Genomic DNA, 57,671 nt, shown 5'->3' with positions numbered 1-57,671 from the left:
ATGATCTGTGGGCGCATTGCGACAATAGCCGCAATAGCTACGCGCTGTTTTTGACCGCCGGATAGCTGGTGCGGCATCGACTCTAAGTAGTCATCCATCTGAACAGCTTGTATCGCGAAATCCAATCGGCTGCGAATTTCCTCTCTTGGCACTCGAATATTTTCCAAACCAAATACGATTTCATCCATTACTGTTGTGGTGATGAATTGATCCTCTGGATTTTGAAACACCAGGCCTATTTGCTCATGGATCTGATGGAGGTCTGCAGGATTTGAGGTGTCTAAGTTTTTAAATGTCACACTGCCTTCCTTCGGAAGCAATAGTCCAACCATTAGCTTGGCAATCGTCGATTTGCCGCATCCATTGGCTCCGACAATCGATACAAACTCTCCTGCTTCAATCGTAAAGCTCATATTCTCTATGACAGGCTGTCCCTTTTTATAATAAAAATGAACGTGGTCGAATGTTAGCATTTAACGACTTCCCTTCTGACGCTGCCACGTTGCGAAAAATGCCTCCACACTGTTTTCGAAGAAGGCAGGAGCCGGCTTCTGCCAACTCGTAACCTTCGAACCGTTAATACCTAATATTTCACCGGTTAAATCTGCATCGGGCTGTGCCAGCAATGCGATAACAAAACGAGCGATATCATCTGATTCACCCACGCGCCAGTACTCTGGAAATGGTTCATTTCGCTTGGCGTATTTTTCCGTTATATGCTTGATTACAGGTCTTGTCATATCCGTTAAGGCAGCAGGCGAAATGGCATTCACCCTAATCCGATTACGCTTTAATTCATCTGCGAGCGTCCATACGATACCAAGCATTCCAGCTTTGGCCGCACTATAATTTACCTGTCCCTTCGAACCTATTAATCCAGCAGTTGAGGTCATGAGAAGAATGTCGCCGCCGTTCGTTTGCATATGCGGCAGTATGCGCTGAATGCAATAAAAAGCGCCATTCAAATGTACATCAAGCACAGATTTCCACTCTTCATCCGTCATCTGCACACATAATTGGTCATGCAAATTGCCAGCGTTATGTATGAATACATCCATGCGACCATAATTAGCTATGGCAGCATCTACCATGGAAGTGACAGCGAGCGGATCTGCAACGTCGGCATAATACCCGATTGCTTCACCGTCTGCTCGTTGGATCTCCTGCACCACTTCGTCTATTAGTGACTGCTTCGTACCATTAACAATCACTTGATAACCAGCTTGACCAAGATGCAAGGCGATACTGCGTCCAATCCCCCGGGTCGCTCCTGTAATTAAAGCTGCTTTATTCATGACTGCCTCTCTTTCACTGAAAAGGTGCCAGATGCAATCACTTCGCCAGATTCTAATCCGACAGTCATATGGATACGATCGTCATCAACCTCATAATCAAAGATTGCGACAGAATCTACGAATAGCGCCTTCTGAAATTTCATGCTGTACGCGGTGATCCATTGCAATGGATGCTCAGTTAAATAAATGGATTGCGCCAGCCCCATAATGTACATGCCGTGCGCGATGGGGCGTTCATAGCCTGCATTCACTGCTGCTTCGACATCCAAATGAATGGCAGCCGTATCTTTAGAGGCAGCCGCATACCGCTGGATAGCTTCAGCTGTTATTGTTTTTTTCATCGTAATCACCTACTCGGATTAATACGGTTTCGGCTGTGCCTATGAGAGCACCGTCAGATGAACAAACAAGGGTATGGTCATAAAAGGTCAGCCACCCTTGTTTACTTCTCTTTTTTTCTACCTTCGTCAACCATAATTCACAATCTAAGTTCATGCCTGCAATAATCGGTGCCTCGTATGAGAAACGCTGCATGCCATGAATGAAAGGTACATCCTTGCTCAACCAAGGTATGTCGAATGCTTGCCAGAAAATAATAGGCATTGTCGCAGGTGCGATTAAATCGCCATTCATCACTTGCAAAGGAGCTTCGATACTACTTGCATATTGGGTAATCCACTCCGCGCTTATATGAAGCTGATGTTGGACGCTCCTCATTCAACTGCCTCCACTAATGTTGCGAGGCCTATTCCGCCACCAATACCTAGTGTGGCAAGGCCTCGTTTGTAGGGGGTGGAAAGCATTTCTGCGCATAAGCGAGTCATCAAGATGGCTCCTGAAGCACCGTAAGGATGCCCTATAGCAAGTGCACCACCACCATAATTGACCTTTTCCTGCGGAATCTGAAGCTCCTTTAGTGAGGCCAATACTTGTGATGCAAATGCTTCATTAAACTCCACTATATCCAAATCGGCAGCCGTAAGCTGCTGACGGCTTAGCACTTTCTGCACAGCTGGAACGGGGCCAATACCTAAAAAATTAGGATCAACACCTGCAGCTTGAGCATCTACTACGCGCAATATAGGCTTCAGCTTAAGCTCCGTGCATTTTTCACGGGACATGATGAGAACAAGAGCTGCTCCATCATTGAGTGGACATGCATTGCCTGCTGTTACCGTACCCTGTTCCAGAAAGATGGGCGGCAATTGCTGCAGCTTTTCGAGGCTCGTATTGGCTCTTGGACACTCATCTGTCGTAACCCATTCTCCATTTACTTGCAAAGGAACAATCTCTTGTAGAAATCGGCCATTTTGCTGAGAAAGAACAGCTTTTTGATGGCTTTTCAAAGCATAAAGGTCCTGTTCTTCCCTGGAAATGGCGTATTGTTTCGCTACATTCTCCGCCGCAATGCCCATATCCGGGTCGCCGTAGGCGCTTGGAGTAAAGTGAGCACGCGTGTAAAGCTGCGGTATACCCATAAGCGTTTGTGGCTTGGCTAATTTCCAAGGTGCACGGCTCGTGCTTTCTACACCACCAGCTAAATAAACCGCGCCGGCGCCACTTTGAATGAGACGCGCTGCTATATTAATGGCTTCTAACCCTGAACCGCATTGCCGGTCAACCGTAACTCCTGGAACCGTGACAGGAAGTCCTGCTTCGAGAGCAGAAACCCTTGCTACATTGCCGCCTGGTCCTACTACATTGCCAATGATTACATCATCAATTATATCCTTCGGCAGTTTTGTTGCAGATACCATATGCTTAATAAGCGGTGCTAATAATGCTTCCGGCTCTAGCGTATTTAATATGCCGCCCAGCTTGCCAATTGGAGTACGTTTAGCCATGACAATTACTGCTTCAATCATATTGTTTCTCCCTTAATAGAGTCTCTCATCGCCTGCCGAGCTATTTTCCCACTACTCGTATAAATGAACTGATCTACTGTTACGAGCTGTTTTGGAGCTTTGTAGCTCGCTATATGCTGGCGGCAGTAATGTTTAATTTCCTCTATAGTTAAGCGCTCTAGTCCGCTCCACTTCACGACTGCAGTCACCTGCTCACCCCAGTAGGCATCCGGCACTCCAAGCACCATCACTTCTTGAATTTCCGGAATGTGCTGAAGCACAGACTCTACTTCTTCGGGGAAAATATTAAGGCCGCCAGATACGATCATGTTTTTTGCGCGTCCAGCCATATACAAGTACCCCTCTTCATCCCTATACATGAAATCCCCAATGATGAGCCATCCATCTCGGAATGCTGCCTTCGTTTCCTCTGGCAAATGATAATAGCCTAAAAACATCATTTCACTTCGAATGTAAAGCTGCCCAATGACTCCAACGGGCACCTCCTGAAACTGTTCATCGCGAATAGATACGTGCACACCTGAAAAGGGCTTGCCAACCGAATGAGGTTTGTTTGCGGCATGAATCTCCAAAAAACTGATATAACTTGCTTCTGATGAGCCGTAAAATTCATATAGCTTCGCTCCGCCAAAAACCTCTTTGCACCTTTTCTTCGACGACTCAGACCATTTCCCGCCAGAGCTGATCAGTGCTTGAATTTGCGTCTGACCGTGGGTTGCCTCCTGCATCATCGATTCAATCATCGTTGGCACCACAAACAAAATCGCACCAGGAATCTGTTCACACCATTGCCAAATACTTCGAGCATTAAATTCATTTGTGATATGAAAGGTTGAGCCACTGTACAGGCTCTGTATCAAGGCGAATAACGACAAGGAGTGAACAAATGGACCTGGAGCTAATACATGCTCCATATTGTTTAGTTGGAAAGCTTCTTTACTAGCTTTAAAGCTATTGATCCACGACGAATGGGTACGGATATATCCCTTAGGGATGCCCGTTGTGCCGGAAGTGAATCCGATAAACAATAGTTCATTGGATTCATCCATTTCAGCTTCTGGCTTCCATATATCTAACCACTTATCATAGCTACCTGTTTCTTCAGTTGAAAAAGTAAAAACCGGAATTCCGTTGTCCTGCAGGACTAGATTCTGTTCAAATGCCATCTCAGTAAAAATCATTTTCGGCTTATATTGCTGCAAAATAGCATTAACTTGAGTTATGCTCCACTTTGGATCCAAAGGGATGGGAACACAGCCTGCATAGATTGCGCCAAGAAAAACCTCAACAAACTCCATGCGGTTCGTAGACAAAATGGCGACTTTGTCATGGATGAGTCCATTATGTATGAAGCCCTGTGCGACTTTTTTCATCCTTTGCACCAGTTCTCCATAAGTACGGCTCTCTTGTCCGTTGGTTAGGGCGACTTTGTCGGACTGCTGCACTGCATAACGTAATAATGGGTCTGTTAGATTCATCGCTCATCACACCTGTTCACAATTTCAGTCATTATTTGTTATTTACATGCTCTTCAATCGGACTGACAGCTTTTAATTGCAGGGCAATAATGGCTGCGATAATAGCTTTGATACAATCTCCTGGTAAAAATGCAGCAGCACCCACAAGACCAGCCCAGACAGATGTATGCGTAATGATAGCCATGATCGGCGCACCGATTAAACTCACAAGTACAACACCGAAAACAAAATTAATGACGATCACTTTCCACGTTTTTAAAGTTGACCACGCTTTTTCTGTCATATATCCGATACAGAATGCGGCTATCGGCCAGCTTAGTATGTAGCCTGCAGAGGGCCCAACTAGTACAGAAAGACCTCCACGTCCACCTGATAATAAAGGTAAGCCTAAAGCGACTAATACGATAAATAGGACCAAACTAAGCGTACCCGTTTTCTTTCCTAGAAAGCATCCTGCCAGCATGACGCCGAGTGTTTGCGCGGTTATGGGCACGGGGATAAAACCTAATGAAATTGGCGGGATCATGCCTAATACCCCTATTAATGCAGTGAATAATGCAGCGAATACCATCTCTTTTGTCTTCAATTTGTTACCTCCGTTGCTAAGTTGAAAATAGGGCTACAAGAGTCGACATCTATGTATGAGATAAATCATAGCTTGATATTTCATGATTGTAAACCTATAATTTAAAAACAAGGTTAACAATTGAATTGGATAATTCCCAATAAAAAAGAAAAGGGGCTGTTCCTGTACCGCCATTTTTCTATTTTGGTCCATTGCTGCCCGCTTAAGCAGATTATGGGCAAGCGAAAGCCACCCGACCTCTAGGCTTACTTTTGGTAAGCTGCGAAGCAGGAAACGCCGGAATCACCGGTTATTCTTTAATTGCCCGAATACACTTTCTAGCTCAATCATCCGACTGACTGATAACGCATAACCTTCTTCACTGCGCAGCTTTTCACGGGCCTGCTGCTTGTAGCGCATGTATATTAAACTGACTCGGATTTCAAAACCACTTTCCGTTGTATCTTTACTTTCATAGCGAAAGACAAGCTTTAAAAACAATGAAAAAGGGTGCCCCAAGCCTTATGGCTTTTGGGACACCCTCATTTCAGATAAAACGAGCAGTTATGGGCTCTTATGACGATAGTTAAGTGAAATAGAGCTAGAAATTAGCTCTATTCCAAGAATTTAGCTTACTTTTGGAGAAATAGAGCTAGAAATTAGCTCTATTTCCGATAAAATGAGCAGTTATGGGCTCTTATGACGATAGTTGAGTGAAATAGAGCTAGAAACTAGCTCTATTTCGTGAATTTCGCTTACTTTCGAGCAAATAGAACTAAAAATTAGCTCTATTCCAAATCAAGCAGCGGATACGAGCTCATTCGAAGAAGGCTGTAGAAAAGGTAACCCTGAAGGGGGAATCCCACCTCGGGTTTTATGCCCTTTTGGGACTGCCTCTCTTTGCGAATCATATTCCTGACCATCTGACACGGATGTTATTTAACTTGGATTAGTACTTATTTAGCTGATGACAGCTGCGTCATTTATGAAGTCGTTTCAATATTAATTGATATTTGGAAGCAACTTCTCATAAATACTGAAACCATCTGTTTCGCCTTTGTAGGTATAACCGCATTGAATGTAAAAGCGGTTAAGTTTCTCGTTGTTGGCAATACAATCCAGGCGAATGTGATCTTTCCCAGCAAATCGAATTCCATCTTCAACCCAAGACATCATTTCTGCGCCTAATCCCTTTCCAGAGTAACGACGGTTGATTACTAAACGATGCAAATAAATAGCATTTCCGTTGCTTACCGCCTCTTCACCCCAGAGCTTCTTATCCCATTCACTAGGGTTCTGCTGTAAAATGACGGAGCCTGCAAGCTCATCTTCATCTGCTTTACGAAAAGCAAAAACCTCTCCTTGCATGATCGCACCTGAGAGATTATGACTATCTTGACCATGAAGCAGACCAGCCCATTGCGTTGACCCCATACTATTCAACCATCTTGCCGTTTGTAGAATCAATTCGCGAACCGACTTCTCATCCTCAGGCTGAGCCTGAAAAGCATATATTTCGCCTTTCAAAGAAGAGTTTATTATTTTCACACGTGTCATGATGTACCTCGCTTGTTGGAATATATAAATTTGATGTTATGGCTAATATCTAACGTAGAGTATACCATGTCTACTAGCCATATGCATGTAGCAAAAGCGGCAACCTAGGACGAATAAATAATGTCCTTGATTGCCGCTCTAGTATACGAAATCTCAAAATATGTTATTCGTTATGGTTCATCCATTGGAAATGGAAGCTTCCCTCTTTATCAAGACGTTGGAACGTATGCGCTCCGAAATAATCCCGTTGAGCTTGCAGTAAATTAGCTGGCAGCCTCTCCGAGCGATAGCTGTCGTAATAAGCTAATGCAGAAGCAAAAGCAGGAACCGGAATTCCTCTAGTTACAGCAATGGCTATCACTTTTCTCCAAGCATCCTGATAGTTATCAACGATGCTGCCGAAGTATTCGTCCAAGAACAAATTGTTCAGAGCAGGATTCTGGTCATAGGCATCCTTAATATTTTGCAGGAATCTAGCACGGATGATACAGCCGCCGCGGAATATCATTGCAATGCTGCCGTAGTTCAAATCCCAGTTATAAGCGTCGGAAGCAGCTCTCATTTGTGCAAAGCCTTGCGCATAGGAAGCTATTTTGCTCGTATACAAAGCTTTGCGTACCGCTTCGATGAATTCTTTCGGATCGCCCTCATAGCTGGATACCGCTGGACCATTCAGCTTCTCGCTTGCGGCTACACGTTCTTCTTTCATAGCAGATATAAACCGTGCGAAGACGGATTCAGTAATGATAGACAATGGAACGCCCAAATCCAATGCGCTTTGGCTAGTCCACTTGCCAGTTCCTTTCTGTCCTGCCGAATCGAGAATGACATCTACCATCGGTTTGCCTGTATCGGGATCTATTTTTTTGAAAATATCAGCAGTAATCTCGATTAAGTAGCTGTCCAGCTCGCCATTGTTCCATTCTGTGAAAATGTCATGCAGCTGGCTTGTGTTCAAGTTCAATACATCCTTGAGTAGATGATAAGCTTCGCCGATGAGCTGCATATCACCATACTCGATGCCGTTGTGAACCATTTTGACATAATGGCCAGCACCGTCTCCTCCAATATAAGTGGAGCAAGGATCGCCGTTCACTTTGGCGGAAATGGCGGTCAAGATAGGCTCTACCAACTCATACGCATCTTTTTGACCACCTGGCATAATTGCAGGTCCGTTTAGTGCCCCCTCTTCGCCACCAGAAACGCCAGCGCCGATGAAACGGAAGCCTTGGGCTTGAAGATCTTTGTTTCTGCGCTGTGTATCAGGGAAATATGCATTACCGCCGTCAATCAGAATATCTCCTTGATCTAGATAAGGCACAAGCTGATTAATTGTATCGTCAGTTGGCCCCCCTGCTTTGACCATGATGAGAATTTTGCGCGGCGTTTCAAGCGATTGGACGAATTGTTCAACGCTGTATGTGCCGACGAAATCTTTCCCCTGTGCTTCTGCCAAAAGTTCTTTTGTCTTCTCGGCTGAACGGTTATACACCGCAACAGAGAACCCTTTGCTTTCAATATTCAAGGCTAAGTTTTTACCCATGACGGCTAAGCCGACGACGCCAATTTGTTGTTTTTTCATAAATAGCTGCCTCCCTCTTATGACTGTTCAGTTGTTGTTAAACGCTTTAAGAGCTCCGCTTTTTGCGCTTCAAAACCAGGCTTGCCAAGAAGTGCAAACATATTGATTTTGTAAGCTTCAACGCCAGGTTGATCGAACGGGTTCACCCCAAGCAGCAAGCCGCTGATGCCGCATGCTTTCTCGAAGAAATAGACCATTTCTCCGTACGTATATTCACTCAGCTCATCTAGTTCAACAATTAGATTGGGAACTCCGCCATCGACATGGGCGAGACGTGTGCCCACTGCTGCCTTCTTGTTTACTTCATCCATCGTCATTCCTGCAACGAAATTCAATCCATCCAGATTACCTGAGTCCTCTTGAATGGTGAACTCGACTTTCGCCTTCTTCACCGAAAGCACCGTTTCGATGAGATCGCGACGACCTTCTTGGACATATTGTCCCATGGAATGCAGATCGGTCGAGAAATCGACTGATGCTGGATAAAGTCCCTTCTGGTCTTTCCCTTCGCTTTCTCCAAACAACTGCTTCCACCATTCGGAAACGTAATGCAAGGAAGGCTCAAAGTTAGCCAGCAGCTCAATCGATTTGCCTTTGCGATAAAGAGCGTTGCGAACTGCCGCATATTGATAGCTCTCATTGGATGCCAGATCAGGATTATTGTATTTCTGCGCAGCAGCAGCTGCGCCTTTCATTATTTGATCGATGTCCAGTCCAGCAGTCGCAATTGGCAGAAGCCCTACCGCTGTCAGTACAGAATATCGTCCGCCTACATCATCAGGAATGACGAAAGTTTCGTAGCCCTCTTCATCGGCCAGTTTTTTGAGAGCGCCCTTTGATTGATCGGTTGTTGCGAATATGCGTTTGCGTGCTTCCTCTTTGCCATATTTCTTCTCCATATAATCACGCAGAATACGGAATGCAATTGCCGGTTCCGTCGTCGTGCCCGACTTGGAAATCACATTGAGCGAAATATCTTTTCCCTCGAGCAGCTCCAATAAATGAGTGATGTACGTTGAACTAATATTTTGGCCGGCAAAATAGATCTCCGTATTGCCCTTCATTTGGTTATGGAAGGTGTGGGATAGCGCTTCAATCGCTGATCTTGCGCCTAAATAGGAGCCGCCGATGCCAATAACGATTAGAGCATCCGAATGGCTGCGAATGCGCTTCGATGCTTCTTTAATTCTCGCAAATTCTTCTTTATCATAATCAAGCGGCAGATTCACCCAGCCCAAATATTCTGAACCAGGGCCGTGCTGCTCATGCAGCATCCGGTGAGCCACTTTCACGAACTCGCTGAAATAATCGACTTCATGCTGCCCAATAAACGATAGTGCATTGGAATAATCGAATGAAATGGTCATTTGAATGCTTCTCCTTTACTCCCATGTATAGTAAAGCGCAGCTTAAAGCTGCGCTGTTTTTTTCCAATCGGCAGCGAATTTCTCCATGCCTTGATCCGTTAGCGGATGCTTGGAAATTTGTTCGATGACGGAGAAAGGAATGGTAGCAATATGCGCGCCAGCCATCGCTACACGTGTTACATGATCCGGATGGCGGACCGATGCCGCGATGATTTGTGCATCCAGATTATGCGTACGGAACAATTCAGCAATTTTCGTGACGAGAAGAACGCCATCTTCCGAAATATCGTCCAAACGGCCAAGGAACGGGGATACATAAGTTGCACCAGCACGAGCAGCCAACAGTGCTTGGTTTACCGTGAAGATCAGTGTTACGTTTGTTTTTACGCCTTTCTTCGTCAAGTACCGGCATGCTTCCAAACCTGCTAACGTCATTGGCAGCTTAATCGTGATGTTTTTGTCATTATTGTTGATTTTAATTAATTCATTGGCTTGCGCGATCATCTCTTCTGCTGTTTCTGCATCAGGCGTTACTTCGGCCGAAACGGATTCGACCTCAGGCACTTCGCGCAAAATCTCAGCGATGCGATCTTCGAATTTCACGCCTTCTTTAGCGACCAGGGATGGATTTGTTGTTACGCCGGACAAGACCCCAATTTTATACGCCTTTTTGATATCTACCAGATTCGCAGTGTCGATAAAAAATTTCATATTTATTACCTCCATTTTTTTGTGGTTTTCCTATAAAATGAATTGTACAAACCGACTAAACCTCGAAATAATAGTTAGACCTCGGAACGACTTTACTTCCTATGTCTTCCTTATTACTATAGTAATTCTTTCGTCAAACGAACCACATTATCGACGGAGAAACCAAAGTATTCTAATACCTCTGTACCTGGTCCTGACGCTCCGAATGTGTCGATGGACAGTACACTGCCGCTAGGTCCTGTATAACGATCCCAACCGAGTGAAATGCCGGCTTCAATTGCTAAACGCTTCGTGACAGATGCAGGCAGTACAGACTGCTTATAAGCTTCGGATTGACGGTCGAACAGCTCACGGCTCGGCATGGCAACTACGCGTACGGATATATTTTCCTTCTCAAGCTCGGCTTTGGCGCTCACAGCCAGAGAAACCTCAGAACCGGTTCCGATCAGGATAACATCAGGCTGGTTGTTGGTTTCAGACAGCACATATGCGCCTTTCGCTACCGCCTCCATGTTTCCTTTGGTTGCTTCATATATAGGCAGGTTCTGTCTGCTCAGTACCAAGGCTACCGGACCTTCGTTTTGCTGCAACGCATAAGCCCATGCATTTGCCGTTTCGTTAGCATCGGTAGGACGAATGACCGTAAGCCCCGGAATGGTACGCAGAGCTGCCAAGTGCTCAACTGGTTCATGCGTAGGTCCATCTTCGCCGACAGCTACAGAGTCATGGGTGAATACGTAAGTAACAGGCAGTTTCTGCAATGCAGCCAGTCGAATGGAAGGCCGCAAATAATCGCTGAATACGAAGAAGGTGCTTACGAACGGTTTGACACCGCCATGCAGCGCCATCCCATTTCCAGCCGCGCCCATGGCATGCTCGCGGACACCAAAGTAAATATTTCGTCCCGCATAGGAATCAACTGCGAATACTTGCTCTCCGCTAATATCGGTCATCGTCGAATGGGACAAGTCTGCGCTGCCGCCGAATATGGAAGGAACGGATTTAACATAATGATTGATCGCTTGACCGCTTGCTACGCGAGTTGAAAGCGTCTTGGAAGAATCGAAGGTAAGAATGTCCGCAGCATCAATTACAACGGAGCCGTCGACCATTTGTTCAAACTCCATGCCAAGCTCTGGATGCTCTGCTTTATATGAAGCGATCAATTCATTCCACGCTGCTTCTTTGGCCTCACCCTGTTGTTTAAGCTGGGCGAAATGAGCTTTGACTTCTGCTGGAACTGTGAATTCTTCCTCGTAATGCCAGCCATAAGCTTCCTTAGTCGCCTTCGCTTCTTCTTTGCCAATCGGATTGCCGTGCGCTTTATGGGTTCCTGCTACCTTGCTTCCGTAGCCAATAATGGTCCGAATTTCGATCATTGTCGGCTGCGAATCATTTTGCTTAGCTGCTTCGATTGCTTTCGAAATTTGCTCGATATCGTTGCCGTCTTCAATTCTTAGATATTGCCAATTAACGGATTCTGCTCTTTTCTGCATATTTTCTCCGAAGGAAAGGTTTAGATCTCCATCTAAGGAAATATCATTGGAATCGTACAATACAATTAATTTGTCCAGTTTCATATGTCCAGCCATGGACATGGCCTCGTAAGAAATTCCTTCCATCAAGCACCCGTCTCCAACTAAGGCATAGGTGTAATGATCAACGACTGGAAAGCCGTTTCGATTGAATTTCGAAGCTAGATGCTCTTCAGCCATCGCCATGCCAACCGCCATCGCGATACCTTGGCCTAGAGGACCGGTTGTTGCATCAACGCCATCCGTATGTCCAAATTCAGGATGTCCTGGTGTTTTGCTGTGAAGCTTGCGGAATTGCTTCACATCTTCAATAGAAACGTTATAGCCGGACAAATGCAGAAGGCTGTAAAGTAAAGCTGAACCGTGTCCTGCTGATAATACGAAGCGATCGCGGTTGAACCACTTGGAATGCGCTGGATTATGACTCAGTTGTTTGCCCCAAAGTGCATACGCCATAGGCGCGGCTCCCATTGGCAGCCCTGGATGTCCGGAATTAGCAGCGTTAGTGGCATCAATAGATAATGTACGGATCGTATCGACAGCAAGTTGATCAATTGTTTTTGTGTTAAGCATATTGTTCTCCTTTTATGGTTTGTATTTCTTGTCCTGACTTCTCATCGAACCACCAATGATAGCCGTCCTGCATCAATAGCTCATCGGACTCGACTGGCCCATATGTGCCTGCTGCATAAATATGAAGCGGCACTAGGTTCTCTTCGTATGCTTCCAGAATAGGTTGAACCCATTGCCAGGATAATTCTACTTCGTCCCAATGTGCGAAGAACGTGGAATCTCCGTGCAAAGCATCGTAAATGAGATTCTCGTAAGCTTCGGGCATGTTGTCTCGGCTCTCATGAAAGTTTATATGCATGGGCTTGAACTCCCCTTTGTGCCGAGGATCTCTCGTATTTAATTGAAGCGAAATGCCTTCATTAGGACTAATTTCAAATACAAGCAGATTAGGCTTGTTAAGATCATCGTTTGCCCTCGATTGCCCTAACGGTTCTTTGAACTCGATCACGATTCGCGTCGATTTGTCTTTCATTCTTTTGCCTGTACGAATGTAGAAAGGAACGCCTCTCCAAAAATAATCGTCAATTTGCAGCTTAGCGGCTATAAATGTGTCATTTCTTGAGCCTGCGGCAATATTGTGCTCAGAAGTGTAACCGACTACCGATTTCCCTTGAATCTCTCCTGCACCGTACTGGCCGCGGACTACCTGGGATTTGACTTTTTCTTTTGGCAGGAGCTCCAAAGAATCCATAACCAATTTCTTTTTGAACCGGACATTCTCTGAAGTACTGTTATTCGGAAGGTGGATCGTCAGCATCATGAGCAGCTGCAGCATATGATTCTGGAACATATCTCTTACAGCACCAACATGATCATAATAACCGGCTCGTTCTTCAACACCGACAATTTCATTCGCCGTAATTTGAACGTTGGCAATGTAGCGGTTATCTAATAATGCCTGGAGAACGGGATTGTTCTGCTGCAGTACCTCAAGCTTCTGCACCATTGGCTTTCCGAGATAATGATCGATTCGAAAAATCTCTTCTTCCGTAAAAGCTTTGCTCAGATTTTTGTTCAAATTCCGAGCAGATTGCAAATCATGTCCGAATGGCTTCTCGATTACTAGACGCTTCCAGCCATCAGCGGAGCCAAGTCCGCTTTCATGGATATTGGCTGTGATCGTTTCGAAAAACTCAGGTCCAACCGATAAATAAAACATGCGATTAGGTTCCATGCGAAGCTCTTCTTCTTGCTTTTCAATGAGCTCCTTCAGCTTCTGATAATCTTCTTTATGGCTTACATCAAGAACAGTGTAGCGGAAAGCTTGCAAGAAGCTTTTCAATAAAACGGGATCTTCCGCTTCGCGTCTGGAAAACATACGGAGAGATTGCTCGATATTCGCTTGAAAAGCTTTATCGGACAGCTCTCTTCTTCCAAGGCCGATCACGGAGAAGGATTGAGGCAATTTCTGATCAACGAACAAATTATACAAAGCAGGGTAAATTTTTCTTTTGGCTAAATCTCCAGTTGCTCCAAATAAAACAAACGTGGCAGCTTCCATCTTTTCTTCTCCTTCCAGCAGGGCTTCTTTATTAGCTCTGGTTTCTACGTTGTTAATCCACTATAATACGAATATAACCTATACGGGTAATTAATATATTTCACAGGAGCTATAGATGGCGTCTATGATCAATTACGAGCTATACAAGGTTTTCTATTGGGCTGCCAAGACAGGAAGCCTGTCAAATGCGGCTAAATCGTTGTTTATCACTCAGCCAAGCGTCAGCCATGCGATCAAGCAGCTGGAGGAAAGCTTCGGCGTCACCTTGTTTTACCGGAATTCCAAAGGCGTCTCTTTAACGCAGGAGGGCGCCACTCTTTATTCCTATATCGAGAAATCTCAGATCCTTATTTCTTTGGCAGAAGAGAAAATGGCTGCGCTAAAAAATCTGGATAGCGGCGAGCTGCGCATCGGCGGCAGTGATTCGTTGTTCAAGCACTATATGCTGCCTTATCTGGAGAGCTATCATCAGAAATATCCTGGCATCAAATTGCATTTGAATCATGGAACAACGCCAGAAACCATCTCATTCTTGAAAGAAGGCAAAATCGATATTGGCGTCGTTCGTATGCCTATCGTTGATTCTCAGCTTGAAGTTATGAGGGGAATTCAGCTGCAGGATTGTTTTGTTGCTGGGGAGCGATATGCCGGGCTTAAGGACAGTGTGCTCTCTCTTGAGCAGCTGCTCCAATTACCCATCATCCTATTCTCACGCAACAGTCGTGTAAGAATGGCCATCACGGAACTATTCGAAAGCTACGGCTACCAAATCAAACCTGAAATCGAGGTGGGAAGCGTGGAGCTGCTCATCGAGTTTGCCCGGAAAGGTCTCGGAATTTCTTATGTAACGAAAGAATTCATCTCCAAGGAACTGGAAGAAGGATCGCTATTTGAAATTAAATTAGATATCAAGATGCCGCCTTCCCAAGTAGGATTTATGATTATGCGTGATATGCCTCTTTCCAATGCGGCAAGCAAATTTATTGATCTCGTGAAATAGTTCCTATTGGTAACTACGCAAATAACAAATAAGACAAGCATATACAGTCTGGATTAACCGGAAGTAGATGCTTGTCTTACTATTTTTCACAGTCGTTTGCTCGTCATCAACAAGCAAGATCGATGCTTCCCGTCCCATCAAATTCAGTCAATAATGGCTTCGCTAACTTTAAGCATTCTAAGCACCTCTAACAGAATGACATTTAGACTGATCCACCCCCCCCCGAAAACATAACCAGCTACGACATCACTTGGAAATTGCAGCTTGAAATAAATATGGCTTATGCCTACTAATAGACACAGTAAACAAACGAATAATATGACCGGAATGCGGATATTGTTCTCACTGTAATGACGAAGCAAGAGAAAAGCGGAGAACCCGCATACGGTTACGAACGTCAGCGTTTCTTCACTCGGAAATGTATTAAATAATTGAACCCCTGCTGAGACGGGTCCAGGACGGTGAAATAAAGTACGCAGCCCTTCATCCAGTACCTCCCCTCCGAGTAATACCCAAAACAGAAATGAAAGCTCCAGCATTCTATCACGCCCCTTTAGTACAACCCAAAGAACAATAAATGCAATAAGGGGCATATAAATTGATAAAGTACCTAACTTCGTGAAACCAACCATTAAGCCATGCCACTCGGGTCCAAAAACCGATTGAATCACGTATGTAGCAACCTCATCGAACTGACCTAAGTCTTGTGCCAGAAAATCCTGAATCAACCCCAGCATCAGAGATACGAACAAAACTAAAGCTGCAAATGATGCCAGCACCAGTAACCGCACTTTGCCGAGTGAATTGAAGTTGCGTACTGCATTCACTAGAACGTCGATTAGCCAAGCAAGTGCACGTCGTTTGTATTTCCGATAGAGATAGATCACTATGGTCACCAAAGCTGATGCAATCCCGAATAGGATCATATAATGGTTCACGGTTTTGTGATAGACTTCCCACTTCGGTCCCAGTACCCTGCCGAGTGAGATGAACAAACTGACCCAAAAAATGGCGCCGGAGTATGCGTAAATGACATATCTGCGGAAAGGCATACGAGTTACGCCGCAGAAGTAACCTGCAATATGCCTTATACCAGGTATAAAATAAACGATGAACAATAGCTTGTCTCCATATTTCTCAAACCAAACGGTTATTCGTGCCAGCTGTTCCTCACCTAGATGGATACGATGTCCATATTTGATTACGAACGGTTTCCCAAGCCGAAATCCGATCCAGTAAGATAACGAAACACCTGCTGTGACGCCGGCACTCCCTGATAGAATACTGAGCATCCAATTTAATTTTCCTTCATAAACGAATAAACCGGTATAACTTAACATCATCTCACCCGGGAGAGGCAATGCGAGCATTTCAAGAAATAACGAAATAAAGATCAGTCCGTATCCGTAATGTTCTAGCCATGTTGTCATCGTATCCAACTGATCCCCTCCTATTTCTATAGTTTGAACGTATTAGACCATAAATAATCCGCTTGACGGATATGGTTGGATGATAGGACCACTTTATCTATTTTAAAAGATGATTCTGAGATTATAAGGTGATTGTTTTTAGAAATGAATCAGAAGCTATTCTCAAGGGTAATGAAATATATGATCCGTTTTGGAAAGTTTCTGCTTTTTTACGGGAATAATAACGTGGATATACTTGAAATGATAAGGTCGAACATTATCATCCATGAGGGGAGTACTTATGAATAGCTTCCGAAATGTCCTACGCAGAGTAAAGATCGTAAAGTTTTTCTCAGCTCTATATCGCTTTAAGCTGCTTCAATTCATTATCCCCGCAGCAGTGATTGCATTCATTTACTGGGAGGGCCGGAACGAGTTTAGGCGGATTGATTGGGTCGGGACTCTTCATACCCTTCACCATATGAAGCCAATAACCGTGCTTCTTCTGTTTGTATTCTCACTACTATCTGTCGCTTCAATTAGCTTATATGATTTCATCCTTCGTCATCATTTCAAATTACCCATAAGCTTCTGGGATACTTTCCGTTATTCATGGATTGCGAATACCTCGAATAGCGTAATCGGTTTTTCTGGCATTGCCGGAGCTGCACTGCGAACATTTTTGTACAGAAAACGTAAGATTTCTATGCAGACCATCACGGCTTCGATCGCGTTTCTCTCTACAATTACTATAACGGGTTTATCTGTACTCTCTTGGGCGGCTATTTTAGGAATATTGCCTATTCAAGCGGTTATAAAGACGCATTCTTGGACGCTTTATGCCGTGTGGGCAACGGCATTGTATTTACCTGGATATGTATTCCTGCAACGGACATCATTCTACACAAAGTGGCTGCATCGGAATCAAACTCGGATGAATACAGCAACTATCGCGAGTTCGATTGGAGCTTCCTTATTGGAATGGGCTTTAGCGGGAATTTCCTTCTGGTTGATTGGCTCCTGTCTGCTTCCCGGTCTTCCTCTTACGCAGGCGCTTGGCATCTATACGGTATCAGCCATTACAGGTTTACTAAGTATGGCTCCAGGCGGCATTGGCGGCTTTGACCTAACGGCTCTATTGGGGCTGCAGCAGCTTGGCTACCCCGCTGACAAGACAGCTGCTGTACTCGTCCTCTTCCGGCTGTTGTACTATATATTTCCTTGGATAATCGGCCTTGTTCTAGCTGTATACGATTTCGCAATGGATCGTGATAAAGAGAACGAACGAAGTTATGAAGGTATTGAGAGCGCTTTGACTAAATGGCAGAAAATATGGCACTTTCCAAACCAGTTTGGGTTAGTTAGTGAACTCGGGGCTTGGTCACTTGGTAAGCTTATATTTGCCTGTGGATTCGTACTGTTGTTTTCTGCCGCTACGCCTGGTCTTCTCAACAGGCTTCAATTTACGGAGGAGCTCTTATCCGCTCCGCTTATGAAATTGTCCCATCAATTAAGTGTCATTATCGGCCTTATGCTGATCGTACTTTCCTGGGGAATTTCACGTCGGGTAAAGCGTGCTTACAAGCTGACGCTTGTTCTTCTATGCGCCGGTGCTTTATTTACATTTGCAAAAGCATTTGATTTCGAGGAAGCTATCTTCCTGCTTATTGTGGCACTGCTGCTTTGGATTTCACGAAACCGTTTTTTCAGGATCGCTGCACCTTTCAGCAAGGAAAATGCAGCGCTGTGGGGATTAGTAACGCTTTTGGCTGCTTATATCTACGATGTGATTGCATCTGATATTCACCCTGCCCTACTTAAACATTTGCCACAGAATGCACTCGGTTCTTGGATCCTAAATCCATCTCAGCATGCTGCGGCAGCAATTGCTGGACTAATAATCGCTTGGTTAATGATTTCGCTTATTCTGATTTTAAGGCCAAATCGTTTGTCTAATAAAGGAGCTTCAGAATCAGAACGGAATAAATTACGTTCGTTCTTGGAATACGAACGAGGTAATTTACTGACCCATATGTTATTTGCCGGTGACAAAAGCTTTTTCTGGGCGAGTAATGATCAGGTTCTAATTCCTTATGCCATCATCAGAAGTAAATTCGTCGTGCTTGGTGATCCTATTGGTAAAGAGAGTTTAATTAGTGAAGCTATTCAGGAATGTCAGCGTTATGCAGACCTCTATAATTTGTCGGTCGTGTTTTATCAGGTTTCTCCACATTATCTTCCTATTTATCATGAGAATGGGTACCGTTTTTTTAAATTAGGTGAAGAAGCCTTAGTTCCCATTGAAGGCTTTACACTTAGTGGTAAACAAAATGGAAATTTGCGGAGTGTGCATAACCGGTTCATCCGTGAAGGGTTCCGTTTTGAAGTGCTGCAACCGCCCCATGAGAGCCATATAATTGAAAAACTTCGTGAAATATCACTAAAATGGTTGAAAGGAAAAAAAGAAAAAGGCTTTTCCCTCGGCTGGTTTGAAGAGTCCTACTTGCAGCTATCCGCTATTGCTATACTAGTCAATCCGGAAGAGGAGATCATTGCGTTTGCCTCCTTGGCTCCCAGTTATGATAATGGCAAAACCCTATCAGTCGATCTCATGCGCCATTATCATGATACTCCAAACGGAACGATGGATCATTTATTCGTCTGTTTACTGAAATGGGCCAAGGAACAAGGATACTTATCCTTTAGTTTGGGTATGGCACCGCTATCGAGCGTGGGACAAGCTCAAGCAGCGATCCGAGAAGAGAAGCTCGCCCATATTGTTTTTAAGCACGGAGGCTATTGGTACGGATTTGAAGGCCTTAGAAAATATAAAGAAAAATTTTCACCCGTTTGGGAACCTCGTTATCTTGCCTATTCATCCTCGGTATCCCTTCCGATTCTATTGTTGGAGTTGGTTAGATTAATTGCGAGGCGACCGAAAAAAGGCATTGATTAACTCTATACTTTCAAATAATGGGTAAGCATAATTACTTTAAATTTCAACAGTATCAAAAAAGAATCACCTTGCTTCTACTACTAACATTCTTAGTAGAAAGCAAGGTGATTTATAGAAAGAATGGCTTGTGTTAGTGTTGGTGTGATTTCTTTTTCTTATTTACATGTTTCACATTAGCAGATTTAGTATTTACAGTTTTAGGCTGCGACGACGATATCGTGGCAGCTTGTCCACTTGAAATTACACGACGTGCGGTGACGAAAGTCTTATCCCAAGTACTGCCAGCAAAATCAGAAATGGTAACGCCGATTCCAACTCTATACGTATGCAACAGTTTTCCGCCACCCATATAAATACTTACGTGATTAATAATTCCATCCCGATTTGTATCCGAGAATATTAAGTCGCCTGCTTGCAATTGATCTTTGGAAACGATTGTACCAACATTCGCTTGCTGTCTTGAAGAACGCGGAAGATTGATTCCATTTTGTTTGAACACATATTGAGTAAATGAGGAACAATCAAACACATTGGTACGTCCCCCTTGTGCGCCAAATTGATAGGGAACTCCCAGAAATTGTTTTCCTGTTGCAATAATATTGTCTGATACTGAGGTTGCGGTTGAAGCAGCAGCTTGAACGGGTTGAGGTGTTATTAGCATACTCCCGGAGAATGCAACTGAGAGACCGAGACTTATTCCCACTAATGTTTTGCCGATACGACTTTTGTTAGTATTGATCATAACGTCCTCCTTGTGAGCTGGTTATTAGTTCAAGCGGTTACCCAAAAACATCATAGCACAACAAAAAGAAGCAACAATTACCAAGGAGCTAGAAAACACTTTCAATACCTCGAATAAATGATCATTATTAAATTTTCGTGAAATTAGTTAACGAAAATTAACTTGACACTAAATAAAAAAAGACTGCAACGGAGGGATTTCCCCATTGCAGTCTTTATTTTGAAAATGATGGTGTTATCACCTTATTCCACAACACCTTACTTTATTGAATAATTAGGCTCGCTATAAAGGCTAGATCAGCAATGTCAATGATGCCATCATTATTAATGTCTGCTTTTTTGATTGAATTCCAATCTGGGCTTGTTGAATTTTTACCATAGCTGACAGCTATAATGGCGAGATCACCAATGGTTACTTTTCCGTCTCCGTTCATGTCACCCTTGATAGCTGCATGGACCGAGTTTTTGAAAACTTGCAGCGCTTGATTTAAGCTGCTTACAGCTAGATCAATCTCTGCTTGACTTACAGCGCTTTCGGATACAGCTTTGGCTGCATCAATTGCTGCCTTGAGTGCTGCTTTAGAACCGACAGGATATTGTCCTGGCGCACTGCCTTCCACCGCGGCATTTACTGCAGCCTGTGATTCGGCAATTAGCGAATGCAAAGCTTCTTTATTCAAGTCATTAGCGCTAGTTATTTGTACGTTATAGTTGACTGGGACAAGGGAGGTTTCCATACCCGCTGAGTTGGCAACTTGCGCACTAGAGAGTGTAATCGTTGTGCTTGCGGTCTCTTTGATCGCTTTCCAGTTCAATTGAAGCAATTCTCCATCGGTGTGGATGGCATGATCATTGCCTTGACTTGCCAGCAGAATACGAACTTGACCAGGGATATCCTTCTTAATATCAATGACCAGAAGACCTTCCTTCAGCGTTTCCGCTGAAACAAACTCTAGTTTATCAGGATCATAGTTGAATAATAGATCCTGTGCGTAGATAGCATCATTTAATTTGGTCGATACATGGGATAATCCAAAGTGCATCGCGAGGTTATTTCCTAGCGTTATGTGAGACATGCCCGTAAGAGTCCCAGTTATTTCGGTTTCAGTTGGAGGAATTGAATTGGGTACATCTGCCTCATACATGGTTAAATAGTCCAAATTCACATTGCCTATACTGTCATAATCAATACGGTAACTGATTACGTTTTTGCCTTCATTTAAACGAAGACGTTCAGACGCCGTAAACCATTCATCCCAACTGATTGCTGTTTTATCAGGGGCAATTGTTTTTACATGTATGCCATTTACATATACATTGATTTTGGCTCTTGCAGGCAATTGGGATGTAGGATTATTTGTAGATTCCCCATCCGCCTGTATGCCATAAGCATACCGAACACCAACGAAGTAATCACCGCTTTTTTGCGCGTTTACGACAAAACTAGCTTCAGCTCCGGATTTTTTGGGCAAGTGAATATATCCAGTTCCTTGATAATTGGCATGGCTGTTGTCGGAAGTAATATCGCCAAGGAGAATGGCATCTTCAGCTTGATACATATCACCTGGGCCTAAATCTCCAGAAGGCAAATCCTGCCACTCATAAGGAGAAATAGGTTTACCAAAATTAGGTGTTCCATCGTCGTTCCAGCTGATTCTCTTAATATTTACCTGACGCCACCAGTTACGTCCCGTATCTTTATATACCCGTGAATGATAAATCATCCAATCTTCCGTGCCGTCGACCGATTTCACAAAGCCTGCTCTGGCAGGTCCGGATACTTCACTGGTAGCAACGAAAACATCATTTGTACGGGTCCAGGAATTCGGGTTTAAAATATTGCCATCTGTATTTGTGAAATAAGATAAACGATAACCATTCGAAGCATAGTCGCCTTCTGACATGGTAATAAATACTTTCCCATCTTTTTGCAATACTCGAGGACCTTCTCCGCCGCCGCCTGGCAAGAAAGAGCGATCCACCGAAATCGTATAAGGATTATCCATTGGAGCAATAGCAGGACCGATTGGTTCGCCGGAGCCTAATGTGCCCCAAACCGCATATAATTGTCCTTTATAATCGAATACCGTAAAGTCATTTGCTTGTTTATATACGCCGTTTTCACCTGCATATATCGCGCCTTTATCCACATATTCTCCTTGCGGATCATCGGTTACGGATTCCAATACGGTAGCCATATGCTGATATCCAAAATCTTTTAAATCAGCACAATAGTAAATATACCATTTGCCGTCAAAGAAGAAGATTTCCGGAGCAAATATACGAGTTTGAGTTCCTTTTGAATCAAACACCATGACCTTCTCACCTTGGTCGGTAAGCGTTCGGGATTTGGATACATAAACTTTATTGTTGGAATCTAAGTTGCTGGAGGATACAAAATAATAAAATCCATTTTTATACGTTACGAATGGATCTTGCCCTTGATATAAAGGGTTATTGAATTTATTAAATACAGAAGAACTAGTGACACCCATTTCTTTCATATAATCGGAACGTGCAATCGATACGGTCTCAATGGCTTCGATTAATAATTCAGCCTTATCTCGATCGCTAATTTCTTGAGCATCAATTGTGCCAAGCAATTCCTCCGCTGAATGTTTGGCTGCTTTCAAGTTGTTTGTTGCGCTTTCTGATACTTTGTCTGCAAAGTTCTCTATTAAATAATCGATTTTTTGAATTTCTGCTGTTAGATCCGTTTTTTTAGTTGTAATCGTACGATCTGGCGGCAGATAGAGTGCGGATTCCGGAACGATCTCTCTATTCTGGCTAGCGCTTCCCCATTCCATTCGAAGCCAAGTACCGCCCCAGCCTTGTAGATATTCAATTTTGATATCATAATGCTTGCCTGCTTCCAAAGCAATGGGAGTGCTAGTCTGCGGGATTTCCCATTTTTGCTGCCAGAAATCAATGATCAGCTCACCATTAACCCATAATCTAAACCCGTCATCGCCCACCATATAGAAGGTATAATCCTCTGAATATGCAGGTACGATGGTTCCTGTAAAACGTGCTGTATTGTAATCGGGCGTTCCAGAAAATTGAGTAAAAATACTTGCGAAAGAATCACCGTTTAAATTTCCAATAGCTCTTTCACCTCGAAAATCATCGAAATTAAATACATTAATATCTTCTCGATTATTAGGGTTCCTTTCGCATTTGAAAAATTCACCAAGCAATCCGTGACCATCCATTGTTGAATCTGCAGCATTAACATTCATGGATATGTTAATCATGCCTGCAAAGAGGATGATGGCTATTAGTGCTCTTAATGCTCTCTTCATACATATTCCTCCAATTCTCTCATTCATTCGTGTAAACAAAGCAATAACACTTAGCACGAAAGTAAGTACCAAAGGCAGTCGTTTCGTTGCCCAATTCTAGTCCATAATGTTCCTCCATTTCGTATCTTCCTGTTTGCTTCAAACGTAACATATTTCATAAAATATATATTTGTAATATCCCGATTTTTTTTGTGATTTTCTACTCTTTTTAGCTGCGGCTCTCACTTCCACTTGACCTCGCCCCTTCATATTAAATTAACTTTATTTCAGATTGGCTGCCTGCGATAATGGATATAATTCAAGAATGCTAATGAGCATACATTTGAGAATAACATTTGGGAGAGTTGCTACTAATGAAAACCTACAAAAGCTCAACGGATAACTTACCCAAAAAGAGAATGCAAGCACTAATGGAAGTTCTAGTAGTATCAACAAAACTGGGACTGACCTCTTTCGGAGGTCCAGCAGCTCATTTGGGCTACTTTCATAACGAATACATCCGCAAACGTCAGTGGATGGATGAACGTAGCTATGCGGATCTTGTAGCACTTTGCCAATTTCTCCCGGGACCAGCCAGCAGTCAGGTCGGAATCGGCATTGGCGTTATTCGTGCGGGACTTCTCGGGGGTGTAACGGCCTGGCTCGGTTTTACGCTTCCTTCGGTTTTGGCTCTTATCATGTTCGCATTTCTGTTAAAGGGGTTTGATATTAGCAGTACAGGATGGATTCATGGGTTGAAAATTGTTGCCGTGGCGATAGTAGCTCAAGCTATTATTGGCATGGGTCAAAAACTTACACCGGATAAAAAACGAGTTACAATTGCTATTATTGCCTCTTCCATTACCTTAATGTGGCAGACAGTGTTCAGCCAAGTGCTCCTCGTTGTGGCAGCGGGATTAATAGGATTGTGGATGTACCGAAAAACGCCAGTTTTGGATGCATCGGATTTTTCGGTATCTATCAGCCGAGTATTTGCGATGTTATGTTTGTTCATTTTTCTCGTCCTTTTGTTTGTTCTGCCATTACTTCGTCAGTTTACAGATAACGGATGGATTTCCTTGTTTGACAGCTTTTATCGCTCTGGATCGCTTGTATTTGGTGGTGGACATGTCGTTTTGCCGATTCTAGAAAGAGAAACAGTGCCTGCAGGCTGGGTAAGCAAAGACGATTTCCTTGCCGGATATGGTGCAGCGCAAGCAGTTCCTGGGCCGCTGTTTACCTTTGCCGCTTACTTGGGAGTTATGGCTAAAGGTGTCCTCGGTGCCATAGTTGCCACATTTGCGATCTTTCTCCCCGCCTTTTTGCTTATTGTAGGTGCACTTCCGTTCTGGAATTCTCTTCGCAAGAGCTCACATATACAAGGGGCGTTAATGGGTATAAACGCTGCTGTTGTCGGAATATTGCTGGCTGCTCTATACAATCCGCTGTGGACGACAGCGATTAGGGAGCCCGCTGATTTTGCATTAGCATCTATTATGTTTATAATGCTTGTTTTCTGGAAATTGCCGCCGTGGGTAGTTGTCATTTCTGGAGCGGCAGGCGGTGTCCTGTTAGGCTTGTTCTGATTTGCTGAAACAAAAAATAAGCTGCATTCTGGCAGCCTGCGGCAGCCATGATGCAGCTTATTTTCTATATGTATCTATTCTCTCATAAAACCTTTCCCCACTGCTGGGGTTAAACCATACCTGCTGTTGAATACCCGTTGTTGGATCGATAAATATTTCATTGGTTTTCTGAAATCCTATTGGTGGTTGATTGGCTCGTTGTGTAAGACGCCTACGGCGATAAACATACGTACCAATTATACAAACGATAACGATCAACAATTGAATGGCGAAGTAGATACTCACGAAATAAGGCATAGCTAGATTTTCTCAGCTACAACCGCCGTACCGTAAGCGACGATCTCAGACATTGTTTGGCCGATCTCACCTGAATCAAATCGCATCATCACGATTGCATTCGCCCCCATCGCATGTGCATTTTGGATCATACGGTCAATAGCGACTTTACGAGCATCTTCAATCATTTCCGTATACTCTTTTATTTCTCCACCGAATAAGCTGCGCACAGAAGCTGTAATATTGCCCCCAAGTCCGCGACTTCTTACTACAACACCAAATGTGTGACCTATTACCTTATCAATATTATAACCCGCAATATTTTCTGTTGTGACTACCAGCATTATGGTCCCTCCCGTATTCGTTATGAAATGAACATATCACGGGAAGAACGCAATTGTCAAAAGCTTGAATATAAGCTTAAGTTGATTAAACAACCGTTTTTACACCAAATCCGATTAACATGACTCCTGTGGATTTTTGAAAAGCTTTTTGAAACTTAGGTTTTTTCAGCCATTTTTTCACATGATCCAATAAATAAACGACAATCAAAAACCATCCTACTGCAATTAACGTGAGGATTGATCCTAATAAAATTAGTTGTTGGTTGGTATCTCCATTAAGATCAATGAATTGCGGCATGAAAGTAATGTAGACCAAAACGGTCTTCGGGTTAAGAATATTACTGACTACACCTTGCAGATAGGATTCCTTACAATGGCGGCGGGATAGCTTCTCATTAGTACCCTGACTTTCTGCTTGAACATCCTCTATCGCTAATATGCTTTTAGTGAAAAATGCTCTTATCCCTAAGTAGAACAAATATGCAGCACCCAAATATTTGATTGTATTAAATAGAAATATGGACTGGGCTATGACAACCGACAACCCGAGAACGACAATAACAGTCCAGAATGTAAGACCTGTCGCCATCCCAAATATCGTATAACGCCCAGCTTTTGCTCCGTGGTTAAGCGTGTTTTTCATAATAAGTACCGTATCTGCACCGGGCAGCATAGACATCATAAGGGCCATCAGACTATATGCAATTAAGTTATCCATTCTACTTCTCCTTCTTGTCTTTGGAAACAAACATGCCATAATTTATCTCATGCAGCGGCTGCATGGACGATTATGCATAGTGGTAAATTCTCATATATTGCTTGGGAGTTAATCCAATCTGTCTTTTGAAAAATTTAGTCAAATGGCTTTGATCGCTAAATCCAGTTAAAAAAGTGACTTCAATCGGCTTTAAGCCTTGCTCCAGAAGTTTTTTCGCATGATTTACTCGAATCGTTTCCAAGTAGTAGTAAGGAGAGATTCCCATTTGTTTCGTGAATGATCTTAGTATGCGATACTTACTCCAGCCCGTTATGTCACTTAAATCATTAAGTGTTATTGTTTTTGCGTAATTTTCCTCCAAATACTTACACGCTGTTTTGATTTCGTGAGAGGCTTCAGACGCTTGTGAAAGAACCGTAAGGTCAGTATGTTTCTTAATGAGCTCTTCCATGAAATATAAGAATAACTCCTCCTTCTCAAACACACTCTCATCCTTTGAAAGCTTTAAATGAAGTTTTTTGAAATTGGCTATAAGCTCGCTTTGGAATAAAACGCTTTGATTAAAGCTTGGTTGGTCTTGGTTTCCATTAATTTCAAAAGCAAGCTTTTGCATTACTTCTGGTTTCACATTAATACTTCGATAATCGAGTGTTTTGCCATCTATTTGCTCGCAGCTGTGAGTTTCAAATGGGTTGAACAATAATAAGTCCCCTGGATTGATAATATATTGTTCACCTTTGCAAACTAAATGACGCTGCCCTTCTTCAATATAGCCGATTACATAATATTCATGAAAATGAGCAGGGAATTTTTGCATAATGCCCTTAAATCGATAGGCTTCTATATCTAAATCAGTATCAATATAAATCGTTCGGATTTCATTTAACATCCGGCTATCCCCCTATGCGGTCATGACCATTTTAACAATAACATGAATGAAAAAACTTTTCTTGTATGATATTGCGATTGCTGCAGATTCTTCTCCGCCTTACGGAACAAACGTCCAAACCCTTACGGCATTACGCACATAATCTATAATGTACTTTAAACATTAGGAGGTGAATGTTTGATGGGCGGTTTTGTTGGTGGAAATAATATTGGCATTATCTTGGTATTGTTCATTTTGTTGGTGATCATTGCTTGTAGCTGTGGTTTCTTTGGCGGCGGCTGTGGCGGCTACTAAATAAGTTCGATTTATTATATACGGGATTAAGGCTTCAAATAAATAAGCAAACATCGCAAAAGACTCATCCTATGGGTCTTTTGCGATTTAACATCTCTACAATAGAATCCATTCAAACGTGTTGAAATCATTACATAACATATAGAGACTAACGCTATTCGCCTGACTCTTCACCATCGAAGGGTCTTTTTTTTTGTAGTAAATAAATTATTATTATTATTAGTTATTGCTAATATTGAACTACTGATTCAAATAGCGTCTATTTCCTTTTATATAAGGCTAGTATCATATCAGGACAAACATCCAATCATTAAGCTCTATCAATACATATTCTACATGGTAGTCGGAACGTATGGAGGTGAATAATTGTTCGGTTGATTCAACTACAAACGTATTAATTGTATGTTACATGCATTCATGATGCCTATCTTTATTCAAAGATTCAAACAATATTTAAGTTATAAGGAGGTTAATAGAACCATGGAAAATAACGTTGGTACGATATTGGTCCTTTTTATATTATTGGTTATTATCGTTTGCAGTTTAGGAAGTGTTCGCGGCAATGAAAGAAACAACGAGGATAATTATTCGAACAATAACAATAATGTATATTAATTACGAAACTCTATTTCTTTAATTCTCGAACAGCATAAATGAGACGGCCCATTATTTTGGGCTTTCTTGTTTCTACCTTAAGGATTATTCCAGCGAGTATAACAATTATAGGAGGTTTTGAGATGAAATCTGACAAGGGAGGATTAACTGCTGATGATTTAGCCATAATAATTGCGATTTTAGTTGTTATTACAGACTGTGTAAAAGTATGGGCGCTAATGAAGGCAAAAGAAGACGGGAAATAAAAAGAAATGTATGGGCATATGTCTTTTAAGCAGCGGCCCTCTCCATACTTTCAATTCATGTTTGGAAGTCATATTGGAATTCTATGAAATCGACCTCATTAGCACCCAAAGTATGAATAAAATAATATCAATGATCTTTGTCGAATTTCTCATGAGTACATACTCGGACTCATCACTCAAGATGACCAATCAATAGTGTTAGACCCGAATGATGGATACGAATAACAAAAAGGACGATATCCCGAATAGTCACATGACTGCGGAATATCGCCCTTTCTTCATCTACTCTCTATTCTCTTAATTACGCAATTTCTGTCCATTATTACTTGATTACGGAATGCTGTGCGCGAGCGATCTGCGTCGCTTCAACCATATTGCGTAAGGATTGGACAGTTTCTTCTAATCCACGAGTTTTTAGTCCGCAGTCCGGATTAATCCAGAACAGCTCCGGATCCAACACGCGCAAGGCACGTTCGATCATGCTGGTCATTTCCTCCACTCGCGGTATACGCGGACTGTGGATATCGTACACGCCTAAACCTATGCCCAGCTTGTATGTGTTTAACTCGAAGCTATGAATCAGTTCACCATGACTGCGAGATGTCTCAATCGAAATCACATCCGCATCCATTGCTTCAATCGAATCAATCATGTCATGGAACTCACAATAACACATATGCGTGTGAATTTGTGTCGTATCTTGAACCGTACATGTTGTCATCCGGAACGCTTTGACAGCCCATTCCAAATAATTCGCTTGATCTTTTTCCTTAAGCGGCAGCCCTTCGCGAACGGCAGGCTCATCAACCTGAATCATTCCAATGCCTGCATTCTCAAGCGCCTCTACCTCTTGTCTAAGCGCATAGGCCAGTTGATAGGCGATTTGTTCACGCGTAATGTCTTCACGGACGAACGACCAGTTCATTATCGTAATGGGACCAGTCAGCATGCCTTTAACAGGATGTTCGGTCTTCGACTGCGCATACTTTGTTTCCTCGACGGTCATCGCTTCCTCGAACGCAACATCTCCAAATATAATTGGCGGTTTCACACAGCGTGAACCGTAAGACTGAACCCATCCATACTGTGTGAACGCGAAGCCAGCGAGCTTCTCACCGAAAAATTCGACCATGTCCGTCCGTTCAAATTCACCATGCACAAGTACGTCCAAACCTATCTCTTCCTGAAGTTTAATCCAGATATCGATCTGATCGCGGATGAAGCTGGCATACTGATCATTGTTCCATACACCTTTACGCCACTGTTGACGGGCATTGCGCACCTCTATGGATTGCGGGAAACTGCCAATGGTTGTCGTTGGAAAAATCGGCAATTGCCATTTTTTCTGTTGAACGATATGCCGCTCAGAGAATGGCAGATTACGTACTGGTTGCTGAGCACTAATAGCAGCTACGGCCTGCTGAATGTCATTACGATTACGCTCACCTGATTGCTTGAGTGCCAGAAGTGCATGCTCGCATCTTTCCAGTTCATCTGTGATGAATGCTTTTCCTGTGGAAATTGCCTTTGTTATAAGGACAAGCTCGTCCAGCTTCTCATCAGCAAATGCGAGAGCATCCTTTAGTTCAGTTACGAGCTTCGTTTCATTTCTCACCGTGACTGGAACATGCAGCAAGCTGCACGACGATTGGACGATTAGCTGGTTTGGCGTTACATGTTCATTTAATTTGTCAAGCAGTGCTAGTTTCTCGTGGAGAGACGCCTTCCAAATACCGCGGCCATCGATGATCCCTGCACCGAGTACCTTATCCGCAGGAAAACCCGATTTTTGAATCGACGATATATTGCCGGACAATCCATGTACGAAATCCAGCCCTATTCCTTTGACGGGCAATGTAACGATGTCAGTGTAGTTCTCTATGGACTCAAAATAAGTTTGAAGCATAATGTTAAGGCTAGGCACAGCAGCAGCGAACGCTCCATATATCGTCTTTAGTCTCTGGAGATCAGCGGCGTTTAATTTCGTTACTAGAATCGGTTCGTCAATCTGTACCCATTGAACCCCTTCCTGTGCCAGCTCTTGAAGGATCTTAACATATAGCGGAATCAATTTAGCCAGCCACTCATCGGTCTCTGATAGTTCATAACCTTTGGAAAGCTTGAGGAAGGTTAGCGGACCGACAATAACGGGCTTCCCTTCGATTCCGAGCTTTTCCTTAGCTTCTCGATATGCCAAGAGGGGTTTGTTCTCGGTAATAATCGGTGTTACTCCATCTAATTCAGGCACAATATAGTGATAGTTGGTATTAAACCACTTGGTCATTTCACTTGCTGTTGCTTCTTTCGTCCCACGGGCAATGCCATAATAGACAGACAATGGTACAACGCCGCTCTCATAAGCAAATCGCTTCGGAATAATGCCAAACATTGCTGCTGTATCAAGAATATGATCGTAATAGCTGAAATCATTTACCGGGATGAAGTCAATGCCCTTTTCTTGCTGCTTACGCAAATGATTCAAACGGATATTTTGAACTTGTGAATGAAACTCCGATTCTTCAAGCTTGCCTGACCAGAACGCTTCGAGCGCTTTCTTCCATTCTCGATCGGCACCAATACGTGGATATCCCAAAACACTGCTTTTCACCATCTAATAACACTCCTATACGAATTGTTACTAGAAAGATATCACGTATCAGTGGATATAGTGTAACTGGATTAAACTATATCTAGTTATAGCCTAAGGCTATATCGGAAGTGTTCATTCATTTATGATCACGGTGTTATCACTTGCTGCGTTGGATACTTGTCACTTTTTCTGAGCTAGAGTGTGTAATATTTAGATCAATAAGGATATTATGAATCGTATTTTGGGCAAGCCATGTATCTTCTGCCGGGGACATAGCTTTCCATTGACGGAAATGATATCGGTACAGATTATACTCCAAATTCATGACATCTGTTCTTCTTTTTAATCCTGTCTGATATAAATCCCTAATTTCTTTTTCTATGGCCTCCTTCGTTTTTTCGGTTAGCTCCTCCAGCCCCATTAAGTTATTTTTTGTCCGGCTGACGATATACCCTGTAGCCTTCATATCAACATTATAATGAGGCTTATCCTCGATATGGATCAGTTTCAGCTTTGTTTTGGGCTCATCAATTGCTATTTGTACAGTTGAGTCCTTCTTGCTAGGTATGGTGAGAGCCGCTCTTACTGATTCGGACTGTATCCAACGAAGTCCTGATAACTCCTTCAGGGGAATGTAACTTCGATAATATTCATTTTTAAGAAAAATCGCACCGTTAATCAACAATTTTGGCTCAGACGTGTTTTTTTCAGTCCATTGCTTCTTGTTTATAGCAAGCATCGGAATACAAGAAGTGAAGCCGGGCTCGTTGATCTGATTGATCAATCGATGAAGCTTAATCGACTTAATTAAAGAGGTCTGAGAATATATGCCTTCAGGCTCATGAAGAATCGTGCTGAGTGGGGACTGTCCGTAAAATCCAGTCGTGGAAAATATGTCCTTGATCGATTCATTTGTACCATATACCCAAGGTGTAAGGCGAAATTCGGAATATCGAACAAAACTATCGTATATGCTTCCAATTCCTTGTTTAAATGCTGCCTCGCTAATGACTATAGCCGTTAAGTGTCCCCAATAAATTCTCTCTTGCGCCGTTCGATAAAGATTAAACAGCGATTCTTCAAAATTATCCCCTACCCCCTCCCCAACCCAAATTTTTGCAGGTTGTTTCTGCCCATCAGCTGTTTTCGCAGCTGAGAAATAATCTATGAATTGTATATAGCCGTGATACTTTCCATCTTTATAATCTACGCCTATGGCAGACACATAGTTTAACTTTTCGATATCCTTGACGTCAGTCGTACAACCCGAAACGGAAACGGATATTGCTGTAAATAACAGAATGTATATCGATTTTCGTATCACCTAACTCACCTTTTCTGTTTATTTATCATCGATGAAGAGGGATGTGATCTTCTGAACGGATTGATTAAAAATGCAGCCAGAAAATCCTTTATTCGCAAGGAGGACACAGGCTCTAAATAAGCGAGACCAAAGGATTCAAGTCGGCAAAGATAGATCAAAATAGCGAACATGCTTAGGAAGAAGCCGTATATGCCCAGGTATGAGGATACTAACAAAATAATTAATCGCAGGAAGCTGACGGTACCCGATAAAGACTGATTAACCAAGCAAAAGGATGCCACTGCGGATATCGCTATAATGACAAGCAAGGTTGGTGATGCAAGTCCTGCTCGGATAAGCGAATCTCCGATAATAAGACCGCCAACAATTCCAATCGTTTGTCCTACTGCCTTCGGCAGCCGAACACCAGCTTCTCGAAGCAGTTCAAATTGGAATAATAGCAAAAGTGCTTCTAGGAACGTAGGCATCGGGACCCCTTCTCGGGAAATGACTACCGTTGCGAGTAAAGCGAATGGAATTTGGTCCAGATTTACAGTAGCAATAGCAATCCAGAAGCCTGGCAAGAAAATACTGAGCAGCAGGCCAATAATGCGCAGCACTCTTTGAAATATAACGCTGTAGTAAGGGAAATGAACATCTTCAGGCGATTTCAATAACTCCAAGAAATTGCTTGGCCCGATAAGCACCATTGGCGAACCGTCTACAATAATTGCAAACCTCCCGCGCAGCAGTGTTTCAATGACGAAATCAGGTCGTCCCATATAATCAAACAAGGGAAACAAGGAAAAGGTTCGATCTGACAACCATTGTTCCAGTTGACCGCTGCTTACAACGGTTTCTACTTCGAATGTTTCCAATCGTTTACGTACTTCCTTTATCATATCGGGATTAGCTTTATTGTTCAGATATAACAGGGACACCTTCGTCTTGCTTAAGCTGCCGATGACAAACTGCTCACTGAATAACATTGCCGTTTGCATCCGTTTTCTGATAAGGGATATATTGGTAAAGAAATCTTCTGTGAAAGCATCCTTTGGTCCCTTAATGGATATTTCCGTATTGGATTCTTGCAAGGAACGCTGCGGAACCTTGGAAATGCCAACTAGCCAAAAGTTAGCGCTTCCCTCCCGAAATATGATCAGGCTTCCAGTGAACAATCCTTCGACCATATCTCCGATCGTTTCTTTTACTTCAAGCAGAGGCAATTCATCGGAATTGTCAGAAGCATCGTTCAGATGGGAAAACGTATGATTTATATACTGGCAGACTCTGGTGAGGTATTCGTTAAGCTGCGTTTTATCAACCATACCTTCGCAGTAAAGCGCCGTTAATTTATCCGACATTTCAAATTCCGGAAGGGAAGGAAACTGGATATCTGAATAAGAGGAAAAAGATTGCTTCAGTTGCTCAGCCGTCAAGCTTTTGTTGCGCAGCTCGAATTCCAATTTCTCAAAAAGCATAGCTTCTTCAGGTGATTGATTCATAATAATTTCCTTTCCTTCCTTTGTGGAAAATAGGTTATGGCAAAAAGAGCGGCTGTTAAAAGTACACCGAAATAGAATGAATAGGTGTAATAGTAATTGTGAATCATTTCTTGCATCCAAATGTCGCTTATCATGAAAATCGAAGGAATAGACATAATCGCTACACTGCATAGCATTACCGTTTGTCGATACTTCGGGAATCTGCTTCCAATTAGATCATATATTAGATAGATCATAAGAGAGGTTCTCACTATGCTTCCAGCCATCAATTGAAATGCAGCTAAAAAGTCCACATGAGAAATATGACGTCCGATCATAACCAGTCTCCATTGTTCGAAGGCGGGAAATCGCATATTTGCAGCTTGTGAAGGACCAAATGCGGCAATGGATCCCATTGTAGGACCAATAATGAGGCCCACTAACAAGGTAAGCAGTACAAAAACACTGCCATAATTCAGGGGCTTGCTCAGTTTATGTTGCAAGAACAGCAGCACGAGCAAATCGATGCTTCCGCCAAATACAATAACCCCGCCTTGCAGTCCAGGATTTATTCCTTCCGTTAAGATAGGAAATAACATACCATAGTCCTTGCTGCCCCTTGTGGACACAGCTACGCCTATTCCCAACAGCCATACGATCGGCAATAATAAAGATGACATATACATGATCGTTTTGAGTCCTGACCTTGCCGCGCTGTATGAAATAAAGATAAAACTGAGAATGACAATGATATTGGATGTTCTAGGGAGAAAATAGATGCTTACATTTTTTGTTGTATCATAAATGATCAGCATTCCCGCGGATAGTAAATATATAGCGATCGCTCCACCAATAATCCAGAAACCAACGTTTCCAAGTCGGCCACTAAGCCAAGTATTGAACGATAAAGTATGCATGGATTTGAGAATCAGATAAAGGATAAAGCTCCAACCTGTTAATATCAGGTACGCAAACAAAATACTGATCCAAGCATCTCTTCCCGCAGCTTTAAGGAGATGCGGAATGATAAGCACATGATTCGAGATACCAAGCGACAGCAACAGCAAGAACATCATTTGCAATCTAGAAAAGGATACCTCCACTGCTACTCCTCCAGGTTATGGGTATAATATCACCTGATAGGATCCCCTTACTTGGGAAGATTATGCATAAAAAAAGGTCGATCATCACTCTTGTGAGATCAACCTTGCATCTTATGTTTTTTGTATTAATATGATCTTTTAGAAATTAGACATTGGCCAATCGGCTACAATAAACTGTTTTTTAAAGGTCAAACCCATGTATTTGTATGTAACCATTACTTCATTAATCTGTTGATTACTAATGATTCGAATTCCATAAGCTATAGGGGTACCCGGATTTTCTGTTATTTTTTCCATGTATGTCGGTTATAGGTTTCAAAAGTTAATTGCCCATCTAGTTTGTCTCCCATGAGATTGCACACTCCTAAAGGCAGTACGTAATATTACACTCATCACTTGATTGTACCTTTTATTAGTAATAATGGAAATAAAAAAAGGTTTACAAAGTCTGAATAGACTCTGTAAACCTCTTATTCTCTACGATTCGTGTTTTCCTTGTAAATGGCCTATAAATTTTTCCAAAGCGGCAATATCTGAGATGTTCTTGTTGCAGGTGTCGCTGTTCACACACATATAATTGCCAATCGCTTTGTAGTAGTCAGGCGAAGCATTAGCTGGCTTCGATTTAGAAATCGCCGTAAATAAAGCGACCTCTTCATGACGATTACACAAGAAACAAACGCTTTTCTTATTAGTGGGTGTAAATTTCCCTTCAATGCCAATATGCTGTCCGTTTTGCTGATACACAATAAACATCTTATTCGATGCAATATCAGTCCAGCCCATGTACGTAACGTAACGGTAATCCATAGCATCCAAATCGGGAACCTTCAGCTTTTTTACTTTGGGAAAAAGCTTCTTGATTTGTGCAGCTGAAAGCTGTGGAAATTCAGTCATATATGGTTCCAAAGAAAGCAAGTAGCGCTGGAAATCTTCCGATTTATTCAACGTTGAGAGCTTCTCCAAATATTGTTTTTGAAGCTCTGTTGCTTCCGGGAAAGCTTCTATCATTTTAATAAGCGTGCTGGACCTGACCGCCTCCACCACTTTTCGATCGGATACGGTATTGCAGGCATTTTGCAGCAGACTCGCCTGTTTTTTTATCAAGTTATATTGATGGTTTCTAATAAATGGTTTATCCATTGCTTTTCAGCTCCTTGTTTATAATGAAGAAATAGCAGGAGCAAAGCCTAGTATTAGAAACGATATTAGCTTCTATTGGGCGACATCATTTCAGTCCGACCCCATGCAAAGTATCGCCCTTATATTAGGCTTTGCATGAGCAGATTCTTATTCCGGCAATCTGATTTGCCATTCCTATCGCCTCCCTTTCTCTACATTATAAAATAAATCCCGCAAATGCCGCAACTTCCAGTCAGCTTACATTTACATGGTATGTGTTTCTATTTATTTATTGATTCAATACAATTGCGGCAAATACAAGCTTTCCCTCGTACCTCCACTTGAATTTGATCAATGAGCTCTTGCGGAACTTTCGTATGAAAACACCAGCACTCCTGGCTTTCAACGCTGCACCTATTTAAGTTTCCACATAAGGGACAACGCTGATCATCTAATTTACCTTCTTTGTTGTTCAAATTGTTTAGCTCCTCTATCAGCTATATCCAATCCAAGGAATCTTAATTTCTTTCTAGCATTTTTACAGTGCCGTCACTGTATCCGACAATAATTTTATGGGCGTGCTTAATAAAGAGCCCATTGTCAACAACCCCCGGGAGGCTGTTAAGTTGGTACCCTAACTGTTCTGGCTCACTAATTGTACCAAATGCACAATCTGCTATATAATTTCCGTTATCTGTTATAAAGGGTTCTTCCCCATTCATCCGAAGTATAGCCGTACAGCCCAGATCAACGATCTGCCTAATCGTAAACTCGCATCCAAACGGTACGATTTCAACGGGCAATGGGAATGCTCCTAAATGCTCAACCATTTTACTTTGATCCACAATAACAATCATCTGGCTGCTTGCTGTTGCGACGATTTTCTCGCGGAGTAGAGCGCCGCCACCGCCCTTTATCATATTCATGTTCGGATCAACTTCATCTGCGCCATCAATTGTAATGTCGATTTGTTTAGGAAGTTCTGCAAAAGTTATGATTGGGATTCCAGACTTTTGCGCCAATTCCTCTGTTTGTTTGGAAGTTGCCACCGCTCTAATTTGGAGCCCTTCTTGAACTCGCAAACCTATCTTCCTTATTGCCCAGTAAGCGGTTGAACCCGTACCCAACCCGATAACCATGCCGTCTTTAATATAATGAACTGCGCTCTCAGCAGCTAACCTCTTCGACTCCATAACATTCCCTCCCTCTTTGGGTCATATATAAGTATTATAACCTATTAAGCTCGCGAATTTTATTATCGGTAGATTCCGATTATGTAAGGTGTTTATGACACGGGGGAAAACGGATATAGATTTCCATTTAAACTAAAGGATGCTTGGCCTGTTTCTTCTGATACGATAATGACCAGCGCATCGGTTAATTCAGATAGTCCCAGTCCTGCCCGATGCCTGGTACCCAATTTCTTCTGTTCCGATACCCTGTTGGTTAGGGGAAGTACATTTCCTGCAGAAACGATTTGATCGCCCTGAATGAGTACTGCACCGTCATGTAATGGGCCGCCAGGAATGAATATAGATTCTAATAATAAATGGGTCAGGGTTGCAGCAAGATTAACTCCTGGTGTCACAAACGGACCGATAGGATCTGATCTTTCTACAATAAGAAGCGCTCCATGGCGACGATGAGATAAATTGGAAATCGCTTTAGATAATTCGTTATATTTATCGGTATAGGGAGCAAGATAACATTTCAAGTAGAAGGTGGATGCAAGTGATTCCGTTTCTATAAACTTCTCTTTAGCATGATGAAACTCATTCAACAAACAATTGGTATCACTATGTTCTAATCCCTTTATCAAGGTCTCAATCGATAAACTTAGTTGTTGTAAACGATCCTTTACTTCCACCTGCATTGGAGAAAAATCACATTTGTTTTCATCCATGCGCTCACCCTCTCTCAAATAACTGCCGCTAGTCGCATACGATTACTACTATTCTGCTTAACTCCCCTTCTTTTATACATGAACATCCCGACGATTACGGCTTTAGTTACATCTGTTAATAAAAAAAAGCTGTCTCCTTATGAGACAGCCAGCCTGCAGCACTCCACTTTTATATGTCCATCGATCCGATACTTCTTTTCGAGATCAGAACATGGCTCTGGATCGATGATTAGAGGTTTTGAAAGGGAGGAATCATTCATATAGGGATTGTTATTTTGTTCATTATATAGTTGAAGCTCCTTAACCAGCCTTACAACTTCGTCATCGATGCAAACATCGTTCATTTCATCCTCTTCAACAATTTCCATTCCAACAGCATGTTCCAATCGGATAAAGTCACCATTCACATCGTTGTAAGACAAAGAAATAACAATCGTCTTGCTTCCACAGCTAACTGGTTCACTTGTGTAAATCTCAATGAAGAAGGCGTCTGTCTTATTAGGTTCATAGATAACAATTTCTCCAGCATCATCCTCAAAAAAGCTGCTGAGATTGCGCCTGCGATATAAGCCCGGAGGGAGCTTGATTTGAACTCGAACATTCTGAGCATCGCCAATCGGATGCAATTGAATCCATAAATGATTCATTCCTTCATGGTTTTCCAGCTTTGACTTTGCTTTTCTCACAGAAATCATTAAATATCCCTTCCTTTCACTAATTGTGATACAGTCTCTATTATTTTCGATTTAAGTTCTGGAGAAGTTTGAGAATTGAACGAAATAAAGACATCCTCGCTAATCCTATGCGTTTCATGATTCATCATTTGTTCGGTTTGATAAAGGGGTAATTTTTCACCGATTTTTATTATTTCATCCATGGTTAGCTCATGTAATTTTTCCTGGATGCCAGATAAGGTTTCCCCACATTTCGATAAAGTTAGAATAGCTCGAAAATAATGAAGATGATTATCGGTATACACTCGTTTGTTGCCAACGAGCTCTAAAGACGGTATGACTCCAATTTGAGTGTAATATCGGACCGTTCTTAAATTCATCTGCGAATCTTCCTTTTGCAATATCTCAGCGATTTGCTTTGCTGTGTAATGATTCATCTGAACTCACCTTCCTTTACATTCTTGTATAACTATTACACTTAACTGTATTATATACAGTATACTGTAACAGTATGCGTATTGTAAATAAAACCAGAATTCTAAAGACGTTCTTCTTTAGAATTCTGGTTTGGTCAGGAGCTATCCATTTATGGATCGTGGGTGATGACTGAGATTACGTAATAATGGCTCATCGATTGGAATTTCGAGTTGTTTTAGCGCTAGCAGCACAGCTCCGGCTGCGGGTGAGAATTTTGGTTGTATAAGACGATATTTTTTGTTCTTACCCTCATTCATTCGAATAGCGAGTGAAGACTGGAAATATGGACTATTGACTACGCTTCCAATTAAAGAAACCTTAATTTCTGGTTCCACTCCGACTGCTATCTGATGAATTGCTCGATCACAAACGAGTTTAGCCAATTTACAATTGTTTAATGCCGCAGCAGTTATGGTTGGTGCGAGTTGTGCAAACCGCTTATCGCGCTCTCTCTTAGCTGCAGCAAAGCCGTATCGTGCGAGCTGCGACATCTCTTCGACCGAGGATACGTTCCAGTGCTTAACAATATCACGCACCAATTCTTGATCGCTTTCATCGATATTGCCGGCTAATAGTTCAAAAGTGGCGTCGTAAGCTAGAAATCTGGCGGCACTAGCTGCATAATGAGTCAGATCATAATTTTTGATCCGCTGACCTTCTTCATTAATTGCGTATATATTAGAACCTGTTCCAGCTATTACTACAATGCCAGGTTCGGTGAGTAGAGCGCCACTGTGGGCTACAACTGCATCGTTGACATGCTCCTTCCGGCAATTCAATCCCTCTAATTCGGTCAATGGAACGACCCATTCAAGGTCGGAATCGGAATCTAAGCCTGCAATTCCTGCCGTCAAAGCATGTACTTGTTCTACCTTCTTCCCCGATAGGTGCAATGCTTCTTCGATTGCCTGATGTACATTTTGTTTCGCTTGCAAATCTTTATAGATGGAAGAAGCGCCTTTCTCAATGTAGGACAATACATTTCCGTTTAAGTCCACGGCCATTACTCGCGTGTGGGTGCCTCCGCCATCTATTCCAATAACGATATCTTTCGATAGCTGCTCCATCATTCTTTTCTCCCGTCAAATGTGAATAAAATCGGTTCTGTATGTATCTTCATTATTAAAATTCTCTGTTGGATGCATCAATCCTCCCACTATAAAAAACAAAGATCCTCTTTAAATAGAGGATCTTTGAGTCGATTCATATTTTGTATTGCCGCTAAATGAGCATATCTACAATTAGAAATAAGTTCAAAGAGACAACGATGCCTGCAATGATCCATGCTAACACTTTAGTAACTGATCGATTGGCAAGCTCCCCCATTATTTTTTTGTTATTTGTAAATAGGATGAGTGGAATCAAAGCGAAAGCAATACCGAAAGATAGGATTACCTGACTCATGATTAGAGCTTTTGTGGCGTCGATGCCACTCCAGATGATTACAAGAGGAGGAATCGTTGTAATCGCTCTGCGCACATATAAATTAATACGTTTCTTGATAAAGCCCTGCATAACCACATCACCTGCCATGGTTCCAACTGAGGCACTGGCTAGGCCAGCAACAAGCAGGCTAAGGCCAAACAGCATGGCGGAGAAAGGTCCAACTAATTGTCCGAACTGATGAAACGCTACCTCTAGATCTTCTACATCAAGACCGTTTTTGAAAAATAATGCTGCTGAGATGACTACCATAGCCAAATTTACTGCACCAGCTATCACCATTGCAAAGACGATATCGAATAGTTCCATTTTGTAAATCCGTTTTTTCTCACGATGATTTCGTCCGACAATCCTTCTTTGGGTAAGTGAGGAATGAAGATAAATGGCATGCGGCATAACGGTTGCTCCAAGTATTCCAGCAGCAAGTAAAACACTGTCAACCCCTTGAAACTTTGGTGTTACCATACCTGCGGCCATTGCGCCGATATCGGGCTTGGCGAGTATGACTTGAAAAGCAAAGGCCAATGCAACAATCAGAATCATAGCACTGATCCCTGCTTCAAATGTACGTACTCCTCGTCGCTGCAGTTCAAGGATGGCAAAAGAGCCTACAGCTGTAATTAAAGCAGCCATCAGCATAGGAATGTCAAACAATAAATAAAGCCCTAATGCTGCTCCTATAAATTCTGCTAAGTCGGTTGCAATGATGACGAGCTCACTCTGAACCCATAGAAATAACGAAACCTTCTTTGGAAGTTGTTCACGCGATACTTCCGGAAGATTCTTTCCTGTGGCGATTCCAAGCTTGGCTGATAAGGCTTGAATTAATACAGCCATTAAGTTGGAAAAGACAATGACCCATAGCAGAAGATACCCATACCGGGAACCTGCCGTAATATTTGTTGCGAAATTACCGGGATCGAGATAGGCAACAGCAGCTATGAAAGCAGGACCAAGGAATGGAAGAAATCTTGTCAATCCTTTCCCTCCTCCACTAAGTACGGACTCCGTATTCAGTGTATCCCTTTTCTTTTTTATTATGATTTGAGTTTCATTTTGTTGTTTTAATGGTTCAAGCATAGGTGTTCCTCCAAGCTTAGTTTGTCTTTGTGCAATTAAGTTTATCTAAGGCAACATTTAGACGATTATATTCCTATAATTTTAATTTGTAAACAGCACATACAGAAATTGTTGCCGTAGAGAAAGATAAAGACAGAACAAGAAACCCCGCCCAAAACTTTTCGCCCTGTTAGAATCTTATGGTCTTAGGTTCAAATTTGTGCAATAGTCATCGATAAAAAATTAAAAAAGACGCAACTGGCAAGATAGCCGATCATTACGTTGCAACGATCAATGCTTCCAGTATACGTCTTTTGTGATTATCAAGATTGGCTGCATAAAGCTGATCTTGTTAGAATTATGTCTGATTGTTTAATGACATTAAATAGTTATGGTTTTTTCCAATAACTTCATCGCTTGATTAATATGTTCTTGTTCTGTGTATCTTCCAAGACTAAAGCGGATAGCTCCACGAGCAGTAAGCTCGTCTACCCCCATAGCTTCTAATACAGGAGAAATCGTCGTCAAACCAGCATGACAAGCCGATCCTGTTGAAGCTGCAATTTCAGGAATATTATTCAGTATTTCATTGGCATCCAAGCCTATAAAGCTTACATTCAAAGTGTTCGGCAATCTGTCGGCTGGATGTCCATTTAACTTAACGCCATTGCCGAATCGGGAAATTAATCTTTCTAGGAAGTACTCGCCTAATTGTCTCATGCGTTGCTCATCCTGAGCTTGTATGACCAATTCTGCAGCTTTCCCTAATGCGGCAATGTAAGGCACATTCTCAGTTCCAGCTCGCTTGCCGCGTTCATGCCCGGCTCCATGAATATATGATTCTATTGGTGTTCCTCTGCGCACAAACAATGCGCCAATCCCTTTCGGCGCGTATAGCTTATGCCCAGCAACTGATAATAAATCGACACCCAATTGATCGACATGAACAGGTATTTTGCCAACGGACTGCGCAGCATCGGTATGGAACAATACACCGTGTTTCTCGGCAATTGCGGCTATTTCTGCAATCGGTTGGATGGTTCCTACTTCATTGTTCGCATGCATAACAGAGATTAATATGGTTCGCTCATTGATGGCTGCTTCAATCGCTTCAGGCAATATTTTTCCGTAATCATCAACGCCTACATAAGTAACCTCTGCTCCCAATTGCTCTAAGAAGGAACAAGGATTCAGAATGGCAGGATGCTCGATCGTAGTGGTAATAATATGATTACCCTTATGCTTCAAAGCATAATACACACCCTTCAACGCATGATTATTGGATTCGCTGCCTCCACTTGTGAAGATGACCTCGTCTGGGAAACAATTCAACATATTCGCTACCTTCATACGCGCGTCTGAAAGGGCCTCCTTTGTTGAAACGGACGCCCAATGACTAGAAGAAGGATTGCCATAATTGCTTTGCAGATAGGGTATTATTTCCTCCATAACCTCTGGAGCGATTGGCGTACTCGCATTGTAGTCCAAATATATACGGTTCATAGCTCCTCCTAGCCTGTTTCATTAAACGCTTTGCGTTGAATTCATAACTTCTTTTACTATTTGCTCAATCTTGACCCATGCATCATCTGCATTTTCAGCCTTTATCGTTGAAGAAACAAGCTCATCATGTTCTGTGGTTGAATGCAAGTACCTAGGATCGTAATAATATTGAAGAAGCAGCTCAACAGCAGAATGATATTTTTCACTCAGCAGGCAGGACTCAATTTCAGCTGCAATCGGAGTATGAATTCTAGTCTTAATAAGCCGGAACGATCTCATACACTCATCCATATTGTCCCAAGGCTTATAGTCATCTATAATTTGCTGTATTCGAGCTTCAATTGGCAGCACTAGATTGATGTGGTATCCTTTATCCCTCATATCCATCATCAGATCAGGAACTGAAATTTTGCCAATTCGCCGGCTCTCCGCTTCAAATAGTACATAGGAACATTGTTTATAGGTCAACAAATCTTCTAAAAGCAAAGAATCAAACGTTTTTTGGTTATGCGTTTTTAGCCCGATTGCGCCAAATATGGAGCCTCTATGACCAGCGAACCCTTCAAGATCCAAGACAGGATGGCCATTAAGTTTCATTTTATGCAAAATGGCGGTTTTTCCACTGCCCGTATTTCCATGTAGTACGAATGACTGCGGCTCGAAGTGAATATCGTTTAGCTGCTCCACCACATATTGGCGGTATGCGCGATATCCTCCTGCTATCCGATAGACTCGAATTCCCATCAGAGATAATACGGTAGCTGTTGTTTTGCTTCTCATACCGCCGCGCCAACAGAAAACAGCCTTATTCCCGGATATTTCAGCGAATGTTTTGATAAATGCCGGCAGCTTTGCTGAAACAATTTCCAAGCCTCTTTCTTTGGCCGCTTGTTGGCTCACTTGCTTGTAGAGTGTTCCTATTTCTGCACGTTCTTGATCGTCAAAAAGCGGGATGTTTAAGCTGCCCGGTATGGATGCATCTTCATATTCTGAAGGAGATCTTACATCAATAAGAACGAGCTCTTTCCGGTTTCGAAGCTCAGAACACTCCTCGATCGTGATGTCTTGAAACATAGTATTTAACTCCTTATGTTTTTAGATTAAAGAACGACGATTTGACCTGGATTGTCAGCTGAAGCTTCACCGATTATACTCGCTTCCACTCCTGCTTGTTTGAGCTCATTCAGCATCTGCTCAGACTGCTCAGCTGATACAGCAATTAACAAGCCGCCCGAAGTGACCGCATCGCAAAGAATCCATCGATCGATCTGATCCATTGAATCAGGAAAAACGACGTCATTTTCAATATGTGCATAGTTGTTTTTCGTTCCGCCAGGTACAAAACCATTCTCAGCAAGTTCCCTTACACGAGGCAGCTTGAGTACCGCATCGTTCACTATTGTTATTCCGGCTTCGCTTCCTTTAGCCATTTCCAAAGCATGTCCGATTAAACCAAAGCCTGTTACGTCTGTACATGCATGTGTATCATATTTATTCATGATTTCAGCTGAAGTCTTATTTAATGCGGCCATCACATGAGTTAACCGCGTAACCTCTTCTACACTCAGCTGTTCCTTCTTAATAGATGTTGTCATAATACCGACACCAATTGGTTTTGTTAGTATAAGCTTGTCTCCGGGTCTGGCACCCGCATTGGTTTTAATTTGATCAGGATGAATAAGTCCGGTTACTGCAAGACCGAATTTAGGTTCCTTATCATCTATAGAATGTCCGCCTACAAGCGTTGCTCCAGCTTCTATTACTTTATCCGCTGCTCCACGCAAAATGTCTGTTAATATGCTTTTATCAAGCGTAGAAATCGGAAAAGCAACGATATTCAATACAGTTAGCGGTTTTCCCCCCATAGCATATATATCGCTTAATGCATTAGCAGCCGCTATTTGACCGAAAGAATAAGGATCATCTACGATTGGTGTAAAAAAATCAACGGTTTGAACTAATGCCAAATCATCACTAATTCGAAATACTCCGGCATCATCACTCGTTTCAAAGCCGACGAGCAAATTGGGATTGCGCTCTACGAACGGAAGGTTTTCTATAACTTGTTTTAAATCAGCTGGCCCAATCTTGCAGCCGCAGCCCCCTTTGCTCGATAGGGATGTTAGTTTTATCGTATTATTTGGATTCATTGAATTCGACCCTCTCATACATTCCAATTTTAAATCAATATTGAAATCGTACATGATAGTTAGAGCGAACGCAAATAATTCTATACTATTTAAAATAGTCGATAAGCTTTTTGGGGTGGAAACTCGATCGGTTATAAGTTAAAGTTTAATGAATCGAATTGCAATCGGTTACATAGTCGTAAAGTCTGAGAGCTATGCATGCAATTATTGAACGAAGGATACAACGTTATTTCATTATAGGAGTGTGGGGGAAATGGAGATGTCGACTAAACAAGGTACAGGTGCTTTTTATACTGGGAAATATCGCAATCTTTTTATGGAATACGGTTATAGCAGCGAGGAAATTCAAGCACGGGTTGAAGATACTTGGGAGCAATTATTTAACGTTGATGGAGATGCACGGATTTATTTCGAGGCCGGTGACGATATGGGTTATTTGCTGGATACCGGTAATATCGATGTGCGCACCGAGGGAATGTCATACGGGATGATGATGGCTGTTCAGCTTGACCGTAAGGATATATTTGATCGCATCTGGAAATGGACTATGACTTATATGTTTATGAAAGAAGGAGAAAATGCCGGCTATTTCGCTTGGTCCTGCAATACCGATGGAACTAGACGCTCAAATGGGCCTGCTCCGGACGGAGAGGAATATTTCGCGCTTGCCCTCTTCTTCGCTTCACACCGTTGGGGAGATGGCTCTGAGCCCTTCGATTACGGACATCAAGCTAGAAGCCTGCTTCATAGCTGCGTGCATAAAGGTGAGAATAATGATGGTTCCCCGATGTGGGAGCCTACTAATAAATTAATTAAGTTCATTCCAAACTGTCACTTTTCCGATCCATCCTACCATTTGCCGCATTTTTATGAATTATTTGCATTGTGGGCAAATCCAGCGGATCAAACTTTCTGGAAGCAAGCGGCAGACGCAAGCAGAGATTACTTGAAGCTGTCATGCCATCCTGTTACCGGATTAGCGCCAGAATATGCGTATTATGACGGGACACCCAATAATGAGCGAGGTTATGGCCATTTTTACAGTGATTCATACCGAGTCGCCGCTAATATCGGTCTAGATGCCGAATGGTTCGGCGTTGATGAGTGGGAACGCGAGGAGGCAAATCGGATTCAGTCCTTTTTCGCTGGCGTTGATCCTGCCGACTATAGGCGCTACACGATTGCAGGCGAGCCGTTTGAAGAAAAATCACTTCATCCCGTTGGTTTATTAGCGACAAATGCTATGGCCTCTTTAGCTGCCTCTGATGGATTGCATGCCAAATCGAGTGTTGAATTGCTGTGGAATACCCCTCTTCGCACTGGTGTCCGCCGCTACTACGACAATTGTCTCTATTTGTTCGCTATGCTTGCTCTGAGCGGCAACTTCAGAATGTGGATGCCTGAAGATAAGATGTAGCCATTATTATTCGTTGCATAAAGAAAGGTTGATCTCAATCATCATTTGAGATCAACCTTTTTTTGCTTAATGTCATGTATAGCGATTATAGAGCCGCTATTTTCTACGCTGCTTCAGACCGTCAAAAAATTTGGAGTGCTTTTTGCCACTTGCTCTTTGTGCTGCTTTTAGTTGCTCTTTCTCCTTCAGAGCCAGCCGTTCTAATTCACGTTTCATTTTCTTGTAATTTTCATAACGTTTCTTGTCCAATTTATTAGTTGCTAATGCCTCTTTAACCGCACAGCCTGGTTCGACCATATGTGTGCAATCATTATATCTACATTGTTTCATTAAACGATCAATATCATCAAAGCTGGAGTTCAATCCCTCTTCAGATGACCACAACTGAAGCTCCCGCATTCCTGGAGTATCAATTAACACGCCGCCATTAGGCAATACGACGAGCTCTCTATGTGTAGTAGTATGCCTGCCTTTATGATCGCTGTCACGAACCGAATTCACTTTGAGGTACTCTTCCCCAAGTAAGCTGTTAATCAAGGTGGACTTGCCTACTCCTGACGAACCGATCAAAGCTACTGTCAATCCATTAGACATATAGGGCATTAACGGTTCAATACCTTCATTGTGTAGAGCACTGATAATGTGAAAAGGAACGCTGCTATCCAAACCTTGTATTTCTTTAATTTTTTCATCTATATTGCTGCAGAGATCTGCTTTACTTAATATGATAACTGGGTTTGCGCCGCTTTCTTTGGATAATAATAAATATCTCTCCAATTTACGAAGATTAAAATCATTATTTAATGAGGTTACCAGAAATACAGTATCAATATTTGATGCTACGATCTGCTCATCAAAAATATCCCCGGCGGTCTTTCGAGAAAACTTACTTTTTCTTGGTAAAATGCTATGAATGATCGATATGTCTGTATTCTCTTTTAATACGACCCAATCACCTACGGCTGGATAGTCACTTCTACCCCTGGCACAATAATTCATTTTACCCGAAATCTCTGCGAGTAATGGGGTGCCTTCTGTATATACCGTATAAACATTTTTGTGTTCTATCACTACTCTACCAACTGAATATCCATGATCTTTGTATAGCTCAAAAGCGGATTCCAGCTGTTCATTCCATCCTAATTCTAATAATCCCATTCAATTCCTCCGATAATCAAATTTCTTTAAATCCCTTCATCATACAAGCCAATATAATTTTCATAGTACATCTCTCCTTCATTAATGATATTGAAAGCATAATTTGGTCTTACAAATCATTCAAGGTAAAGTTTAGTTATACTTGTTTGATCCGCTTTGCAGGTAGCACAGTTCTTCATTGTCATTTTCGCCGAGACCTTACTTGTAGATTATCAGAAGGCTGCCTGCGGCAGCCTTCTGATAATCCCTTAGTTTGTTTTTCTTCAATTGATTATTTAGCTGGAACAGGAGAAAGCTCACTTTCTACTACCCACTTATGATTCATTATTCTTTCTCCACCTGTTGTCGGAGTGTAATCGACCATATATACGGTTATTTTTTGAACTGAATCGATTTTGGCGGTTGCACCATACATCCCTTTCATATGATCTGCCTCCAATATGACTTTCGTTCCCGCCTTATAGGGCTTGTCCGAAGCATTCTTTATTTCTTCCTGAATGATCCATTCATGATTTTCCTCTCGGTTTCCACCTGTAGTCGGAGTATACGAAACAGAATAGACAGTTGTATCATAAGCACCCACAATCGTGGCTACGGCACCCCGCATCCCTTTCATATGGTCATCTTTAATTATGGCTTGGCTTCCAACTTTAAAGACGGGGTTGTCCGCTGTCTTTAATGTTTTAGGAACTTCACCTGAACTCGCATGTGAGCTTAGGCCCATATGTGGATGGTTCAATTGGTTTTCGCTGCTCATCACGTCATAACCACAAGTGACTAAACTAATGGCAGCAGCGAAAATAATAAGGGTCAAAATCTTTTTCATTTCATTTACCTCCATCATCTAATTTGTTCATCCTTACAATATTCCCTAAGATAGTCTTCTTTTAAACGGCATTCTGCCCTTATTATTAATTATGATTCATAATAAAGATTTCAACTAACTATAAATAAGTAACTTGACATTATATATTTAATCCGGTATTATTATCTCATATTCAAAATACTCAAATTAAAGACAGTTTGAGTATGGTTAAAATTAATCTGAAGCTTGAGAATAAATCCTTTCATCTGAGGGACTATTATAGAGATTAAACGACACCATGATGTTAGTGATGTTCTTAAGTTTAAAGATTTGATTGGTGGTGCAGCAAATGGGTTTTTTAGACAAATTATTCGGTAAAACAACTACTGAGGAGGAAATACCAATGTCAAAATTAAATATCGGAATTATTCTAGGAAGTACTCGTCAAGGTCGTGTAAGTCCACAAGTTGGTGAATGGGTGAAATCTGTCGCTGACAAGCGCGGAGATGCTAATTACGAAATCGTAGATATCGCTGATTTCAAGCTTCCCCTTTTAGGCGAGGCTGATGCTACTGAACAAGCAACAGCATGGAATACAAAGCTTGCCAGCTTAGACGGCTTTGTATTTATCGTTCAAGAATACAATCACAGTATATCAGCGTCATTGAAAAATGCTCTTGATTATGCTCGTGATGCATGGAACAATAAAGCAGCAGGTATCGTAAGCTACGGTTCTGTTGGCGGCGCCCGTGCAGCTGAGCATTTGCGTGGAATATTGGGAGAACTCTCAGTCGCGGACGTCCGTGTCCACCCGGCATTATCGCTTTTCACTGATTTTGAGAACGGAACTGTTTTCAAACCAGCTGATTTGCACCTAACGAACGTTAATGGCATGCTAGACCAAGTTCTCGCTTGGAGCGGCGCTTTGAAAACTTTGCGTTAATAATAAAAAATCCCTCACCTCTTATAATGAAGAGATGAGGGATTTTTTTCTGTTATTACATACCTTTAAACATGACAATTGTATCTTCAACCACTCTATATCCAACCTTCTCATAAAACTGATGCGATGGGTAATATTTGTCTGTTAAGAGCAAAACGCTATTTAAGTTTTTTGCTTTCAAGTCAATTTCAATTAGTTTCATGAATTGACTGCCTACTCCACTTCTTTGCATTTTCGCACTGACACAAAACTCATCGATATAATATTCCATCCCCTCTATCCAAGGCTTTCTCATACCTAGACTGAGTGCAATTATTTCCTTGTCAACGATAGCTACATACCCTAAAAAATAATTATTATTAAAGTGGTTTTCAAAAAAACGTTTAACTTGGTCTCTGGATTCGTACACATCGTTCCATGGCTCTCTCGTAAATACATCAATAAAGAGGTCCACGCATTCTTCTAGCATTCCTATTGTCATAGTGGTTACTACAATATTATTCATGGTCTGTCCTCTTTCCTTATCTGGATTTCATTTGATTCTGTTCGTTCATTTTGATATTTATATATTGTTTTATAAACCGATCGTAAAATGACTTTCAAATTTTCGATCTCATTAGGAAAAAAGTTTCTTATCGTGTTCATCGGCAGTGTCTCCTTATTGGTACTGCTCTACACAAAAAAGACCATGGCAACGATCACCATGGCCTTCTATCCCAGCATCACTAATTTTACAAACGATGCTTATACTAGCGGATATGTGGAGGCAGTGAATGTTGTGCTTTTGAATGTATTTAATTCATTTGAGTAGAATTCGATACTTTTCATCACTGTCACCCTCTCCATTAAAGTAAACTTATTCCAAAAATATAACTTGAAAAACCGCTGCTGTCAATGACTTTAGACTGGATTTTGAGACTTCACGTCCCTATATGCTGAACAATTATAATAAGGATACTCCATTTTCAGTTGAACTTCATTGGCGATCTCTTCGCCAAATAACGATTGAATGAAATATAGCCCCAAATCTAATGATGCCGAAACTCCGCCACCTGTAAAAATATTTCCATCCCGTACGAGACGGTCTTTAACGACCTCCTTACAATACGGCGATAATAAATCATATGCGGATGAGTTTGTTGTAGCACTCTTGCCCTCCAAGAAACCGGCTGCCCCTAAAATCAATGAACCCGTACAAACAGATACCTTATACTCTACATTGCTGGCGGTTTTGATCCAAGAAATAAAAGAGGAATCATTTCTTAATAGTCTAGTCGAATAACCACCAGGAATAAAAACCATATCATACTCCGATAAATCTGGATTGACATCATTAATTTTAATCGTCAAGCCGCGGTCGTCTGTAACTTCGGCTTTGTTAGAACAGAAATGCCAGGTTACATCTTCTTTCAATTTCAATATTCCAATCCAAGTAACTGCCTCATAAAATCCGACAAAATCCAATGCTGTCATTTGATCAAATAAAATAAATGCCATTTTCATAACCATACACCTGACCTCTCTCATTGGATAAAAAAAAGCATCTGATCCTTGATCAAATACTTCGCCCAGGCGTACGGCTTTTATCGGTGTGCTTCCTCATGGTACTCCATGTTTACGCCAGTTACACACCGTTTAATGATTGTAATTATATTACAATTAAAGCGTTTGAAAATCAAGTGAAAATATCAACCGTAAGCGGTTGTGATGATGAATCGTTATTTCCCTAGGAACATTTCTCTCGTGAATGCAATCCACTCTTTTGCAGCGATGGGCAAATAGCCTTCACGCTTCCATGCTATTGCCAATTGCCAAGGAATGAATGGATTAATCAAGGGTACAGCCTTCACCTTGCCTGAATCCAATGAACGACAGATCGTATCGGGCAGCATAGCAATGCCAAGTCCTGCACCAACCATCTCCCCTATAAAATCCCATTGCGAGCTCTCATACACTACGCGGGGCTCAAAGCCAGCTGCGCGGCATTCGTTCAAAATTCGGTGATGCAGAGCGAACTCGCTGCTAAACAGAATGAACGGCTCTTCCGAAAGCTCATCAAGCTCGATCCATTGTCTCTCTGCCAGTGAGTGCGATAAAGGAAGAATCACATTTAATCGATCCTCGACGATAGGAAACGAATCGAATATTTGTGAATCTACAGGAAGCAGCACTACTCCAACTTCAAGCGAGCCGTCCTCGATATACTCTTTAATTGTCCTCGCACCGTTCTCCACCAACTTGACTGTTATACCCGGGTAGCGCTCCTGAAATGCCTTGATGACACCGGGAAAGAAGCTTGGTCCCGCCATTGGAGGCAAGCCGATCCGGATGCTGCCTGTATTCAAATAAGTTAGATCGTTTAATTCAGATGACAGCTGGTCGAATAATTGAAGGATAGGAGCTGCGTACTTAACGATCGCTTCCCCTGCCTCCGTCAGCTTGATTTGATTGCCATGCCTAACGAATAAGGAAACGTTCAACTCATTTTCCAAATTTTTAATAGACTTACTGATTGTCGGCTGTGTGATATGCAGTGCTTCCGCTGCCTTAGTGAAGCTGTTATGGCGTGCTATTTCAGAGACATGCTGCAAATGGTGAATATCCAATCGATCCAACCTCATTTCCATAGATAAATGGAATGAAAACCATTCTATTTATTCATTTTACCTATGTGAATTCATTCTGTATACTTAGATAAGAAAGGAGCAGTACATTCATATGAAATCTCTTCTTAGAACAATCATCCAAGTATTATTTTTTATCCTTCTTGCTAAGTTATCCGATTCGCTCGTTATATGGCTGCATCTACCCATTCCCGGCAGTATTGTAGGCATTATATTTTTGTTCGCACTGCTTGAATTTAAGATCATCCGGCTTGACTGGATCGAACTCGGCTCCAAATGGCTGCTGTCTGAAATGCTTTTATTTTTCATTCCTGCAACAGTTAGTATCATTAATTATAAAAGTTTGATTGCTGCAAACGGAATTCAAATCCTCATTTCCATTATAGGCAGTACTCTTCTTGTCATGCTATGCGCTGGGATGATAGCTCAGCGAATTTCGGAGCGGAAAGAGAGGAATGCGGCATGATGCAATCCATATTCTGGCTTGTTTTTACTATTGCGATCTATGGGGCTGCAAAGCGAATCTACAGAGCATATCCAAAGGTTTATTTGACTCCATTACTCACTACACCAATTGTCATTATTACGATCATCGCTTTGTCAGGGGTGACGTTCGATACCTACGATAAAGGAGCAATTTGGTTGTCCGATTTGGTGGAACCCGCGACGATTGCTCTTGCAGTGATGCTCTATAAACATTTGGATGTGTTAAAGAAAAATGCTAAGGCGATCATCGCTAGTGTATGCTGTGGAGCTATCACTGCTTTCTTGACCACAGCGGAACTGGTTCACATGTTCGGGCTAAAGTATGATCTGATGGCAAGCCTTGCCCCGCGAACTGCAACGACGCCAATCGCCGTTTCCGTATCTGGAATTATAGGGGGTGTTCCGACGATTACCGCTGTCGCAACCTTAATTACCGGACTGGTTGGCCTTACTCTAGGACCACTTATCGTGAAGTGGTTAAGAATCAACAGCCCAATCGCCCAGGGCATTTTATTTGGAACCAGCGCCCATTCGGCCGGCATTAGCAAAGCATTCGAATATAACGCAATCGCAGGTTCGATCGCTAGTCTCGCTATGATGTTAACTGCTTTCGTCACGCTTCTGATCGCACCTTGGCTTATTACTTTCTTTCAATAAGCAGCAAATAAGACACCTCATATGGGTGTCTTATTTGCTGTCTAGAAATTATGGATATGCTCGATCAGTTCACCCAGATCATCAATAATCGCGTCTGCTTCAATTGGCATAGCATAGGGATTGCTGCGTTTCCAAATAGCTCTCATCCCTGTATTTCGGCTGGCTTGTATATCGTTTTCTGGATGATCGCCAATAAACAAGGCCTCATTCGGACTTACACCGAGCTTAGATAGTGCTCGAAGAAAAATGGCAGGGTCCGGTTTGCGAATTCCTTCCCATTCGGAAATAAGCACCTCATCGAAAAAGTGATCGATGCCTAATGCAATGAAATTATCAAATTGAAATTGACCGAAACCGTTTGATACAAGTGCAATCTTAATATGGCTAATCTTAAGTTGATTCAACATACTCATTAGATTAGGATATCCAACGCAATGCTCCTTAAATCTATTCACATAATCATGCAGCAGCTCTTCCCAGCTTAAGCCTTTGATTGAAAACTCCTCAATAAGCTGTTGATATACTTTATCTTTCCATACATAACCATGATTATCCAGCGCAATAAAACTTCTCATATATTCACCTTTGTCAATCTCGTGAAGCTGAGGAAGACGATTGTACTGATTGTGAACAAATAATGCCAAAGAAGTATCACGGTCCAGCAGAGTGCCATCTAAATCGAAGAGCACAGCTTTAATAGGCAATCTACCACTCCTTTCCCTATTGTTTGATAGATGAAAATCAGGATCACGCTGATGCAGCTCTTCGTTGTTTGAACGTCAAAGCTAGTGCAATCAATAAAAGTAAGGGTACAGCAATTGAAACGATTTGTACTTGCAGTGGTACCAATCTTGTATTTCCAAGTATTTTCACTGGGATTGCATGACTGGACGTGATATTAAGGCTATCTTTTGAAAGTACCGTCGTATATAAATAATAATCTGCTGAATAAACTAATTTAATCGGCAGCTCTACTATTTTTTCCTCATGCGGACTTATTGTACCGATGGTGATCGGTTGGTCTGCACTATAATCCTCTAAGTTGACAGTCCAGGTTTTGCTAATGTTCGCCATCGTAATATAAGTAAAAACATCTTTAATCTCTTTATCGGTCATATTTTTGACACTAATCTTAATATTAACATCTTTTCCTGGATAATCTGTAATTTGTTCTGGAGAAATAATTTTGATTTGGAATATGCTTGTGTTCTCCTGTGATTCAGCGCTGCTGATCTGCGGTACCATTAACAGAATGAGCATTAGCAATAGTGAAATTAGTTGTTTATTCAAACTATTCACCTCCTAAAAAGTCGACTTTTTTCGAAATAAGCAGTGATACCGATAAGGCGAGGACAAAGAATACGAATACAGGCACCATCCCGACGAGAATGTCGAGCGCGCCTAGTTTATTAATAAATAAATCTTTCATTGTTTTCATACTGGCTGAGATTGGACTATAGGATTGAATTAGCTTTGCAAAGCCGGCTTTCTTCATTGTTGTCGACAGAAACATGGGTACGAGTGTGATGAGAAAAATCATAAGTCCTACAATCATCGCATTTTTGGTAGAAGCAAGAATTGTCGAGAATATTAAAGCGATCGAAGAAAACGAAATGACCAGGACGGTCCCTACAACATATAAATAAAACAAAATAGTTGGCAGCATTGATGTTCCATTTGACAGTACGATGAAATAGGGCAGTGAGATAAGAGTAACAGTGAGCCAAAATACTAAAATGGCTATCAGCTTTCCAATTATGATCTTTCGTTTGGTTAAAGGAGTCAGAAGAAGACTTTCCAGTGTCCCCTTCTCCTTCTCTCCTGCTACCATCGTCGATCCGATAACCATAGAAATGAGAATATTTATACCGAGAAGCAGCTTGAATGTAGTCATAACGATCGAAGGTTGATCCAGCAGGCTCAATTCTTTCACTGAAATGAAGCCGAATGACATGATGCTGAGAAGAATAGAAACAATGAATAAAAAACCGATTCCTTTCCTCGAGAAAATATGTTCTTTCGTTTCTTTCTTCACTAATTCATAGATCATGTTTGGATTCTCCTCTCTTCTCATCCGTCAAAAAGAAGAATACATCTTCTAAATTCACGTTTTCCTTCTCAATCATGGCTTCGTATGTTGTTAACAAGCTTGGAATCGTGTCTTCAACAAGCAGGCTGCCTCTTTGAACGATAGCAACTCGATTGCATATTCTTTCGATATCTTTCAATAAATGTGATGTAATAAAAATAGTTACTCCCTGTTCCTTGTTCAATTGCACCAATATATTCTCTATATCCTTTTGGCCTTGCGGATCAAGACCTAATGTCGGTTCATCTAGGAAAATGATTTGCGGCTCGTGGAGCAGAGTTCGAGCAATCCCCAATCTTTGCTTCATGCCTCTTGAATATTGATGAATACGAATATTTGCTTTCTCCGTTAAATCGACCATTTCAAGTACATCATTCGTCCTCTGTATCCGGCTTGCTTTATTCATGCCGTAAAGCGAGGCAAAGAAGAGCAAATATTGTTTGCCGGTCATCCACTCATAATAACCATGAGATTCAGGCAAAACACCGATATTGTTCTTCAATTCTTGTTTACCTTTCGATACTTCGCGATCATTAAAAAATACCATACCTTCTGTTGGCTCAATAAGACCTGTGAGCATACGGATTGTTGTTGTTTTACCAGCACCATTCGGTCCAAGAAAACCGTAAATATCCCCTCTTCCAACATTCAGATCCAAGTGCTTCACTGCTTCATAATCATTGTTGTACACCTTTCTTAATCCAATTGTTTTTATCATGTAACCACTCCTTTAAAAGAATCCTGTATGATGAAACTACTATAATCGTTAGAAATGAGATTACGGTGTGAGTATCGTTGAGAGGAATCAATTAGAAATAAAAAACCCCAATTTCTCTATAAAGAAAAGAGAAATTGGGACTCTTTTAACATTCTTGAAAATGGTCTATTGCTCTGCTCTCGGTGTCACATCTTTTCTCGTTTTGGTTAGGTAAACAACAAGGATGACAATAATAACGAGAAAAATGGCACTTGTTCCTACAGTTCCGAGTCCAAGACCGCCATCATCAGGCGACTGAGAGAGATAATCTCCGAAAGAAGCGCCGAAAGGACGAGTTAGGATGTATGCGATCCAGAATGAAAGTACAGCATTCCATTTAAATGTATAATGTCCAAGTGCAACTACTCCAATCATCAAAGCAAACAGAGACAATGAGGTCAAATATCCAAAATTAAGGCCCTCCGCGATAAGGTCTCCTGCCGCAGTACCCAATGCGAAAGTGAACAATATAGCCAACCAATAAAATAATTCTCGTTTGACCGTATAGATCGAATGAATAGACAATGTTTTTTCACTTGCATACCATACTGTAAAGATTGCAGCCAGCACTACGGTAAATATGATTGTAGTGGTCTCAAGAGGGATATTAAAGTTGTCGGTGAGGTTGTCCGTGATTAAGGTGCCAACTACACTAATAAGTAATACGGAAAGCCAATAGACCCAAGGTACGTATTTATTTGCTCTGAACTGAATGAACAGTGCAATAAGCAAAAGTCCGCCTAAGATAAACGTTGTATTAGTCAATCCTAGATGAAGATTTGCGTTAAGCAGGTCTGCCGCTGTCTCCCCCATTGTAGTGGCCATTATTTTGATCAGCCAGAAGAAGATGGTCACCTCTGGAACTTTGTTTAATATCGCATTGCCACGGAATGGAGCTGCTGTGTCTCCGTTTAACGTGTTTGAAAATTTCTGGTTCATATACATTCTCCTCTCACATAAAAGCATTATTAACCTAATGCGCATATCATATTCCACAATTATGAGAATACAGTGAGAGGTTTAACTTTTTTGAGCAAAACAAATCAATTCGAGGTCATTTTTCAAAAAAAATACACCACTATTACTAGTGATGTAAGATGCTTATTGTATGTAATGTTACCCTAATTATTTAGCTTTCATTCTATTATTTCTCGGATTATGCTCAACTTCGGCCAACCCCAGCTCTTCCATTAATGGTGGGATATACATTCCGAATCGTCCGCGCAGCCCCTTCTTTAAGCCATACCAGCCGCCAACCGGATTATCCTCTGAGCGTCCCCAGTATTCCACAGTTCCCGATTTCGCAGGCTTTTGTTCGTCTGTGCTGCCCAGCTCCATCCAATCTCCGTGTTCCTTTAGCATGTTATGCAAATCAGCAAGACAGCGGTATTCATAATGCAATACCGTTTTCCCAACTGTACATACGATTATTTCTTTGCCATCTTTTTCGCTTTTGTACATTTCATATTCAGAAGTTTGAGGCGGCGTTTTTAGTTTCCATGGGTTTTCTTTTGTTCCTGTTTCTGCTGTCATTTTCCAAA

At 41.9% G+C, this 57,671-nt stretch carries 55 protein-coding genes, 1 pseudogene and 1 riboswitch (1 of these 57 cut by a window edge); of the genes and pseudogenes, 10 read left to right on the top strand and 46 right to left on the bottom strand.

Features of this window, described 5'->3' with window-relative positions:
* From CEF13_RS14410 to zwf, 14 genes and pseudogenes are all read right to left on the bottom strand, one after another.
* On the bottom strand, positions 1-473 hold the 5' portion of the coding sequence (locus CEF13_RS14410) for an ATP-binding cassette domain-containing protein (RefSeq protein WP_102711396.1). 328 nt of this gene lie to the left of the window's left edge; 473 of the gene's 801 nt are visible here — the first part of the coding sequence; it begins with the start codon at positions 471-473; its stop codon lies beyond the left edge, outside the window.
* Positions 474-1,295: an SDR family NAD(P)-dependent oxidoreductase gene (locus CEF13_RS14405; RefSeq protein WP_102711383.1), complete on the bottom strand. Its 822-nt coding sequence runs from the start codon at positions 1,293-1,295 to the stop codon at positions 474-476. It abuts the gene before it with no gap.
* On the bottom strand, positions 1,292-1,636 hold the full coding sequence (locus tag CEF13_RS14400; RefSeq protein ID WP_102711381.1) for a MaoC family dehydratase: 345 nt from the start codon (positions 1,634-1,636) through the stop codon (positions 1,292-1,294). The genes CEF13_RS14405 and CEF13_RS14400 overlap by 4 nt, the downstream gene beginning before the upstream one ends.
* On the bottom strand, positions 1,614-2,012 hold the full coding sequence (locus CEF13_RS14395) for an FAS1-like dehydratase domain-containing protein (protein WP_102711379.1): 399 nt from the start codon (positions 2,010-2,012) through the stop codon (positions 1,614-1,616). Before CEF13_RS14395 ends, CEF13_RS14400 begins: the two co-directional genes overlap by 23 nt.
* Positions 2,009-3,160 carry a thiolase family protein gene (locus CEF13_RS14390; RefSeq protein ID WP_102711377.1) on the bottom strand — a complete coding sequence of 384 codons (1,152 nt, stop codon included), beginning with the start codon at positions 3,158-3,160 and terminating at the stop codon, positions 2,009-2,011. The genes CEF13_RS14395 and CEF13_RS14390 overlap by 4 nt, the downstream gene beginning before the upstream one ends.
* Positions 3,157-4,638 (bottom strand): AMP-binding protein, encoded by a 1,482-nt coding sequence (locus CEF13_RS14385; RefSeq protein ID WP_102711375.1) that lies wholly within the window; start codon positions 4,636-4,638, stop codon positions 3,157-3,159. The genes CEF13_RS14390 and CEF13_RS14385 overlap by 4 nt, the downstream gene beginning before the upstream one ends.
* A 31-nt stretch (positions 4,639-4,669) precedes the next feature.
* Positions 4,670-5,224 (bottom strand): biotin transporter BioY, encoded by a 555-nt coding sequence (locus CEF13_RS14380; RefSeq protein ID WP_102711373.1) that lies wholly within the window; start codon positions 5,222-5,224, stop codon positions 4,670-4,672.
* Between the two features lie 192 nt (positions 5,225-5,416).
* A pseudogene (locus CEF13_RS29235) lies at positions 5,417-5,695 on the bottom strand (transposase); the annotation flags it as partial.
* Positions 5,696-6,205: 510 nt separating this feature from the next.
* Positions 6,206-6,760 (bottom strand): GNAT family N-acetyltransferase, encoded by a 555-nt coding sequence (locus tag CEF13_RS14370; RefSeq protein ID WP_102711371.1) that lies wholly within the window; start codon positions 6,758-6,760, stop codon positions 6,206-6,208.
* Between the two features lie 163 nt (positions 6,761-6,923).
* Complete coding sequence (gene gndA / locus CEF13_RS14365) at positions 6,924-8,342, bottom strand: NADP-dependent phosphogluconate dehydrogenase (protein WP_102711369.1); 1,419 nt, start codon at positions 8,340-8,342, stop codon at positions 6,924-6,926.
* Positions 8,343-8,359: 17 nt separating this feature from the next.
* A complete protein-coding gene (locus tag CEF13_RS14360) occupies positions 8,360-9,709 on the bottom strand; it encodes a glucose-6-phosphate isomerase (RefSeq protein ID WP_208414471.1) in 1,350 nt (449 codons plus the stop codon).
* Between the two features lie 42 nt (positions 9,710-9,751).
* Entirely contained in the window at positions 9,752-10,420 is a 669-nt protein-coding gene (gene fsa, locus CEF13_RS14355; RefSeq protein WP_102711365.1) for a fructose-6-phosphate aldolase, read from the bottom strand.
* A 116-nt stretch (positions 10,421-10,536) separates the two neighbouring features.
* Complete coding sequence (gene tkt, locus CEF13_RS14350; RefSeq protein ID WP_102711363.1) at positions 10,537-12,528, bottom strand: transketolase; 1,992 nt, start codon at positions 12,526-12,528, stop codon at positions 10,537-10,539.
* The gene (gene zwf / locus CEF13_RS14345; protein WP_102711361.1) at positions 12,521-14,029 is read right to left on the bottom strand and encodes a glucose-6-phosphate dehydrogenase; all 1,509 of its coding nucleotides are present in this window, start codon (positions 14,027-14,029) and stop codon (positions 12,521-12,523) included. The genes tkt and zwf overlap by 8 nt, the downstream gene beginning before the upstream one ends.
* Before the next feature lie 115 nt (positions 14,030-14,144).
* Between zwf and CEF13_RS14340 the strand changes: the two genes are divergently transcribed.
* Positions 14,145-15,029 (top strand): LysR family transcriptional regulator, encoded by an 885-nt coding sequence (locus CEF13_RS14340; protein ID WP_102711359.1) that lies wholly within the window; start codon positions 14,145-14,147, stop codon positions 15,027-15,029.
* 143 nt (positions 15,030-15,172) lie between these two features.
* On the opposite strand, the gene CEF13_RS14335 is transcribed toward CEF13_RS14340, so the two are convergent.
* On the bottom strand, positions 15,173-16,459 hold the full coding sequence (locus CEF13_RS14335; RefSeq protein WP_243864505.1) for a VTT domain-containing protein: 1,287 nt from the start codon (positions 16,457-16,459) through the stop codon (positions 15,173-15,175).
* A 280-nt stretch (positions 16,460-16,739) separates the two neighbouring features.
* On the opposite strand from CEF13_RS14335, the gene mprF reads away from it, so the two are divergent.
* Complete coding sequence (mprF, locus tag CEF13_RS14330; protein WP_102711355.1) at positions 16,740-19,394, top strand: bifunctional lysylphosphatidylglycerol flippase/synthetase MprF; 2,655 nt, start codon at positions 16,740-16,742, stop codon at positions 19,392-19,394.
* A gap of 130 nt (positions 19,395-19,524) precedes the next feature.
* Here mprF and CEF13_RS14325 read toward each other — a convergent pair whose 3' ends face one another.
* Together CEF13_RS14325 and CEF13_RS14320 are read right to left on the bottom strand one after the other, a co-directional pair.
* The gene (locus tag CEF13_RS14325; RefSeq protein ID WP_102711353.1) at positions 19,525-20,136 is read right to left on the bottom strand and encodes a C40 family peptidase; all 612 of its coding nucleotides are present in this window, start codon (positions 20,134-20,136) and stop codon (positions 19,525-19,527) included.
* Positions 20,137-20,398: 262 nt separating this feature from the next.
* Complete coding sequence (locus tag CEF13_RS14320) at positions 20,399-23,437, bottom strand: family 43 glycosylhydrolase (protein WP_166742792.1); 3,039 nt, start codon at positions 23,435-23,437, stop codon at positions 20,399-20,401.
* Between the two features lie 353 nt (positions 23,438-23,790).
* On the opposite strand from CEF13_RS14320, the gene CEF13_RS14315 reads away from it, so the two are divergent.
* Positions 23,791-25,002, top strand: a complete 1,212-nt coding sequence (locus CEF13_RS14315) for a chromate transporter (protein ID WP_243864469.1) — start codon at positions 23,791-23,793, stop codon at positions 25,000-25,002.
* Between the two features lie 299 nt (positions 25,003-25,301).
* On the opposite strand, the gene CEF13_RS14305 is transcribed toward CEF13_RS14315, so the two are convergent.
* The 3 genes from CEF13_RS14305 to CEF13_RS14295 form a co-directional block, all read right to left on the bottom strand.
* Positions 25,302-25,622 carry a heavy metal-binding domain-containing protein gene (locus CEF13_RS14305; protein ID WP_102711347.1) on the bottom strand — a complete coding sequence of 107 codons (321 nt, stop codon included), beginning with the start codon at positions 25,620-25,622 and terminating at the stop codon, positions 25,302-25,304.
* Positions 25,623-25,707: 85 nt separating this feature from the next.
* Positions 25,708-26,340 carry a homoserine/threonine efflux transporter gene (locus CEF13_RS14300; RefSeq protein ID WP_102711345.1) on the bottom strand — a complete coding sequence of 211 codons (633 nt, stop codon included), beginning with the start codon at positions 26,338-26,340 and terminating at the stop codon, positions 25,708-25,710.
* Positions 26,341-26,410: 70 nt separating this feature from the next.
* Entirely contained in the window at positions 26,411-27,229 is an 819-nt protein-coding gene (locus CEF13_RS14295; RefSeq protein ID WP_102711343.1) for an AraC family ligand binding domain-containing protein, read from the bottom strand.
* Positions 27,230-27,409: 180 nt separating this feature from the next.
* Between CEF13_RS14295 and yjcZ the strand changes: the two genes are divergently transcribed.
* From yjcZ to CEF13_RS29485, 3 genes are all read left to right on the top strand, one after another.
* Positions 27,410-27,523 (top strand): sporulation protein YjcZ, encoded by a 114-nt coding sequence (yjcZ, locus tag CEF13_RS28520; protein ID WP_146022714.1) that lies wholly within the window; start codon positions 27,410-27,412, stop codon positions 27,521-27,523.
* Between the two features lie 480 nt (positions 27,524-28,003).
* Complete coding sequence (locus CEF13_RS29490) at positions 28,004-28,138, top strand: hypothetical protein (protein ID WP_279588862.1); 135 nt, start codon at positions 28,004-28,006, stop codon at positions 28,136-28,138.
* A gap of 122 nt (positions 28,139-28,260) precedes the next feature.
* Complete coding sequence (locus tag CEF13_RS29485) at positions 28,261-28,383, top strand: hypothetical protein (protein WP_279588861.1); 123 nt, start codon at positions 28,261-28,263, stop codon at positions 28,381-28,383.
* A 322-nt stretch (positions 28,384-28,705) separates the two neighbouring features.
* Here the strand turns inward: CEF13_RS29485 and metE are convergent, their stop codons facing one another.
* The 15 genes from metE to selD all read right to left on the bottom strand — a co-directional run bounded on the left by metE (position 28,706) and on the right by selD (position 45,194).
* Positions 28,706-30,994, bottom strand: a complete 2,289-nt coding sequence (metE, locus tag CEF13_RS14290; protein WP_102711341.1) for a 5-methyltetrahydropteroyltriglutamate--homocysteine S-methyltransferase — start codon at positions 30,992-30,994, stop codon at positions 28,706-28,708.
* Positions 30,995-31,130: 136 nt separating this feature from the next.
* Entirely contained in the window at positions 31,131-32,297 is a 1,167-nt protein-coding gene (locus CEF13_RS14285) for a Ger(x)C family spore germination protein (protein WP_102711339.1), read from the bottom strand.
* A 5-nt stretch (positions 32,298-32,302) separates the two neighbouring features.
* The gene (locus CEF13_RS14280) at positions 32,303-33,781 is read right to left on the bottom strand and encodes a spore germination protein (protein ID WP_243864468.1); all 1,479 of its coding nucleotides are present in this window, start codon (positions 33,779-33,781) and stop codon (positions 32,303-32,305) included.
* A complete protein-coding gene (locus CEF13_RS14275; protein ID WP_102711336.1) occupies positions 33,778-34,863 on the bottom strand; it encodes a GerAB/ArcD/ProY family transporter in 1,086 nt (361 codons plus the stop codon). The genes CEF13_RS14280 and CEF13_RS14275 overlap by 4 nt, the downstream gene beginning before the upstream one ends.
* A 477-nt stretch (positions 34,864-35,340) precedes the next feature.
* A complete protein-coding gene (locus tag CEF13_RS14270; RefSeq protein ID WP_102711334.1) occupies positions 35,341-36,006 on the bottom strand; it encodes a FusB/FusC family EF-G-binding protein in 666 nt (221 codons plus the stop codon).
* A 260-nt stretch (positions 36,007-36,266) separates the two neighbouring features.
* Positions 36,267-36,461: a cysteine-rich CWC family protein gene (locus tag CEF13_RS14265; RefSeq protein WP_166742791.1), complete on the bottom strand. Its 195-nt coding sequence runs from the start codon at positions 36,459-36,461 to the stop codon at positions 36,267-36,269.
* A 42-nt stretch (positions 36,462-36,503) separates the two neighbouring features.
* Positions 36,504-37,178 carry a ribose-5-phosphate isomerase RpiA gene (rpiA, locus tag CEF13_RS14260; protein WP_102711330.1) on the bottom strand — a complete coding sequence of 225 codons (675 nt, stop codon included), beginning with the start codon at positions 37,176-37,178 and terminating at the stop codon, positions 36,504-36,506.
* A 92-nt stretch (positions 37,179-37,270) separates the two neighbouring features.
* Complete coding sequence (cdaS, locus tag CEF13_RS14255) at positions 37,271-37,888, bottom strand: sporulation-specific diadenylate cyclase CdaS (protein ID WP_102711328.1); 618 nt, start codon at positions 37,886-37,888, stop codon at positions 37,271-37,273.
* 137 nt (positions 37,889-38,025) lie between these two features.
* A complete protein-coding gene (locus tag CEF13_RS14250; protein WP_102711326.1) occupies positions 38,026-38,583 on the bottom strand; it encodes a hypothetical protein in 558 nt (185 codons plus the stop codon).
* A complete protein-coding gene (locus tag CEF13_RS14245) occupies positions 38,583-38,999 on the bottom strand; it encodes a MerR family transcriptional regulator (RefSeq protein ID WP_102711324.1) in 417 nt (138 codons plus the stop codon). Before CEF13_RS14245 ends, CEF13_RS14250 begins: the two co-directional genes overlap by 1 nt.
* A gap of 141 nt (positions 39,000-39,140) precedes the next feature.
* A complete protein-coding gene (locus CEF13_RS14240; RefSeq protein WP_102711322.1) occupies positions 39,141-40,109 on the bottom strand; it encodes a BadF/BadG/BcrA/BcrD ATPase family protein in 969 nt (322 codons plus the stop codon).
* 151 nt (positions 40,110-40,260) lie between these two features.
* On the bottom strand, positions 40,261-41,562 hold the full coding sequence (locus CEF13_RS14235) for an Nramp family divalent metal transporter (RefSeq protein ID WP_102711320.1): 1,302 nt from the start codon (positions 41,560-41,562) through the stop codon (positions 40,261-40,263).
* A gap of 360 nt (positions 41,563-41,922) precedes the next feature.
* Positions 41,923-43,044, bottom strand: a complete 1,122-nt coding sequence (locus tag CEF13_RS14230) for a cysteine desulfurase family protein (protein WP_102711318.1) — start codon at positions 43,042-43,044, stop codon at positions 41,923-41,925.
* A 21-nt stretch (positions 43,045-43,065) separates the two neighbouring features.
* Positions 43,066-44,118, bottom strand: coding sequence for a tRNA 2-selenouridine(34) synthase MnmH (mnmH, locus tag CEF13_RS14225; RefSeq protein WP_102711316.1), 1,053 nt, complete (start codon positions 44,116-44,118; stop codon positions 43,066-43,068).
* A 26-nt stretch (positions 44,119-44,144) separates the two neighbouring features.
* A complete protein-coding gene (gene selD, locus CEF13_RS14220; RefSeq protein ID WP_102711314.1) occupies positions 44,145-45,194 on the bottom strand; it encodes a selenide, water dikinase SelD in 1,050 nt (349 codons plus the stop codon).
* A gap of 253 nt (positions 45,195-45,447) precedes the next feature.
* Here selD and CEF13_RS14215 point away from each other — a divergent pair, with 253 nt between their 5' ends.
* Entirely contained in the window at positions 45,448-46,611 is a 1,164-nt protein-coding gene (locus tag CEF13_RS14215; RefSeq protein WP_102711312.1) for a family 8 glycosyl hydrolase, read from the top strand.
* 96 nt (positions 46,612-46,707) lie between these two features.
* On the opposite strand, the gene rsgA is transcribed toward CEF13_RS14215, so the two are convergent.
* Together rsgA and CEF13_RS14205 are read right to left on the bottom strand one after the other, a co-directional pair.
* Complete coding sequence (rsgA, locus tag CEF13_RS14210) at positions 46,708-47,769, bottom strand: ribosome small subunit-dependent GTPase A (RefSeq protein ID WP_102711310.1); 1,062 nt, start codon at positions 47,767-47,769, stop codon at positions 46,708-46,710.
* Between the two features lie 271 nt (positions 47,770-48,040).
* On the bottom strand, positions 48,041-48,595 hold the full coding sequence (locus CEF13_RS14205) for a YdhK family protein (RefSeq protein WP_102716384.1): 555 nt from the start codon (positions 48,593-48,595) through the stop codon (positions 48,041-48,043).
* A 382-nt stretch (positions 48,596-48,977) separates the two neighbouring features.
* Between CEF13_RS14205 and CEF13_RS14200 the strand changes: the two genes are divergently transcribed.
* Positions 48,978-49,517 carry an NADPH-dependent FMN reductase gene (locus CEF13_RS14200; protein WP_102711308.1) on the top strand — a complete coding sequence of 180 codons (540 nt, stop codon included), beginning with the start codon at positions 48,978-48,980 and terminating at the stop codon, positions 49,515-49,517.
* Positions 49,518-49,572: 55 nt separating this feature from the next.
* Here the strand turns inward: CEF13_RS14200 and CEF13_RS14195 are convergent, their stop codons facing one another.
* The 3 genes from CEF13_RS14195 to CEF13_RS14185 form a co-directional block, all read right to left on the bottom strand.
* Positions 49,573-50,022, bottom strand: a complete 450-nt coding sequence (locus CEF13_RS14195; protein ID WP_102711306.1) for a GNAT family N-acetyltransferase — start codon at positions 50,020-50,022, stop codon at positions 49,573-49,575.
* A 395-nt stretch (positions 50,023-50,417) separates the two neighbouring features.
* Positions 50,418-51,020 carry a DJ-1/PfpI family protein gene (locus CEF13_RS14190; protein ID WP_102716383.1) on the bottom strand — a complete coding sequence of 201 codons (603 nt, stop codon included), beginning with the start codon at positions 51,018-51,020 and terminating at the stop codon, positions 50,418-50,420.
* Positions 51,021-51,076: 56 nt separating this feature from the next.
* Positions 51,077-51,155, bottom strand: a riboswitch (ZMP/ZTP riboswitch).
* Between the two features lie 80 nt (positions 51,156-51,235).
* Complete coding sequence (locus CEF13_RS14185) at positions 51,236-52,123, bottom strand: LysR family transcriptional regulator (RefSeq protein ID WP_102711304.1); 888 nt, start codon at positions 52,121-52,123, stop codon at positions 51,236-51,238.
* A 112-nt stretch (positions 52,124-52,235) separates the two neighbouring features.
* Between CEF13_RS14185 and CEF13_RS14180 the strand changes: the two genes are divergently transcribed.
* Positions 52,236-52,607 carry a CidA/LrgA family protein gene (locus CEF13_RS14180; protein WP_102711302.1) on the top strand — a complete coding sequence of 124 codons (372 nt, stop codon included), beginning with the start codon at positions 52,236-52,238 and terminating at the stop codon, positions 52,605-52,607.
* Positions 52,604-53,284, top strand: a complete 681-nt coding sequence (locus CEF13_RS14175; RefSeq protein WP_102711300.1) for an LrgB family protein — start codon at positions 52,604-52,606, stop codon at positions 53,282-53,284. The genes CEF13_RS14180 and CEF13_RS14175 overlap by 4 nt, the downstream gene beginning before the upstream one ends.
* Before the next feature lie 41 nt (positions 53,285-53,325).
* Here the strand turns inward: CEF13_RS14175 and CEF13_RS14170 are convergent, their stop codons facing one another.
* The 6 genes from CEF13_RS14170 to CEF13_RS14145 all read right to left on the bottom strand — a co-directional run bounded on the left by CEF13_RS14170 (position 53,326) and on the right by CEF13_RS14145 (position 57,663).
* Positions 53,326-53,988, bottom strand: a complete 663-nt coding sequence (locus CEF13_RS14170; RefSeq protein WP_102711298.1) for an HAD family hydrolase — start codon at positions 53,986-53,988, stop codon at positions 53,326-53,328.
* A 43-nt stretch (positions 53,989-54,031) separates the two neighbouring features.
* On the bottom strand, positions 54,032-54,574 hold the full coding sequence (locus CEF13_RS14165; RefSeq protein WP_102711296.1) for a hypothetical protein: 543 nt from the start codon (positions 54,572-54,574) through the stop codon (positions 54,032-54,034).
* A gap of 1 nt (position 54,575) precedes the next feature.
* Positions 54,576-55,334, bottom strand: a complete 759-nt coding sequence (locus CEF13_RS14160) for an ABC transporter permease (RefSeq protein ID WP_166742790.1) — start codon at positions 55,332-55,334, stop codon at positions 54,576-54,578.
* Positions 55,324-56,091 carry an ABC transporter ATP-binding protein gene (locus CEF13_RS14155; protein ID WP_102711292.1) on the bottom strand — a complete coding sequence of 256 codons (768 nt, stop codon included), beginning with the start codon at positions 56,089-56,091 and terminating at the stop codon, positions 55,324-55,326. The genes CEF13_RS14160 and CEF13_RS14155 overlap by 11 nt, the downstream gene beginning before the upstream one ends.
* A gap of 165 nt (positions 56,092-56,256) precedes the next feature.
* The gene (locus CEF13_RS14150) at positions 56,257-57,069 is read right to left on the bottom strand and encodes a COG4705 family protein (protein WP_243864465.1); all 813 of its coding nucleotides are present in this window, start codon (positions 57,067-57,069) and stop codon (positions 56,257-56,259) included.
* A 186-nt stretch (positions 57,070-57,255) separates the two neighbouring features.
* Positions 57,256-57,663: a DUF6855 family protein gene (locus CEF13_RS14145; RefSeq protein WP_102711290.1), complete on the bottom strand. Its 408-nt coding sequence runs from the start codon at positions 57,661-57,663 to the stop codon at positions 57,256-57,258.
* Between the last annotated feature and the right edge of the window lie 8 nt (positions 57,664-57,671).

The sequence above is a fragment of the Paenibacillus castaneae genome, assembly GCF_002884445.1.
In the GTDB taxonomy this organism is placed as follows: Bacteria; Bacillota; Bacilli; order Paenibacillales; family Paenibacillaceae; genus Pristimantibacillus; species Pristimantibacillus castaneae.
The sequence above is the reverse complement of the archived record's forward strand: the minus strand, read 5'-3'. Positions and strand labels throughout refer to the sequence as shown.

Coding starts and splice junctions, on each gene's coding strand:
- CEF13_RS14405 (WP_102711383.1), bottom strand. CDS start 1,295: ATGAATAAAGCAGCTTTAATTACAGGAGCGACCCGGGGGATTGGACGC.
- CEF13_RS14400 (WP_102711381.1), bottom strand. CDS start 1,636: ATGAAAAAAACAATAACAGCTGAAGCTATCCAGCGGTATGCGGCTGCC.
- CEF13_RS14395 (WP_102711379.1), bottom strand. CDS start 2,012: ATGAGGAGCGTCCAACATCAGCTTCATATAAGCGCGGAGTGGATTACC.
- CEF13_RS14390 (WP_102711377.1), bottom strand. CDS start 3,160: ATGATTGAAGCAGTAATTGTCATGGCTAAACGTACTCCAATTGGCAAG.
- CEF13_RS14385 (WP_102711375.1), bottom strand. CDS start 4,638: ATGAATCTAACAGACCCATTATTACGTTATGCAGTGCAGCAGTCCGAC.
- CEF13_RS14370 (WP_102711371.1), bottom strand. CDS start 6,760: ATGACACGTGTGAAAATAATAAACTCTTCTTTGAAAGGCGAAATATAT.
- gndA (WP_102711369.1), bottom strand. CDS start 8,342: ATGAAAAAACAACAAATTGGCGTCGTCGGCTTAGCCGTCATGGGTAAA.
- CEF13_RS14360 (WP_208414471.1), bottom strand. CDS start 9,709: ATGACCATTTCATTCGATTATTCCAATGCACTATCGTTTATTGGGCAG.
- fsa (WP_102711365.1), bottom strand. CDS start 10,420: ATGAAATTTTTTATCGACACTGCGAATCTGGTAGATATCAAAAAGGCG.
- tkt (WP_102711363.1), bottom strand. CDS start 12,528: ATGCTTAACACAAAAACAATTGATCAACTTGCTGTCGATACGATCCGT.
- zwf (WP_102711361.1), bottom strand. CDS start 14,029: ATGGAAGCTGCCACGTTTGTTTTATTTGGAGCAACTGGAGATTTAGCC.
- CEF13_RS14340 (WP_102711359.1), top strand. CDS start 14,145: ATGGCGTCTATGATCAATTACGAGCTATACAAGGTTTTCTATTGGGCT.
- CEF13_RS14335 (WP_243864505.1), bottom strand. CDS start 16,459: ATGACAACATGGCTAGAACATTACGGATACGGACTGATCTTTATTTCG.
- mprF (WP_102711355.1), top strand. CDS start 16,740: ATGAATAGCTTCCGAAATGTCCTACGCAGAGTAAAGATCGTAAAGTTT.
- CEF13_RS14325 (WP_102711353.1), bottom strand. CDS start 20,136: ATGATCAATACTAACAAAAGTCGTATCGGCAAAACATTAGTGGGAATA.
- CEF13_RS14320 (WP_166742792.1), bottom strand. CDS start 23,437: ATGAAGAGAGCATTAAGAGCACTAATAGCCATCATCCTCTTTGCAGGC.
- CEF13_RS14315 (WP_243864469.1), top strand. CDS start 23,791: ATGAAAACCTACAAAAGCTCAACGGATAACTTACCCAAAAAGAGAATG.
- CEF13_RS14305 (WP_102711347.1), bottom strand. CDS start 25,622: ATGCTGGTAGTCACAACAGAAAATATTGCGGGTTATAATATTGATAAG.
- CEF13_RS14300 (WP_102711345.1), bottom strand. CDS start 26,340: ATGGATAACTTAATTGCATATAGTCTGATGGCCCTTATGATGTCTATG.
- CEF13_RS14295 (WP_102711343.1), bottom strand. CDS start 27,229: ATGTTAAATGAAATCCGAACGATTTATATTGATACTGATTTAGATATA.
- yjcZ (WP_146022714.1), top strand. CDS start 27,410: ATGGGCGGTTTTGTTGGTGGAAATAATATTGGCATTATCTTGGTATTG.
- CEF13_RS29490 (WP_279588862.1), top strand. CDS start 28,004: ATGGAAAATAACGTTGGTACGATATTGGTCCTTTTTATATTATTGGTT.
- CEF13_RS29485 (WP_279588861.1), top strand. CDS start 28,261: ATGAAATCTGACAAGGGAGGATTAACTGCTGATGATTTAGCCATAATA.
- metE (WP_102711341.1), bottom strand. CDS start 30,994: ATGGTGAAAAGCAGTGTTTTGGGATATCCACGTATTGGTGCCGATCGA.
- CEF13_RS14280 (WP_243864468.1), bottom strand. CDS start 33,781: ATGAATCAATCACCTGAAGAAGCTATGCTTTTTGAGAAATTGGAATTC.
- CEF13_RS14270 (WP_102711334.1), bottom strand. CDS start 36,006: ATGGATAAACCATTTATTAGAAACCATCAATATAACTTGATAAAAAAA.
- rpiA (WP_102711330.1), bottom strand. CDS start 37,178: ATGGAGTCGAAGAGGTTAGCTGCTGAGAGCGCAGTTCATTATATTAAA.
- cdaS (WP_102711328.1), bottom strand. CDS start 37,888: ATGGATGAAAACAAATGTGATTTTTCTCCAATGCAGGTGGAAGTAAAG.
- CEF13_RS14250 (WP_102711326.1), bottom strand. CDS start 38,583: ATGATTTCTGTGAGAAAAGCAAAGTCAAAGCTGGAAAACCATGAAGGA.
- CEF13_RS14245 (WP_102711324.1), bottom strand. CDS start 38,999: ATGAATCATTACACAGCAAAGCAAATCGCTGAGATATTGCAAAAGGAA.
- CEF13_RS14240 (WP_102711322.1), bottom strand. CDS start 40,109: ATGATGGAGCAGCTATCGAAAGATATCGTTATTGGAATAGATGGCGGA.
- CEF13_RS14235 (WP_102711320.1), bottom strand. CDS start 41,562: ATGCTTGAACCATTAAAACAACAAAATGAAACTCAAATCATAATAAAA.
- CEF13_RS14230 (WP_102711318.1), bottom strand. CDS start 43,044: ATGAACCGTATATATTTGGACTACAATGCGAGTACGCCAATCGCTCCA.
- mnmH (WP_102711316.1), bottom strand. CDS start 44,118: ATGTTTCAAGACATCACGATCGAGGAGTGTTCTGAGCTTCGAAACCGG.
- selD (WP_102711314.1), bottom strand. CDS start 45,194: ATGAATCCAAATAATACGATAAAACTAACATCCCTATCGAGCAAAGGG.
- CEF13_RS14215 (WP_102711312.1), top strand. CDS start 45,448: ATGGAGATGTCGACTAAACAAGGTACAGGTGCTTTTTATACTGGGAAA.
- rsgA (WP_102711310.1), bottom strand. CDS start 47,769: ATGGGATTATTAGAATTAGGATGGAATGAACAGCTGGAATCCGCTTTT.
- CEF13_RS14205 (WP_102716384.1), bottom strand. CDS start 48,595: ATGAAAAAGATTTTGACCCTTATTATTTTCGCTGCTGCCATTAGTTTA.
- CEF13_RS14200 (WP_102711308.1), top strand. CDS start 48,978: ATGTCAAAATTAAATATCGGAATTATTCTAGGAAGTACTCGTCAAGGT.
- CEF13_RS14195 (WP_102711306.1), bottom strand. CDS start 50,022: ATGAATAATATTGTAGTAACCACTATGACAATAGGAATGCTAGAAGAA.
- CEF13_RS14190 (WP_102716383.1), bottom strand. CDS start 51,020: ATGAAAATGGCATTTATTTTATTTGATCAAATGACAGCATTGGATTTT.
- CEF13_RS14180 (WP_102711302.1), top strand. CDS start 52,236: ATGAAATCTCTTCTTAGAACAATCATCCAAGTATTATTTTTTATCCTT.
- CEF13_RS14175 (WP_102711300.1), top strand. CDS start 52,604: ATGATGCAATCCATATTCTGGCTTGTTTTTACTATTGCGATCTATGGG.
- CEF13_RS14160 (WP_166742790.1), bottom strand. CDS start 55,334: ATGATCTATGAATTAGTGAAGAAAGAAACGAAAGAACATATTTTCTCG.
- CEF13_RS14155 (WP_102711292.1), bottom strand. CDS start 56,091: ATGATAAAAACAATTGGATTAAGAAAGGTGTACAACAATGATTATGAA.
- CEF13_RS14150 (WP_243864465.1), bottom strand. CDS start 57,069: ATGAACCAGAAATTTTCAAACACGTTAAACGGAGACACAGCAGCTCCA.
- CEF13_RS14145 (WP_102711290.1), bottom strand. CDS start 57,663: ATGACAGCAGAAACAGGAACAAAAGAAAACCCATGGAAACTAAAAACG.